The sequence below is a fragment of the Paraburkholderia atlantica genome (assembly GCF_009362785.1).
In the GTDB taxonomy this organism is placed as follows: Bacteria; Pseudomonadota; Gammaproteobacteria; order Burkholderiales; family Burkholderiaceae; genus Paraburkholderia; species Paraburkholderia atlantica.
Genome location: NZ_WHNQ01000019.1, coordinates 115,344 through 160,428, shown reverse-complemented (window position 1 = coordinate 160,428; position 45,085 = coordinate 115,344). Strand labels below are relative to the sequence as shown.

The 45,085-nt window shown below is 62.0% G+C and carries 43 protein-coding genes and 1 pseudogene (1 of these 44 running past the window's edge); 20 read left to right on the top strand and 24 right to left on the bottom strand.

All coding sequences use genetic code 11. The features are described 5' to 3' along the window. From GCT19_RS25085 to GCT19_RS25070, 4 genes are all read left to right on the top strand, one after another. The coding region (locus tag GCT19_RS25085) for a tyrosine-protein kinase family protein (RefSeq protein ID WP_152853410.1) at positions 1 to 546 on the top strand (546 nt) is incomplete at its 5' end. 69 nt (positions 547 to 615) lie between these two features. Continuing rightward, positions 616 to 1,854, top strand: a complete 1,239-nt coding sequence (locus GCT19_RS25080; protein ID WP_321576868.1) for a lipopolysaccharide biosynthesis protein — start codon at positions 616 to 618, stop codon at positions 1,852 to 1,854. A 25-nt stretch (positions 1,855 to 1,879) separates the two neighbouring features. Continuing rightward, positions 1,880 to 3,028, top strand: a complete 1,149-nt coding sequence (locus GCT19_RS25075; RefSeq protein ID WP_018436764.1) for a hypothetical protein — start codon at positions 1,880 to 1,882, stop codon at positions 3,026 to 3,028. Between the two features lie 465 nt (positions 3,029 to 3,493). Continuing rightward, positions 3,494 to 5,647 carry a TonB-dependent siderophore receptor gene (locus tag GCT19_RS25070; RefSeq protein ID WP_152853409.1) on the top strand — a complete coding sequence of 718 codons (2,154 nt, stop codon included), beginning with the start codon at positions 3,494 to 3,496 and terminating at the stop codon, positions 5,645 to 5,647. Between the two features lie 21 nt (positions 5,648 to 5,668). On the opposite strand, the gene GCT19_RS25065 is transcribed toward GCT19_RS25070, so the two are convergent. The 5 genes from GCT19_RS25065 to GCT19_RS25045 form a co-directional block, all read right to left on the bottom strand. Further along, on the bottom strand, positions 5,669 to 6,499 hold the full coding sequence (locus GCT19_RS25065; protein WP_018436762.1) for an ATP-binding cassette domain-containing protein: 831 nt from the start codon (positions 6,497 to 6,499) through the stop codon (positions 5,669 to 5,671). Further along, positions 6,499 to 7,509 carry an ABC transporter permease gene (locus GCT19_RS25060; protein ID WP_018436761.1) on the bottom strand — a complete coding sequence of 337 codons (1,011 nt, stop codon included), beginning with the start codon at positions 7,507 to 7,509 and terminating at the stop codon, positions 6,499 to 6,501. The genes GCT19_RS25065 and GCT19_RS25060 overlap by 1 nt, the downstream gene beginning before the upstream one ends. Further along, on the bottom strand, positions 7,509 to 8,618 hold the full coding sequence (locus GCT19_RS25055; protein ID WP_152853408.1) for a sugar ABC transporter substrate-binding protein: 1,110 nt from the start codon (positions 8,616 to 8,618) through the stop codon (positions 7,509 to 7,511). The genes GCT19_RS25060 and GCT19_RS25055 overlap by 1 nt, the downstream gene beginning before the upstream one ends. Before the next feature lie 380 nt (positions 8,619 to 8,998). Continuing rightward, on the bottom strand, positions 8,999 to 9,625 hold the full coding sequence (locus GCT19_RS25050; protein ID WP_018436759.1) for a uracil-DNA glycosylase family protein: 627 nt from the start codon (positions 9,623 to 9,625) through the stop codon (positions 8,999 to 9,001). Between the two features lie 45 nt (positions 9,626 to 9,670). Next, positions 9,671 to 10,219, bottom strand: a complete 549-nt coding sequence (locus GCT19_RS25045) for a DUF488 domain-containing protein (protein WP_152853407.1) — start codon at positions 10,217 to 10,219, stop codon at positions 9,671 to 9,673. A gap of 290 nt (positions 10,220 to 10,509) precedes the next feature. Between GCT19_RS25045 and GCT19_RS25040 the strand changes: the two genes are divergently transcribed. Beyond that, positions 10,510 to 11,910 (top strand): MFS transporter, encoded by a 1,401-nt coding sequence (locus GCT19_RS25040; RefSeq protein ID WP_152853406.1) that lies wholly within the window; start codon positions 10,510 to 10,512, stop codon positions 11,908 to 11,910. Between the two features lie 33 nt (positions 11,911 to 11,943). Here the strand turns inward: GCT19_RS25040 and GCT19_RS25035 are convergent, their stop codons facing one another. Together GCT19_RS25035 and GCT19_RS25030 are read right to left on the bottom strand one after the other, a co-directional pair. Further along, entirely contained in the window at positions 11,944 to 12,909 is a 966-nt protein-coding gene (locus GCT19_RS25035) for a sulfonate ABC transporter substrate-binding protein (protein WP_152853405.1), read from the bottom strand. Between the two features lie 93 nt (positions 12,910 to 13,002). Beyond that, entirely contained in the window at positions 13,003 to 13,830 is an 828-nt protein-coding gene (locus GCT19_RS25030; protein ID WP_018436755.1) for a MetQ/NlpA family ABC transporter substrate-binding protein, read from the bottom strand. 231 nt (positions 13,831 to 14,061) lie between these two features. Between GCT19_RS25030 and GCT19_RS25025 the strand changes: the two genes are divergently transcribed. The 3 genes from GCT19_RS25025 to GCT19_RS25015 all read left to right on the top strand — a co-directional run bounded on the left by GCT19_RS25025 (position 14,062) and on the right by GCT19_RS25015 (position 16,337). Next, positions 14,062 to 14,262, top strand: a complete 201-nt coding sequence (locus GCT19_RS25025) for a hypothetical protein (protein WP_018436754.1) — start codon at positions 14,062 to 14,064, stop codon at positions 14,260 to 14,262. A 169-nt stretch (positions 14,263 to 14,431) separates the two neighbouring features. Further along, positions 14,432 to 15,721, top strand: a complete 1,290-nt coding sequence (gene soxC / locus GCT19_RS25020; RefSeq protein ID WP_152853404.1) for a sulfite dehydrogenase — start codon at positions 14,432 to 14,434, stop codon at positions 15,719 to 15,721. Continuing rightward, positions 15,714 to 16,337, top strand: coding sequence for a c-type cytochrome (locus tag GCT19_RS25015; RefSeq protein ID WP_152853403.1), 624 nt, complete (start codon positions 15,714 to 15,716; stop codon positions 16,335 to 16,337). Before soxC ends, GCT19_RS25015 begins: the two co-directional genes overlap by 8 nt. Before the next feature lie 40 nt (positions 16,338 to 16,377). On the opposite strand, the gene GCT19_RS25010 is transcribed toward GCT19_RS25015, so the two are convergent. From GCT19_RS25010 to GCT19_RS24985, 7 genes are all read right to left on the bottom strand, one after another. After that, entirely contained in the window at positions 16,378 to 16,818 is a 441-nt protein-coding gene (locus GCT19_RS25010) for a MarR family winged helix-turn-helix transcriptional regulator (RefSeq protein ID WP_152853402.1), read from the bottom strand. 27 nt (positions 16,819 to 16,845) lie between these two features. Beyond that, on the bottom strand, positions 16,846 to 18,741 hold the full coding sequence (locus GCT19_RS25005; protein WP_018436751.1) for an FAD-binding monooxygenase: 1,896 nt from the start codon (positions 18,739 to 18,741) through the stop codon (positions 16,846 to 16,848). A gap of 129 nt (positions 18,742 to 18,870) precedes the next feature. Then, a complete protein-coding gene (locus GCT19_RS25000; protein WP_013094241.1) occupies positions 18,871 to 19,080 on the bottom strand; it encodes a hypothetical protein in 210 nt (69 codons plus the stop codon). 16 nt (positions 19,081 to 19,096) lie between these two features. Next, a complete protein-coding gene (locus tag GCT19_RS24995) occupies positions 19,097 to 20,932 on the bottom strand; it encodes an extracellular solute-binding protein (protein WP_152853424.1) in 1,836 nt (611 codons plus the stop codon). A gap of 100 nt (positions 20,933 to 21,032) precedes the next feature. After that, positions 21,033 to 21,155 carry a hypothetical protein gene (locus tag GCT19_RS44430; protein ID WP_013094243.1) on the bottom strand — a complete coding sequence of 41 codons (123 nt, stop codon included), beginning with the start codon at positions 21,153 to 21,155 and terminating at the stop codon, positions 21,033 to 21,035. A gap of 150 nt (positions 21,156 to 21,305) precedes the next feature. Continuing rightward, complete coding sequence (locus tag GCT19_RS24990) at positions 21,306 to 22,631, bottom strand: MFS transporter (protein ID WP_152853401.1); 1,326 nt, start codon at positions 22,629 to 22,631, stop codon at positions 21,306 to 21,308. Positions 22,632 to 22,756: 125 nt separating this feature from the next. Next, positions 22,757 to 23,716: an MBL fold metallo-hydrolase gene (locus GCT19_RS24985; RefSeq protein WP_152853400.1), complete on the bottom strand. Its 960-nt coding sequence runs from the start codon at positions 23,714 to 23,716 to the stop codon at positions 22,757 to 22,759. Between the two features lie 204 nt (positions 23,717 to 23,920). On the opposite strand from GCT19_RS24985, the gene GCT19_RS24980 reads away from it, so the two are divergent. Further along, positions 23,921 to 24,724, top strand: a complete 804-nt coding sequence (locus tag GCT19_RS24980; protein ID WP_152853399.1) for an IclR family transcriptional regulator — start codon at positions 23,921 to 23,923, stop codon at positions 24,722 to 24,724. Positions 24,725 to 24,729: 5 nt separating this feature from the next. Continuing rightward, positions 24,730 to 25,584 (top strand): IclR family transcriptional regulator, encoded by an 855-nt coding sequence (locus GCT19_RS24975; protein ID WP_152853398.1) that lies wholly within the window; start codon positions 24,730 to 24,732, stop codon positions 25,582 to 25,584. Between the two features lie 7 nt (positions 25,585 to 25,591). On the opposite strand, the gene GCT19_RS24970 is transcribed toward GCT19_RS24975, so the two are convergent. Next, the gene (locus GCT19_RS24970) at positions 25,592 to 25,783 is read right to left on the bottom strand and encodes a DUF2783 domain-containing protein (protein WP_018436745.1); all 192 of its coding nucleotides are present in this window, start codon (positions 25,781 to 25,783) and stop codon (positions 25,592 to 25,594) included. A 5-nt stretch (positions 25,784 to 25,788) separates the two neighbouring features. Continuing rightward, positions 25,789 to 27,474, bottom strand: a complete 1,686-nt coding sequence (locus tag GCT19_RS24965) for an FAD-dependent oxidoreductase (RefSeq protein ID WP_152853397.1) — start codon at positions 27,472 to 27,474, stop codon at positions 25,789 to 25,791. Between the two features lie 163 nt (positions 27,475 to 27,637). On the opposite strand from GCT19_RS24965, the pseudogene GCT19_RS24960 reads away from it, so the two are divergent. Then, positions 27,638 to 27,900: pseudogene (locus tag GCT19_RS24960) on the top strand (methyl-accepting chemotaxis protein); the annotation flags it as partial. A 192-nt stretch (positions 27,901 to 28,092) separates the two neighbouring features. Here GCT19_RS24960 and GCT19_RS24955 read toward each other — a convergent pair. Then, entirely contained in the window at positions 28,093 to 28,452 is a 360-nt protein-coding gene (locus GCT19_RS24955; RefSeq protein ID WP_013094248.1) for a hypothetical protein, read from the bottom strand. 341 nt (positions 28,453 to 28,793) lie between these two features. On the opposite strand from GCT19_RS24955, the gene GCT19_RS24950 reads away from it, so the two are divergent. Both GCT19_RS24950 and GCT19_RS24945 read left to right on the top strand, forming a co-directional pair. After that, positions 28,794 to 29,519, top strand: coding sequence for a zinc-binding dehydrogenase (locus GCT19_RS24950; protein WP_152853396.1), 726 nt, complete (start codon positions 28,794 to 28,796; stop codon positions 29,517 to 29,519). A 69-nt stretch (positions 29,520 to 29,588) separates the two neighbouring features. Beyond that, a complete protein-coding gene (locus GCT19_RS24945) occupies positions 29,589 to 30,710 on the top strand; it encodes a Vgb family protein (protein ID WP_152853395.1) in 1,122 nt (373 codons plus the stop codon). 73 nt (positions 30,711 to 30,783) lie between these two features. On the opposite strand, the gene GCT19_RS24940 is transcribed toward GCT19_RS24945, so the two are convergent. The 3 genes from GCT19_RS24940 to GCT19_RS24925 form a co-directional block, all read right to left on the bottom strand. Then, complete coding sequence (locus GCT19_RS24940) at positions 30,784 to 31,203, bottom strand: DUF1810 domain-containing protein (protein ID WP_013094251.1); 420 nt, start codon at positions 31,201 to 31,203, stop codon at positions 30,784 to 30,786. A gap of 701 nt (positions 31,204 to 31,904) precedes the next feature. Further along, a complete protein-coding gene (phbB, locus tag GCT19_RS24930; RefSeq protein WP_152853394.1) occupies positions 31,905 to 32,648 on the bottom strand; it encodes an acetoacetyl-CoA reductase in 744 nt (247 codons plus the stop codon). Between the two features lie 901 nt (positions 32,649 to 33,549). Beyond that, positions 33,550 to 34,749, bottom strand: a complete 1,200-nt coding sequence (locus tag GCT19_RS24925) for an NnrS family protein (RefSeq protein WP_152853393.1) — start codon at positions 34,747 to 34,749, stop codon at positions 33,550 to 33,552. Between the two features lie 278 nt (positions 34,750 to 35,027). Here GCT19_RS24925 and GCT19_RS24920 point away from each other — a divergent pair, with 278 nt between their 5' ends. The 3 genes from GCT19_RS24920 (at position 35,028) to GCT19_RS24910 (ending at position 38,867) form a co-directional block, all read left to right on the top strand. Further along, positions 35,028 to 35,498: a ribonuclease gene (locus GCT19_RS24920; protein WP_026228946.1), complete on the top strand. Its 471-nt coding sequence runs from the start codon at positions 35,028 to 35,030 to the stop codon at positions 35,496 to 35,498. 379 nt (positions 35,499 to 35,877) lie between these two features. Then, entirely contained in the window at positions 35,878 to 37,227 is a 1,350-nt protein-coding gene (locus GCT19_RS24915) for an NAD(P)/FAD-dependent oxidoreductase (RefSeq protein WP_152853392.1), read from the top strand. 539 nt (positions 37,228 to 37,766) lie between these two features. Continuing rightward, positions 37,767 to 38,867 (top strand): NADH:flavin oxidoreductase/NADH oxidase, encoded by a 1,101-nt coding sequence (locus GCT19_RS24910; protein ID WP_152853391.1) that lies wholly within the window; start codon positions 37,767 to 37,769, stop codon positions 38,865 to 38,867. A gap of 65 nt (positions 38,868 to 38,932) precedes the next feature. Here the strand turns inward: GCT19_RS24910 and GCT19_RS24905 are convergent, their stop codons facing one another. Next, a complete protein-coding gene (locus GCT19_RS24905) occupies positions 38,933 to 39,523 on the bottom strand; it encodes a LysE family translocator (protein ID WP_152853390.1) in 591 nt (196 codons plus the stop codon). A gap of 101 nt (positions 39,524 to 39,624) precedes the next feature. Between GCT19_RS24905 and GCT19_RS24900 the strand changes: the two genes are divergently transcribed. Further along, positions 39,625 to 40,515, top strand: a complete 891-nt coding sequence (locus tag GCT19_RS24900; protein ID WP_152853389.1) for a LysR substrate-binding domain-containing protein — start codon at positions 39,625 to 39,627, stop codon at positions 40,513 to 40,515. A 33-nt stretch (positions 40,516 to 40,548) separates the two neighbouring features. Here GCT19_RS24900 and GCT19_RS24895 read toward each other — a convergent pair whose 3' ends face one another. Beyond that, positions 40,549 to 41,439 (bottom strand): LysR family transcriptional regulator, encoded by an 891-nt coding sequence (locus tag GCT19_RS24895; RefSeq protein ID WP_152853388.1) that lies wholly within the window; start codon positions 41,437 to 41,439, stop codon positions 40,549 to 40,551. Positions 41,440 to 41,560: 121 nt separating this feature from the next. On the opposite strand from GCT19_RS24895, the gene GCT19_RS24890 reads away from it, so the two are divergent. Further along, complete coding sequence (locus tag GCT19_RS24890; RefSeq protein ID WP_152853387.1) at positions 41,561 to 42,301, top strand: SDR family NAD(P)-dependent oxidoreductase; 741 nt, start codon at positions 41,561 to 41,563, stop codon at positions 42,299 to 42,301. A gap of 43 nt (positions 42,302 to 42,344) precedes the next feature. Next, positions 42,345 to 42,671: an NAD(P)-binding domain-containing protein gene (locus GCT19_RS24885; protein WP_152853386.1), complete on the top strand. Its 327-nt coding sequence runs from the start codon at positions 42,345 to 42,347 to the stop codon at positions 42,669 to 42,671. A gap of 27 nt (positions 42,672 to 42,698) precedes the next feature. Here GCT19_RS24885 and GCT19_RS24880 read toward each other — a convergent pair whose 3' ends face one another. Then, positions 42,699 to 43,448 carry an SDR family oxidoreductase gene (locus GCT19_RS24880; protein WP_018436729.1) on the bottom strand — a complete coding sequence of 250 codons (750 nt, stop codon included), beginning with the start codon at positions 43,446 to 43,448 and terminating at the stop codon, positions 42,699 to 42,701. Positions 43,449 to 43,547: 99 nt separating this feature from the next. Here GCT19_RS24880 and GCT19_RS24875 point away from each other — a divergent pair, with 99 nt between their 5' ends. Next, a complete protein-coding gene (locus GCT19_RS24875; RefSeq protein WP_018436728.1) occupies positions 43,548 to 44,465 on the top strand; it encodes an AraC family transcriptional regulator in 918 nt (305 codons plus the stop codon). A 30-nt stretch (positions 44,466 to 44,495) separates the two neighbouring features. On the opposite strand, the gene GCT19_RS24870 is transcribed toward GCT19_RS24875, so the two are convergent. Beyond that, on the bottom strand, positions 44,496 to 45,085 hold the final stretch of the coding sequence (locus GCT19_RS24870; RefSeq protein WP_152853385.1) for a Na/Pi cotransporter family protein. Its footprint extends 1,054 nt past the window's final position; the window shows 590 of its 1,644 coding nt (coding positions 1,055-1,644); the start codon falls outside the window, past its right edge — the gene reads right to left on this strand; the stop codon is at positions 44,496 to 44,498.

The following is a 45,085-nucleotide window of genomic DNA, read 5'->3' as shown; positions in this document are numbered from 1 at the left end:
GTCGCGGCGGCCGGCAAGCGGGTGTTGCTGATCGATGCGGACCTGCGCAAAGGCCATCTGGAGCAGTACTTCGGCCTCGACTCGACACCGGGCCTGGCCGACTATCTGTCGTCGGAGGTGCCGTCCGACTCGGTGATCAAGCGTGACGTGCGCCCGGGCCTGGACTTCGTTGCGCGCGGCGCGATCCCGGAGAACCCGGCCGAGCTGCTGGTGAGCGAGCGCATGCAGCAGTTCCTCGCGAAGACGAGCGACTACGATATCGTGCTGATCGACACGCCGCCCGTGCTCGCGGTCTCCGACGCGACCGCGCTTGCGGATAGCTGCGGCACCGTGTTGCTGGTGACGCGCTTCGAGACGACTTCCATTGCGCAGGTGCAGGAAGCGACCAAGCAACTCAAGCAGGCGAATGCCCGGGTGAAGGGTGTGATCTTCAATGCGATCGACACGGATGTCTATCGCTATAGTCTGGGCGCGCGCGCCGGCCTCTATCGCAATGCTTCCTATCTCGACGCATTGCCCGCCAGCGGGAAGACACAGAAAGACTAGCTTTCGGACGACGGCCATCGTCGTGTGGAGCGAAGAAAAAATTCACCCGGACTTCGACGCAGATAAATTGTGAATATCAAACATTCGATAGTAAGTGTCGCTGGAGTGGTGCTGAGTCAGGCGCTAAATTTCGTTTCAATTCTTTTGATCGGGAAGTTTTGCGGACCGACGGCTCTCGGCTACTTCAGCCAGCTGATGGCTGGTGGTCTCTTTATCGGGTCGGTGATCGGCTTGCGTCTGGAGGTCGCATGCATGGCAGCGGACAAGGCGCAAGCCGTCCGGGCGATGACGAGTTCCAGCGCGGTAGCCATCATGATCGGCGTAGCGCTCGTGGTGGCTACCGCAATAGCCGGGCACACGGAATACATACCTGTTATCGGTTTGGCACTTGGCGTATTCCTGCAACAGGCGTTGTGCGGAGCGCTCACCACCGAAAGAAAGTACACGCAGATCGCGACGATCCGGTTCTTTCCCAATGCCGCGTTCGCCGTCTACTTTCTCTGCATGATGATGTTTTCGAAAGGCGAGGTCAGTGGCACCACCGTATTCAACATCTATAGCTGGATTTTTCTGGCCTCGTCGGTTGTGCCGGCCGCGATCTGTCTTTATTCGGCCCGCCAGATGATCCCGGTGTCCTTCCTTAGGTTCTCTGCGATCCAGATTCAGTATGCAAAATTTGGCATACCGACCACTACGCTGAATTCATTCGTGATCTATGCGTCTGCGATCCTGATGCCGATGATCTTCGATCATCGTGACGCTGGCATCTTTGCGTTGGCGTATCGGGTGGGTTACTTCCCTGCGTCCCTCTTGTCGCAAAGTCTGGGCGCCGTCTTCCGCCGCGATCTGATCGATTATTTCGATGGCCACAGAAAAGGCGGAGTGAATCCTTCGAAGCAGTTTTTTACGATGCTGACGTTGATCAGCATTTCTCTCGTGGCAGCGTGCTATGCAGGCCTTAGCCTCATTATCCACGTGAAGATGGGCGACGAATGGGAACCGTCGATGTCCGTGTACCTGATCTTTATTCCCTATTTCATCACGATGGCGATCTACGGCTCGATGGCGCAGGTATTCATCGTCGCGAACCGACAGAAGATCGACTTGATGATTCAAATGGTCAATGCCGTATCGATTTTTCTGATCTTTGCGACGGCTCATTTCCTGGGCGTCGGTTTCATTCAATCGCTTGTTCTGCTCAGCGTCTGTGGAACGATCGTGGCAAGCGTGGGTACTTACCAGGCGCTCAAGATCGGAAAGGGCCCGGACGCTTATTTGAATCGCCAACCTAGCTTTGAAGCGCCGTGACAGGCGAGTCGATCAGGGAAAGAGAATGCGCATTGTAAAACTCCCCGGCATCATCGGCAGGAATGCGAGTCCAGGCGTGTCGGCCGCGGTCTGGTTCATTCTATTCATCGCGCTGTATGCCATCTCCGCGTTTCATGATAGTACGTTGCCGGCGCGGTTTCTGTTGGATGAACTGGTGATCTTCGACCGGATGAAGACCGTCACGGCTTTCAAGGCGTTTGGCGACTCATTCGACAATCTCGCGTGGTTATTCAACTTTTTTGGCCTCGAGAGTTTCTCCATTTCTTTGGCGGGCTTTCTGGCGTCGACCATCGGCATGTTTGTCGCCATCTGGCGATCTGGTGTTACTTCGCTGAAGCCGACCGAGTTCTTTCTGGTCGCCTTCTGGCTCGTCAATCAGACCGTCTACATCGGCGTTCCGTCAAAAGAAGTTGTTATTTCTATTGCGGTTCTGTTGTTGCTGTTTTACAACTCGTCGCGCGCGATATTGGCTTTGTTTGTAGTTCTGGCGACGCTGGTAGCCGTGTACTTCAGATCGTACTGGGCTATTACGCTTGCCGCGACCGTTTTTCTTTATTTAACACCAAATGGCTTCAGAAAGCCGATTTCATTGATCCTTTTCGCACTGACTCTGTTTGTGATTGTCGCCTTCGTGTTCCAGAAGGCCTATGGCGAGTCACTGGATTTCGCGAGACAGAATGCCAATGAGTGGCGGGACCCAGAGGAAGTGGGGTCGATGATCGTACAGTTCATTCCGGGCAGCAGTATGTTCGTTGGCGTGGCGAACGTCGCCATCACGTTGGCGACCTTCGTTTTGCCGGTGCGGTTGATTACGTCGGGTTCTCCGTTGCAAATGCTGGGCGGCATTGGCGTGTTTTTCACCTTTGCGACTGTGTTCTCGCGTTATCGCTCGGCTGCGACGCTATTTCCGGTGGGCCGATTCGAGACGCTGTGTTTTTGCTTTCTCGTCAGTTTCCTTTCAACGCAAGCTATTTTCGAGCCGGACTACGGATCATTCCTGCGTCATCTTTCGCCGGTGTCGCCGTTGATCATGTTTCTCGTCCTGCGGCTGTCATTGGAAGGACGCGTAACTGTATCGGCTGAGAGTGCGTCGCCGGCGAACGAGGACATCCATCATCGGTCCGCATTGTCGAGACATCGGAGCGCCTCCTGATTCGCTATAACGGCCCTCTGTGTGCCGTTTGGGAAACGATCGGCTCCAGCTTGGCACAGCCGGCGCGCATGGTCCGGTATTCCCGCCGCACGGCGTCCAGCAGCTTCTTCGCCACGGAAGGCAGCGCGCTCGTTGAGTAACCTCAGCGGATTCCAGCGGAACGCCCGCCGGCCTCGCCGACTTCGATAAGTCCTCGGCCAGAAACCCTCCGTCCAGTGGGGCTTCATCGGCCCACACTCGTTTTAGCCGTGCATCCCACGCGGGGCGCGCCCTTGTGTTGCGCCGTCACCACCGCAAGCGATTCGAATCCCACCGTAATGCTTTCAAAAGGCAAAAGCCTTTGCTACCATCGCGCCTCATGAATGCGAATCAATCGCATTTACAACCGACAGAGGCGCTTGCTCGCTGGTAGACATGAAGAATCAAAAAACCAAACGTCCAACAAGGGTCACACTCCATCGTCCCATGCAGATTGCGGTTTGGCTGGCCTTTGCCGGCGCCGCGCAATCCGCTTTTGCGCAGAGCGTTGCGAACGGGGAAACCGCGGCGCCAGCCAGTAGTCCTGGCGCGACGGCGACCGCCGCTAGCGGCGGCGAGCAGGCGCTGCCGGCCGTCAACGTCAACGCGGCCGCCCAGACGGATTCGCCGATGCACTTGCGCACGCCCGTGTCGGTCGGCGCGCTGGGTACGCGTTCGCAGCTCGACACGCCGTTCTCGACCACCGTCGTGACCGGCGAGGAGCTAGCCGACCGTCAGGCGAACAAGCTCGGCGACGTGTTCGCGGTCGACGCATCGGTCACCGACAGCACCAATGCGTATAACGCGTGGGCCACGTACATCTCGATTCGCGGCCTGCCGATCGATTGGCAGAACGGCTTTCGCATCAACGGCAATCCGTTCATCTCGTACGGCATCACGATGCCTTATGAAAACCTCGAACGCGTCGAACTGCTGAAGGGCCTTGGCGGTTTCATGTACGGTTTCGTGCAGCCGGGCGGGGTCGTCAACTACGTGACGAAGACGCCGGCGGATCAGCCGGTGACGAGCGTGTCGGCCGGCTACCGGATGGACAGCGTGTTCAGCCAGCACGTCGACCTGAGCCGGCGCTTCGGTCCGGACGACATGTTCGGCGCGCGCGTCAACTACACGCACGAGGCCGGCAAGACCTACAACGCGGGTGACATCAATCGCAATTCGCTGGCGGTGTCGCTCGACGGCCGCCTGACGCGCGACCTCGACGTCTATTTCGACGCGATCTATCAGCAAAGCCGCTCGAGCGGCCAGACCCCCGCGATCTACACGGGCAGCCTTACGGGCACGAGCCTGCCCGCGCCAATCAGCGGCGGCACCAATCTGCTCGGCGGCACCGATCAGCATCTGAACACGAACCTGCAGTTGTACACGGCGGGCGTCAGGTATCAGATCACGCCGAACTGGTCGTTCAACACGTCGGCGAGCTACAGCAAGTCGTCGCGCGACCGCAATGAAAGCACGCTGACGCTGTTGAACCAGGCCGGCGACTACACCGACAGCCGCTGGAACGGCGACGAAGGTCACCAGGACATCTACTGGCAGGGCGTATTCGAAGGCACGGTGAAGACGGGCATCTTCACGCATCAACTGGCGCTCGGCGCGTCGTGGCAGTACCAGACGAACGACTACAGCGCCGTCTCGTACTACTTCACGCTGGGCAACGGCAACCTGTATCAGCCAAACCCGTGGCGCTACTATTCGGGCGCCGGTCTCGACAAATATCGCGCGAACGAGATCACGCAGAAGGCGCTATTCGCGAGCGACACGATCCAGCTGACGGATCGCTGGTCGCTGCTCGCGGGCCTGCGCTACACGAACTACGATCAGCAGTCGTACAACATCAACGGTTCGCTGTCGTCTTCGTACGGGCAGAACGGTGTGCTGACGCCGACCGTCGCGCTGATGTACAAGCTCGAGCCGCACACCACGCTTTACGCGAGCTACGTGGAGTCGCTCGAGCAGGGCGCGATGGTGGCCGACATCTATGCGAACGCCGGCGCGCTGCTGCGTCCGCTGCGCTCGCGTCAGTACGAGGTCGGCATCAAGAGCGAGCATGAGCGCTGGGCGGCGACGGCTGCGTTGTTCCGCATCGAACGCGGGGCTGCGTACGCGAACAGCCAGAATGTCTACGTGCAGGACGGCAACTCGATTTACCAAGGTCTGGAGGCGGGCAGCAGTGTGCGCCTCGGCCGCAACTGGCAGGTGACCGGCAACCTGATGCTGCTCGACACCTGGTACGCGAAAGGACAGGCCTATAACGGCAACCGGGTGGCCGGAGCGCCGCTATTCGTCGCCGCCGGCCGCGTGACCTACGACGTGCCCGCCGTGCCGGGCCTGCAGCTCGGCGCGGACGCGAAGTTTACGAGCAGTACGAAAGTGCGTCCGGCTGGCGACCTGCAGACGGGCGGCTACATGATCGTCAACGTCGGAGCGAACTATTTGACGCGCATCGGTGGGCACGACGTGACGCTGCGCGCGGCGATCGACAACATCACGAATCGCCGCTACTGGATGTTCCAGTACACGGACTACATCGCGCCGGGCGATCCGCGCATGGTCAGCGTGAACGCGAAGATCGATTTCTGATCCTGGTCAACGGTAGCGGGCTCACTGCGCGCCGCTGGAGCGCATGGCCCGGTATTCCCGCTGCACGATGTCCATCAGTTCCGCGACCGAAGTCAGCGCGCTCTGTTGCTCGTAGGTCACGCGGCCTCGCTGCATCAACATGATGCGATCCGCGATATCGAGCGTCTGCGCATAGTTGTGCATGATCATGATGATCGACAGGCCGCCTTTTTCCTTCAGGCGCATCAGCAGGTCGATGATGAGCCCCGCCTCGCGCGCGCCCATCGCGGCGAGCGGCTCGTCGAGCAACAGGATCTTCGCGTTCGAATGCACGGCGCGCGCCACGGCGATCGCCTGGCGCTGCCCGCCCGAAAGGCGCTCCACGGGCAAATCCACCGAAGGCACGTGCACGCCGATATCGTCGAGGCATTGCGCCGCGCGCTCGCGCATCTGCTTGTGGTCGAGCAGCCTGAACGGCCCGCGCCGCACGATTTCGCGATTCAGGAACATGTTGTGGTAAATGCTCAGCGAATTCGCGAGCGCGAGATCCTGATATACGCATTCGATGCCGAGCGAGCGCGCATGATCGACCGAGCGCAACAGCGTCTCCTCGCCGTCGATGTGGAGTGTGCCGCTCGTTTGCTGATGAAAGCCCGTGAGAATTTTCACGAGCGTAGACTTGCCCGCGCCGTTGTCGCCCAATATGCCGAGGATCTCGCCTTTGCCGAGCGTGAGCGAGACGCCGTCGAGCGCCGTCACCGCGCCGAAGCGCTTGACGAGGTTGTCGCCGCGCAGCGCGAGCGGCGCGTTCGCCGCGCCGAGCGCAGCGGAGGTGGCATTCACGCCCGCGGAGGAGGTTTGCGATTGGTCCATCAGCGTCCACCCTTGCGGCGAATGCGCCCGACGTGGATGTTGAAGATCATCGCCGCCAGAATCGCGGCGCCAAGAATGATGTTGAACGTGAACGCGTTGATGCCGATCAGCGTAAATCCGTCGTTGAGAATACCGAGCACGGCCGCGCCGATGAGCCCGCCCACGATGGTGCCCGAACCGCCCGTCAGCGGCGTGCCGCCGATCACGGCCGCGGCCACGGCAAGGAACATGATCTGATTGCCGCCCGCCTGCGGGTCGATCGAGGTAATGCGAAAGGCTTCGAGCATGCCGGTGAACCCCGCCAGCACCGCGGCAAGGATGAAGTTGCCGAGGCGCAGCCGCTTCACATGAATGCCGGCCTCGCTCGCGCCGAGCGGATTCGCACCTGCGGCCTGCGTATGCAGGCCCCAGCGTGTATGCCGCAACAGCACGTGCATCGCGAAGGCGATCACCAGGGTCCAGATGATCTCGCTGTAGCCCCATGCGCCCATCACCGCGGCGAATGCGGGCGAGCCAGGCGTGGGGGCGGGCGTGCCGCGCGAGATCGTGAGCGTGATGCCGTTGATCAGAAAGAGCGTGCCGAGCGTCGTAACGAACGAGGGCAGCCGCAGCCACACCGTCACCGCCCCGTTCACGAAGCCGACCACTCCCGCCGCCACGAGCCCCGCGATCACGGCGAGCCACATCGGCGCGCCCGCGTCATTCGCGAACACCATCATGAATGGCGCGAACGCGAACACCATGCCCGCCGACAGATCGATGTCGCCGCCGATCATCAACATGATTTCGCCGAACGCAATGATCGCCACCGGCGCGATGAACTGCGACAGGTTGACGAGGCTCGCGTTGGTGAATAGGAAATCGTGGTTCGCGAATTCGAAGTAGGCGGCCAGCAGCACGGCCACGAGCAGGATGCGCAGCTCGGCCGCCCATTGAGACGCGAATGAAACGCCCGCGCGCCGGGGCGCGCGGACTGCTTCGGTGTTGCTGGTTTCGTTCACTGTATTCATCAGGACTTGATTGCGCCGGACCGCGGGACGATTTGCTGCTTATCGGTCTTGCCTTCGAAGCGCGTCGAGGTATTGAGGTAGGGCTCGACGTTCTCCTTGGTCACGAACTTCAGGCCCGTGTTGATTTCGGCCGGCCCGACGAGGCCTCCCGAGCTGAGGAACACGAACGCCTGCATCACCGTATAGAAACCCTGAACGTACGGCTGCTGGTCGATGGTGAAGTCGAGGTAGCCTTCGTGGATCAGTTGGATCGTGGTCGGCAGCAGGTCGAAGCCGCCGCCGTGCACGCCCTTCGCGGGCAGGTTCGATTCCTTCATCACCTGCGCGACGCCCTGGGTGCTGCCCGCATCCACGGCGAACATGCCCTTCAGGTCCTGGTGACCGAGATAGAACGCCTTGATCTTCGACAACTCCTCGTTGACGGTTGCGCCCGTGGCCACGGTCTGAATGTCGATCTTCTTGCCGGACTTCTTGATCGCGTCGCTCGCCCCGTCCATACGCGGCTGGATGTTGAGCTGCCCCGGCGTCGCAATGAACAGCGCGACCATGCCGCTGTCGATCAGGCTCACGATGCGCTCGCCCATCTGGTAGCCCGACAGATACAGGTCCTGGCCGATATAGGCGAGGCGCGGATTCTTTTTGCCACGCGGCGCGTCGGCGTTATAGGCGAACACTGGAATACCGGCGTCGAGCGCGGCCTGAATGGGCTTGTCGAAAGCGCTCGGATCGACGATCGGCACCGCGATGGCGTCGGCCTTCGCGGCGATCGCCGAGTTGACGGCACGGACCATTTCGCCAGCGTCGGAGGTGGCCGAGCCGGTCCACTGATAGTCCATGTTGAGCAGCGAGCAGGCATCCTGAATGCCGTACTGGGTGGGCACGAAGAACGGGTTGGTCGTGACGTGATTGACGAACACGATCTTCCACTTCTTGTGCGACGGAAACGCCGACTCCGCCGCCTGCGCGCTACCGATCAGCCCGCCCGCGCCGCCTAGCGCGCCCATCAGCGAAAGCGCGGCGCCGAGTCCGGCGCCCTGCATCAGCCCGCGCCGCGCCGGATTGAAAGAGTTGTTGCCTTGTTGCTGGTTGTCATCCCGTTGCTGTGCCATCTCATCCTCCGATTCTTGTCTTCGTTGGTCGATGCGGTCGACGTTGCGTCGATCGTGTGCAGATGCTGGAAGGCACCGGGAGTGCGCTGGGCAGCGCGAGACTTTGGCGTGGCGACGTGCAACCCCGATTCGAGGCGCTCGATACGCGCCGTGCGGTACCGCAAAAATGTTAGTGCAGTGCGGTTGCACCGCCTAATCCATGTATACCCGCACCAGTCCGAAGAGTGGGACGGCGGGGTCACGAACGTGTGGTTAGGGCACCCGACGGGGTGAAATGGGTGGTCAGCGCCGCTGTCGGCGGACTGGCGAACGCACGGCGTGGCACCGGGTGGCGCGCTGCAGCAGACAGCACGCAGCCACGGCTTCGCGATGCGCGGCGCTCAAAGCTCCCCGCCTGCCAACACCGTCGCCACGTGCGCGCGCAAAGTCGGCAACACTTCGCCTTCGAACCACGGATTGCGCTTGAACCACGCGACATTGCGCGGTGACGGATGCGGCAGCGGCATCACATGCGGTCCAAACTCGGCCCACCTGACGAGCGTATCGGTCGAGGTCGGGCCGAACGCGTCGCCGAGACCAAAGCGCTGCGCGTATTGTCCGATCAGCAGCGTCAATTTCACCGAACGCATCCGTGCGAGCAATTCGCGATGCCAGCGGCTGGCACACTCGGGACGGGGCGGCAGGTCGCCGCTCGCACCGCGACCGGGAAAACAGAAGCCCATCGGCACGATGGCGAACCTGGACGCGTCGTAGAAGGTCGTGTCGTCGACGCCGAGCCATGTGCGCAGGCGCGCGCCGCTCGCGTCGCTCCACGGCACCCCGGACGCATGCACGCGCGCGCCCGGTGCTTGGCCGATGATCAGAATACGCGAGCGCGTGGACGCCGCAAGCACGGGTCGGGGCGCGTGCGGCAGCATGGGGGCGCACAGCGTGCAGGCGCGGATATCGTGAAGCAGCGTGTCGAGCGACGTGTCGTGTTTCGACGTACGTTTGGTGGTAACAGCCATAAAGCGGTGCGGGGTGACTGGCGTGCAGTCGTGTCGTGAGTCGGCTCAGTTCTGCGCCTCAGCCGGATAGATCAGCGTGCCGTCGGCCTGAGGCTCGGCGCCCGGCGTCATCGTGGCGGCGTTCGTGTGTTGCGCGTCCATGATGTGCAGCACGGTTTCATCGTGCATCAGCAGATAGTCCGTAATGATACGCCGGTGGCAGCGCCACCAGACCGCTTCCGAGCACATGATCGCGCAGCGCTGCCGATGACCGAGCGCCAGTAGTTGCGCCAGTCCTTCGCGGAACGCGTCGCTCATTGCATAGTCGGCATAGTTGCGAAAGGCCGGATGCGTCCAGTACGCATTCGGCGACGGCGTGTCGTCCTTGCGCCTGCTGCGGCGTCCGCCGAGCGCGGCGAGATGCACGTAGTCGATATGTTCGGCTGAGAGCGAGGCGGGCAGCGTGTCGCGATTGAACTGCGGGTTGGTCCGCGAGCGCGGGATGCTGCGCACGTCGACCAGCAAGGCGATCTGTTCGCCTTTCAGTAAGTCGACGAATTCCTGCAACGGACGCGTCGAGTGGCCGATCGTGAAAAAAGGGCGTTTCGTTTTCATGCGTGCCTCGCCGACGCTGATAGCGGCGACGATTTCTACAGGTTTACAACGTGCGGGGCAGTAAGGTCAACCGCGCCCCGGTTCAGATGCTGCACGTGCCATGCCTGACGGGCGCTCGAATGCACGCACGCGCTCGCGAATCGCAAGGCCGCGGAGGAGACGAGCCGGGTAGCCATCCATCCGGTATCGGGTGCAACCTTGCTCCCGCGAGTCAGAGTTGCAACAATGCACCCGCGACGGCAGCCGCGCGGCACGCCGTCGCCCGTATTTTCTTTCGACCCGCTTGCACCATGACCGACGGCCTGCCCAATCCCCAACGTGCGTTTGCGTACCTCGCGATCGCCATCGCGATGACGATGTCGGTGCTCGACACCTCGATCGTCAACGTCGCGCTCCCCACCATCAGCAACGACCTCGCTGTGTCGCCCGCGAATGCGATCTGGGTCGTCAATGCGTATCAGTTGGCGATCACGGTGTCCTTGCTGCCGCTCGCGGTGCTCGGCGACAGCCTCGGCTACAAGCGCGTCTACTGCTGCGGACTCGTGCTCTTCACGCTGGCGTCGTTCGCCTGTGCGAATGCGCACACGCTGCTGGTGCTGGCGGTCGCTCGCGTGTTTCAGGGCTTCGGCGCGGGCGGCATCATGAGCGTGAGTATCGCGCTGGTGCGCTTCGTTTTTCCGAAGGCACGGCTTGGCGTCGGCGTAGGTTTGTCGTCGCTGGTGGTGGCGGTTTCGTCGGCGGCGGGGCCGAGCATCGCGTCGGCGATTCTGTCGGTCGCCCACTGGCAGTGGCTGTTCCTCGTCAACGTGCCGCTCGGCGCGCTGGCGCTGTCGATCGGTGCGCGCACTTTGCCGATGACACCGACTTCGGGCGCTCGCCTGAGCAGCGTGAGCGTCCTGCTCAACGCGCTCACCTTCGGCCTGCTGATCTCGGGTCTCGCGGCTTTCAACCAGCCTGGGGCGACGCAGCGCGGCGCCGTGATGGTCGCGCTCGCACTGGTGGCCGGCGTGCTGTTCGTGCGACGCGAAAGCCGGCTCGCGAAGCCGATGCTGCCGATCGACCTGCTGCGCATGCCGGTGTTTTCATTGTCGATGGCGACGTCGATCTGCTCGTTCGCGGCACAGACGATGGCGTACATCGTGCTGCCGTTCTATTTCGAGCAGACGCTGAGGCTGTCGGAAACACAAACCGGCTTTCTGATGACACCGTGGCCGCTCATGACCGCGTTGATCGCCCCGGTCGCGGGCCGGCTGTCCGATCGTTGGGCGCCTGGCCGCATCAGCAGCGTCGGGCTAGTCGTGTTCGGCTGCGGACTCGCGATGCTCTGCCAGCTCGGGGACACGGCGACGCGTTTCGACATCGTGTGGCGGCTCGCGGTCTGCGGCCTCGGCTTCGGGATCTTTCAGTCGCCGAACAATCGCGTGATCATCGGCAGTGCGCCGCGGCATCGCAGCGGCGGAGCGTCCGGCCTGCAAGCGATGGGTCGTCTGCTTGGTCAGTCGAGCGGCGCGGTGGTGGTATCCATTGTGTTCGGGCTCGTGCATGGCCCGCAACTGACGCTGATTGCCGGCATTGGCGCGGCGCTCGCGTTGGTCGCGGCCTGCGTGAGTTCGGTGCGGCGCATGACGGAGTACAGCGACGCCCCGCAGGAACAACAGGCTACCCCAACGCGGCCGGTCTCCGAGCGTTGACGCGGGTGCGGCGTCGTTGCGCCGCCGGTGCGCCTACGCGAGATTTGAAGGCGCCGCCTTCAGCACGTCGACGTGCTTCGGAATCAGGCCGAGATCGAGGAACGTATCGGCGATCTGTTGCTGCTCGCCGAGAATCGCGCGGGTAATCGGCTGCGTGCCGAACTGCTGACGCTGCACCGCCGCGTCCACGACCTGTTTCGGCAGACCCCATAGCTGCGCGAGTTCGCTCGCCAGCTGATCCTTGTTCTGCTTGCCCCACTGATCGACCTTGTCGAGCTCTTCGATCACGATGCGGATCACGTCGGGATTGTTCGCCGCATAACTCTGCGACGAGAAGTAGAACGCGCGATTGCCGACCACGCCGCTTGCATCCGCAATCACGCGCGCGCCGAGCGCATGCTCTGCCGCGGCGAAGAACGGGTCCCAGATGACCCACGCATCGATCGACGCGCGCTCGAACGCGGCGCGTGCATCGGCCGGCGCGAGGAACACTAGCTTTACGTCGCCGTATTGCAGGCCATGCTGACGCAGCAGCTTGACGAGAAAGTAGTGGACGTTGCTGCCTTTGTTGAGCGCGATCCGTTTGCCCTTCAGGTCCTCGACCGAGCGAATCGTCGATTGCGGCGGCACCAGCACCGCTTCCGACTGCGGCCGCTTGTCGGTCGCCGCTACATAGGCCAACGGTGCGCCAGCGGCCTGCGCGAAGATCGGCGGTGCTTCGCCGACGTCGCCGAAATCGATCGAGCCGACGTTCAGTGCTTCCAGTTGCACGGGGCCCGCCGCGAACTCGGTCCATGTGACGGATACGTTCAGCGGCGCGAGCCGTTTCTCGAGCGTACCCCGGCCCTTCAGCAGATTCAGATAACCCTTCTGGTTGCCGACGCGCAACGTGCGCGCGTTACCTTGCGCGAACGAAAGCGGCGCTGCCGCGGCCGCCGCGGCACCGAGCGAAAGTTTCAGAAAAGTGCGGCGGTCGTGGAACGCTCTGGTAATGGACATGACGGGCGATACGATGAGGAGGGTAATGAAGAAGGCAGCATGCGCGGCGGCCGAAGCGCCGCCGCTCGAGTCGTGCGTGATTCGTGCGTCACGTCAATGCTGCGGCGCGCCATCCCATGCCGGCAGCGTGGCGCCGTGATAGACGGTCAGGATCGCCGACGCGACGTTGGCCTGCTGATAGCTGTCGACGATCGTCTTCACCCACGCAGCGTTCGCGTCTTTCGCGTTGACCGCGATGAAGTTGCGATACGGGTTGCCCGGCACCTTCTCCTGCGCGATGCGTTCCTGCGGAATCTTGATGCCCGCCTTGATCGCCCAGTCGGTATTGACGACCGCAGCGTCGAGGTCGCCGATCGCACGGCCGACGATGCCCGCGTCGAGCTCCTTGATCTGGATGTGTTTCGGATTGTCCGCGATGTCGCGCGCGGTCGGCAGCAGGCCGACGTCGGGGCGCAGCTTGATCAGCCCATTCGCCTGCAGCAGAAGCAGCGCGCGGCCTTCATTGCTCGGATCGTTCGGCACGCCGATCGTCGCGTTCTGCGGCAGCGCCGCGACCGATTTCACCTTGCGCGAGTAGAGACCGATCGGCTGCACGTAGGTATAGCCGACGGGCACGATCTGATAGTGGCGCGCGGAGATCTGCGCATCGAGATAGGGCTTGTGCTGGAACGAGTTCGCATCGAGGTCGTGTTCGGCCAGCGCTTCGTTCGGCTGCGTATAGTCGGAGAAGGTCGTGATCTTGACGGTGATGCCCTTCCTGGCCGCGTTGGCGGCGACCGCGCGCCACACGTCTTCGTCCTCGCCGGACATGATGCCGACTCGCACCGTTTGTCCTGCCGCGAGCGCCGGTTGCGCGCTGACGATGCCGCATGTAACGAGAACCGACAGGAGTGCGGCCCTGAGTGCTTTGGTCGTAGTCATGATTGGAATGCGATCGAAGTGAAGGTCCGGAGATCGTAGAGAGGCGCTCGTTAGTGCACAAATAATATCGAGCACTATCGTTATCGCGGTTGAGCGTAAGCGGACGAGCCGTTTCGTCGGCACCGCCGGACCACCATTGCATCGGCGGCGCAAAGCATTGCACAAATGCATGTTTGCGCAAGCGCGCGCCGCTGACTAGATTCGATGAATGCCATCACCAGGAGGCGCACGATGTCATTGAACCTCGCATCGTTCTATCGGCGGGCTGTGTCCGGCTCCTTCGAAGCCGTGCGGCAGCGGGGCGATCGTGACCAGCCGCGCGACGATCCCGAGCGCCTCGAGCGCATTGCGACTTACGCGCGCGCGGGTTACTTCAATATGGGCTATACGCTCGAATCGTTTAGCGTGATCGCGGAAATCGCACCGGATTGACGGTGTCGTAGGAGGGGTTGTGCTCGCCTGCGGAAGCGCGGCCACGACGCACCGCGCGGCATATCGCCGGCCGTCATAACCTTAGTCGCAATCGGCTTTGATCGGGGCGCGCACACTACCTATACTCGTGCGCTTGTCGATCAACCCAGGCCGCCTCGCCGGCACGAGCATGTCGGGACATCCACGTATCACTAGCGACGCGCACGATGCGTCGAAACCCGCGTCGCCGCGACGCCGCCTGTTGGGCGGTCTTGCGCTGTCCGCGTTGGCCGCGCCGAATCTGAAGGCCGCGACGCTGTTAAAGCCGCTGAGCGTCGATCCGTGGACACAGTCCCCCGGCGCGCCGATTCTCGAGCATCCGTACGGGCTGCCGTCGCCGCGCGAGTCGAACGTGATTCGCCGTGCCGCTCGGGCATGGCCGATGCCGGGCGCCGCATCGTCGTTGACGCCGCTTGCGGATCTGCATGGCTCGATCACGCCGAATGGGCTCGTCTATGAGCGGCATCACGCGGGGGTGCCCGATCTCGACCCCGATGCGCACCGACTCGTGATTCACGGTCTCGTGCGCGAGCCGAAGCTGTTCACGATGGACGATCTGATGCGCCTGCCATCGGAGTCGCGCATTCATTTTCTCGAGTGTTCGGGCAACACGGCGAGCGAGTGGAAAGGACCGAGCGGGCTGCCTGTGCAGATCACGCACGGCCTGCTGTCGTGTTGCGAGTGGACGGGCGTCAGGCTGTCGACGCTGCTCGAAGCCGTCGGCGGACGCACGGTGACCCGCGACGGCGCAACGCCGCAATGGCTGCTTGCCGAAGGTGCGGACGCCGCCGCGATGACGCGCAGTTTGCCGCTCGAGCGGATTCTCGAGCGCGCGCTCGTCGTCTATGCGCAAAACGGCGAACGCCTGCGGCCGGAGAACGGCTATCCACTGCGTCTGTTGGTGCCGGGCTTCGAGGGCAATACCAACGTGAAATGGCTGCGGCGGTTGAAAGTCGTCGATGCGCCGCTGCAGACGCGCGAAGAAACGTCGAAATACACGGGCATCCTGCCCGATGGCCGCGCGCGGCAGTTCGTGTTCGAGATGGACGCGAAGTCGGTGATCACGCGGCCGTCCGCCGGACAGCGGCTGACGGCGCAGGGCTTCTATCCGATCGTCGGGCTCGCGTGGTCGGGGCGCGGAGCGATCCGCAAGGTCGAGGTATCGACCGACAGTGGGGCGACATGGCAGACGGCAGTGCTCGACGAGCCCGCGCGCGATCGCGCGTTGACCCGCTTCCAGGCCGGCTTCGTGTGGAATGGCGCGCCGACCGCCATCCTGTCGCGCGCGACGGATTCGACCGGCTACGTTCAACCGACGCGCGAGGCGCTCGTCGCGGCGCGTGGACTGAACTCGAACTATCACTACAACGGCATCCAGCAGTGGCGCATCGAAGCCGATGGGAGCGTTAAAAATGCGTGAACCTGTGAGGTTCGGTGCTTCGAAATCGAAAACGATGCGCGCTCTGCTGGCATGGGTCACGGCTAGCAGTCTGCTCGCAGGCTGCTCATCTTCATTCGATGCAACGCGCGCCGCGCAGTCTGCCGCTGCTGCGCAGGCGCGCTGGCGCGCTTCCGTCGACGCGATCGGCAAGCCTGTCAGCGAATCCGATCTGAGCGCATGGAATATCGACGTCGCGCCGGACGGCCCCGGCCTGCCCAACGGCAGCGGCGACGTCGCCACGGGTGGCCGCATTTTCGCGGCGAAATGCGCGGCCTGTCATGGCGTGAAAGGCGAGGGGTTGATCGGCGATCAGCTGATCGGCGGTGCGGGCACGCTCGCGACCGCGAATCCGAAGCGCACCGTTGGCAGCTACTGGCCGTATGCGACGACGCTGTTCGACTACATCCGCCGGGCGATGCCGTACAACGCGCCGCAGTCGCTGAGCGCGGACGAGGTGTACGCGCTCAGCGCGTGGATCTTGAACCGCAACGGCATCGTGCCGGACGATACGCGTCTCGACGCGCATTCGCTCGCCGCTATCCGCATGCCGAACCGGGATGGCTTCGTGCCCGACCCTCGACCGGGCAGGCTTTGACAACAGTTCGACCGACGGGCTTATCGAAGCGGTAAGCGCATCAAACCTGCGGCGGCAACAGTGCCGCAAGCAAGCGGCGCAACTGCGCCAATTCGCTTGCCGTCAGCCTTTCAGTGAGAATGCGCTCGACCTGCTCGACGCGCGGACGCAAGGCCGCAAGCTGCTTCTTACCGGCAGCGGTGAGATACAGCACATAACTGCGCTTGTCGACAGGATCGTCGGCGCGCTCGATCTGGCCATTGCGCACCATGCGAGCAACGAGATCGGCGATCGTCGAACGATCCACATCGAGTTTGTCTCCGAGTTGCCGCTGACTGACGCCGGGTGTCTCGTGCAAGACCTCGAGCGCCGCGTACTGCACGCTCGTGATCTCCGCGGACACCTCGCTCAGCCAGACCGCTGCATGGCGCTGTTGGGCACGGCGCACCAGGCTGCCAGTAAATTTGGGGAGCGCGCCGGCGTCTTCAGGTTTGATCGGCAATTTCGGAGTGTCGGATTTAGTTATGGTTTAACGCGCGCGAAAGATGGGCCGGAAGAAGGCGTTCAACTCCGCGTACGCATTCAATGGGAGAACATGGGCCACGTATTGGTCGGGACGTACCACCACGAGTGCACCTTGTTCGCGATCGATGCCGCGCTCGTCGAAGATATCAGTCGTCGCGTCGCTCGTAAATGCCTTTTCGTAGTCGATCAAGCCGTGGCGACCCTTGCGCGGCAGCAGCAGAGCGGGGATGTCCTGGAGACGGACTTCGCGATGCGGCTGTTGCAGCACCGCGCGCAGATCGAGAACGCTGTCCACGTCGGCGTCCTTCGGCGTGAAGAGCCGCAAAACGGATTCCGGCGACTTGTCGAGATGCTCGCACAACGCATTCAGCGCACGACCCGACGCGTCCGCAAAAGCGTACAGACGCCAACGGCCGTCCGCTTGCGCGGCATGCCCGAGATGGAACGGCTTTGCATCAGCGAGGCGAACCACAGGCGACGAGTGAAAGCGCGTGCCGATCGTAAAGCCCTTGGCGAGGGCCTGATGCGTAGCTTCACCAGTCAGGGTGGCGGGCCGGTAGCGCGTTGCGACGCCAGCCGTGTAGCGGCCAGCGCGAACGAAGTACGCCTGCAGCTCCGCGGGATCGACACCGCCTGCCTCGGGCCGGTTGGGGTCCTTCGGCGGAGCGGCCATCATTGCCGACCATTCCTTGTCGAAATCGATCAGCTCCTGCGCAATGGGTTGGCGCTCGTCCGAATACGTGCGCAACAGATCGGCGTCGCTACGGCCTTCCAGCACCGCGCCGAGCTTCCAGCCGAGATTGAAGCCGTCCTGCATCGACACGTTCATGCCCTGGCCCGCTTTGGCGCTATGCGTATGGCAGGCGTCGCCGGCGATGAACACGCGCGGTTCGCGCGAAGTGCCGTCGGCTGCGATGGCGTCGTCGAAGCGGTCGGTGAGACGCTGACCGACTTCGTAGACGGAGAACCACGCCACTTCCTTGACGTCGAGCGTATAGGGATGGAGGATGCTCTGCGCCGTCTCGATGATGCGATCGACCGTGATCTGCTTGAGGTTGTCGCGATTCTCCGGGGTGACGTCGCCGAGATCGACATAGAAGCGAACCAGATATCCGCCTTCACGCGGAATGATCAGCAGGTTGCCCTTGCTCGCGGATTGAATTGCCGCTTTCAGCCGGATGTCCGGAAAGTCGGTGACGGCCAGCGCATCCATCACGCCCCATGCATGGTTGGCCGCGTCGCCGCGTAGCGTCTGTCCGATGGCGGTGCGTACCCGGCTGCGAGCGCCGTCGCAACCGACTACATAGCGCGCGCGCACGGTCACGGTCTCGTCGAGACGCGCGGGATCGGTACGCCGCAGCGTGACCAGCATCGGGTATTCATTCGAATCGTCGCGCTGAACGTCGACCAGTTCGAGTCCGTAGTCCGGTTCGATCCGGCGCGCGGAGCGACGCATCACGTCGAGCAGATACTCCTGGATACGCGCCTGATTGACGATGACGTGCGGAAATTCCGAAAGGCCCGTTTCGGTATCCTGAACCCGGCCGGTACGACTGATTGCGCCGCGGTCATTTGCATCGGGTCGCCAGAATACCGTTTCATTGACCCAATAGGCTTCTTGCAGAAGGCGATCTGCGAGGCCGAACGCATTGAACATCTCGACGGTACGGCACGCTACGCCATCGGCCTGCCCCATCTGCAACGGTCCGTCGCGACGCTCGACGATGCGCGTGTTGATCGACGGGAATTGCGACAGCTGCGCCGCCAGCACGACTCCGGCAGGGCCGCTGCCGACGATCAGCACATCGACCTTCTCGGGCATCTGCGCAGCATGCGCGTTGCTGATGGCTGGCTCGATCGTCGGATCGCCGACCCGGAAACCGTTGAGATGAAATTGCATGACGTCCTCCTCCGTTCAGTAGATATCTGCTGAACGCGAATATACTCCGTACCCCAACCATTTTGAAGTACTTCGTGCGAGGATGGATGTTTACCCTGGTGCTGGAAGAGCCCTCGTGGATCGTCTGATTCAATGACCGTGCCAATGGCCCCCATGGCCACCCCAGTAGCCGCCGATGCCGATGCCGAGGCTCACCGACGGCGGTGCGACGTAGTACCCAGGTGCATAGCCATAAGCGGGCGCTGGCGCATACCCATAGCCATAGCTGGGCGGCGGCGGGGCGACGACGCAGCCCGCGAGCCCGACCGATACGATGATTGCAAAGAGTAGTCTGCTCATGATCGTTGTCCTCCAATCATGGAGGGCGTGCAAGTTTCGGTCCAGCCGCCTTTCGCCACCACGTCGACAGAACCCATTCGTCGGCGGAGAAGTAAAGCGGCAGCTTCGCCGGATAGGCGAGGCTGTTCCGGTATGCGATGCGATGAACCGCGGAATACCAGTGCGGGATCACGTAATAGCCGTTCATCAATACGCGGTCGAGCGCGTGTGTCGCATCGACGAGTTGCTCCTCCGTTTGCGCGCCCAGCACCTTGCGCAGGATCGCGTCGATGGCCGGCGACTTCACACCCGCGAGATTATCGGAGCCAGGTTCGTCCGCGTACTGGCTGCCGAAACGCGATAGCTGCTCGGTGCCCGGCACCTGCACGTCGGGCAGGCGCACGGTCGTCATGTCGAAGTCGAACGCGTCGATGCGCTTTTGAATCAGCGCGAAATCGGCGGTGCGAAAGTTCATCGTGATGCCGAGCTTCTGTAGATTGCGGCCGAAGGCAGCGGCGACCGGCTCCATCGACACGCCGCCGCCCGTGTCGCCGAGCAGTTCGAAGACGAACGGCTGACCCTTCGCGTTGCGCAGCGCGCCGTCGCGATACGTCCAGCCCGCCTGCGCCAGCAGCTCGCGCGCCTTGATCAGGTTGGCGCGCAGCGATCCGGGCGGATCGGTGTCGGGCTGTTGCGGCATCTCGCCGAACACGGCGGGATCGAGTTCATTGCGCAACGGCTCCAGAATCGCAAGTTCGCCTTCACTGGGTTTGCCCTTGGCCTGCAGGTCCGTGTTGACGAAGAAGCTATCCGTGCGCTTGTACTGATCGTAGAAAAGCTGCCGGTTGAGCCACTCGAAGTCGAACGCGAGATCGAGCGCCTCGCGCACGCGCACGTCCTGAAAGAGCGGCCGCCGCAGGTTGATGAAAAAGCCCTGCATGCCCACGCCGTTGTGATGAGGAAACTCGCGTTTGATCAGCTCGCCGCTGTCGAAACGCTTGCCGATATCGCGCCGCACCCAGCTTTGCGCGGTGTGTTCGACGAGCACATCGTACTCGCCCGCCTTGAACGCTTCGAGTTGCGCGACCGCGTCCGCATACAGCTTGTAATCGATGCGCGCGAAGTTGTGCGTGCCCATGCGGACCGGTAGCGACGCGCCCCAGTAGTTCGGGTTGCGCTTGTAGCTGATGGTTCGGCCGCTGTCGTATCGATCGATCAGATAATCCCCGCTTGCAATCGGCTTCTCGAACGCGAGCTGGTCGAAGGGAATCCGCGTGCCGTCCGGCCGCATGCCCCACTTGTGCGAAAAAACCGGAATTCCGCCCGCGAGCAACGGCATTTCGCGTGTCGCGACCTTGAAATCAAAACGGATCGTGAGCCGGTCGATCACCACCGCGCGCGCGATTTGCCCGAAGTACACCGCAAACTGCGGCAGCGCCTGCGGACTTTTTAGCGTGTCGAACGAGAACTTGACGTCGGCTGCGGTGACCGGATCGCCGTTCGAGAAGCGCGCTTTTGGATTGATGTGGAAGGTTGTCGACAGGCCGTCTTTGGCGACATCGATGTCATCGGCGAGCAGGCAATAAGCGCTCGCCACTTCGTCGGCGCTGCCGGTCGTCAGGCTTTCGAACATCAGTCCCAGTCCCGGTGCGGGATTGCCTCGCAGCGTAAATGGGTTGAACTTGTCGAAGCTGGTCAGCCGGTTTGGATTCGCGAGCACGAGCGTGCCGTCACGGGGGGCATCGGGATTGACGTAGTCGAAGTGCTTGAAATCGGCGGGATATTTGGGCTCGCCGTATTGCGCGATCGCGTACACCGCGCAAGCGGGATCGGCACTCCATAGCGCCGATCCGCTCAGCACGAGCGCGACCATCAGTCGCGAGCTGTTGGACGAGCGGTTTGTTGGAAAAGTCAAAACGCGATCCCGGTATCCGACCGGTGCATCCACACGGCAGGCGATCGCGCGGCACACATCAGCCGCCCGCGCCCGTCATGACATCCCAATACGGGAGCGGGTTCAGCACTTCGACGTTCGCGGGTGCGAACTTCGATGGATGTCCGGCTGGATGCCTGATGGCGGACGGCGTGGTGGACATGGCTTTTCCTTTCGATGTTGGGGCCGGTGTCGTCGTCATGTGCATTAGCCGTGCCTGAACGCTTCGCTTGACTGTCGTTCTTCGTGCTCTGCGCGTTTCGCGGCGCGCATGCTGACGCTGCGACGCCAGCGGCAACCGGTCGATCATGCATCACCGTCGCATCACATCGCCTTTGACGCCCGCCATCAACGCGCCCCCGCTAAATACAAGCAGCCCGGCAAGAATATAAACCGCGAGATCCATACTGCCCGTCGCAGTGCGTATCTGCCCGATCACCCACGGGCTGACGATGCCGCTGGTGATGCCAATGCTGCTAATGAAGGCAATGCCCGACGCAGCCGCATTACCAGACAGATAGCTGGTAGGAACTGACCAAAAGATCGGCAGCGCCGCGAAAATCAACACGGCAGCCAGCGACAAGATACCCAGCATTGCAGCAAAGCTGCTCAGATGCAGTGTAAGTGCCGCAAGCGCGAGACCCCCGCCCACCGTGCAGAAAGCAAAATGCTTACGCCGTTCCCCGGTTCGATCCGAGCGGCGCGCAATCAGAATCAGGCCTAGCGCGCCGATCGCATTCGGCACCACCGTATAAAGACTCATCGCAACCACATCCTGAACGCCGAAATCACGGATCATCAACGGCATCCAGAAGTTGAGCGTCAGCGATGCACAGGTCAGCGAAAAATAGATGAACGCGAACAGATAGACGCGCGGATTGAGCAACGCCGCCGCGAAGCTGCGACCGTCATGCCCACTGTGTCTCGCCTGGCCTTGCGCGCACAGCGCGACGAGCCGGTCCTTTTCAGCCGGCGTGAGCCAGCGCGCGTTGTGAGGCTTGTCGACCAGGAAGCGCCACGACAGCAGTCCGAGAATCACAGCTGGTGCGCCTTCGATCGCAAACATCCACTGCCATCCGAACAGGTTCAGCACGCCGCTCATGTCGCGCATGATCCAGCCGGAGAATAGTCCGCCGAGCACGCCCGCGACCGCCACGCCCGCGAAAAACACCGAGATCACGGCGGCGCGCCGTCTGGTCGGAAACCAGTACGTCAGGTACAGAACGATGCCGGGGAAAAAGCCCGCCTCGAACACGCCCAGCATGAAGCGCAGAACGTAAAAGTGCGCGGGCTTCGACACGAACATCATGCACATCGACGCAATGCCCCACAGCAGCATGATCCGCATGAAGGTTTTACGCGCGCCGTATTTGGCCAACAGGATATTGCTCGGCACCTCGCACAGCACGTAGCCGACATAGAACACGGCTGCGCCGAGTCCATACATCGCGTCGCTGAAGCCGAGATCTTGCTTCATCTGCAATTGCGCGAAGCCGATGTTGATCCGGTCCAGAAACGACACGACATAACAAAGAAACAGAAACGGCACGATGCGCCACGCGACCTTCCTGAACATCGAATCGTCGCTCGCGACGGGCGCGGCGTGGCCAATGGCGTTGCCATCGAGGGAATGCTGCATGTCTCGCTCCAGGTGCGGAGCGCGCCTGTGCGAAGACGAGCGCGCCCGAGGCGTCTAGCGCGCCTTCATGGTTTGAACGGGGAAAAGGAAAGACCGGACGGTCTTTCCCGGATTGCGTGGGGCGATCAGCTTTGCAACGCGTCCCACATCTCCTTGTCGCGCTGCGCGGTCCAGATGCGCGGATGACTGATGCCGCTCGCTTCGTCGTAGGCGCGTGACACGTCGAACGGCAGGCAATGCTCATAGATGAAGACATTGCCGAACTTCGGGTCCATCGCCTTGCGCGTGAGCGCCATCGCGCCTTTCAGATCGAGCTTGTCCCTGAATGCATCGCGGCCCGCCTGCAATAGCGTGGTGACGAAGTCTTTGGTGTAGTCGAGGCCCTTGTTCACTTCGGCGGGCGACAGCAGCGCAGGGCCGCGACCCGGCACCAGCTTCTCCGCGTTCAGCGCGCGCAATGCTTCGAGCGTTGCCGGCCATTGTTCGAGTTGCGCGTCGCCGCAGTAGCAGGCCGCGTCGTACTCGACCAGGTCGCCCGAGAACAACACCCTCTGCGACGGCAGCCAGACGATCGTGTCGCCCTTCGTATGGCCTGAGCCGAGATGCGCGATGCGCACTTCGAGTTTGCCGAGAAACAGCGTCATTTCCTTTTCGAACACCAGCGTCGGCCACGTCAGGCCGGGAACCGTTTCGACGCCGGCGAAAAGGCGCGGGAAGCGTTCTATCTCCGACTTCATGTCGGCTTCGCCGCGCTCGACGATCATTTCGTAAGTGCCGCGGCTGGCGATCACCTGCTGCGCGCCTTCCTTGAAGTACGCCGACGCACCCAGCACCCGCACCGCGTGATAGTGCGACAGCACGACGTATTTGATCGGCTTGTCGGTGACGCTGCGGATCTTCGCGATCAGGTCTTGCGCCATGGCAGGCGTGGCGGTGGTGTCGACGATCAGCACGCCGTCGTCGCCGATGATCACGCCCGAGTTAGGGTCGCCCTCGGCCGTGTACGCATACGCGTTTTCCGACAATTGGGTCCACGTGATCTTCTTTTCTTCCAGGTCGGCCTGGGATGCGAAAGCCTTCGCCATGTCTGTCTCCGTCTCACGACTCGTTGGGGGATGACTAATAGTCGTCGTCGCGTCGATATTTGTCAATGACAAAATACCTTGTCATTAACTAAGCTGGGGTAAACTCTGTTGGTTGGTCGGCACGGTCCGATCGGATACCATCTAGGCCTTCCACGGGCGACACCGAACGGGCCGAACCTCCTTCGGACAAGGTCGGACAACACGATGGCTGATACGACAAGCGAAAAGAAACAGCGGGGCATTCAAAGCGTCGAGGTCGGCGGCCGGCTGCTGCAGGCGCTGGCGCGACAGCGCGAACCGCTCGGGCTGACCGAATTGGCCGGCGAGGCGCAACTGTCGTCGGCGCAGGCGCATACCTATCTGGTGAGCCTGACGCGCCTCGGCCTCGTCAAGCGCGACGCGCTAACCGGAAACTACGAGCCGGGGCCGCTATCGCTGCGGCTCGGCCTCATGCATATCGAACAGCAGCCCGTCTATCGCATCGCGGCGCCCCACGCCGCCGCGCTCGCGGAGCGGATCGGTCTTTGCGTGGCGATCTGCGTGGCGGGCGTGCAGGGACCGACCATCGTTCGATACGAGCGCAGCGGTGCGCCACTGCATGTCAATCTGCACATCGGCACGGTGATGTCGCTCGAAGCGACATCGACGGGCCGCGTCTTCTGCGCGTTCTGTGCGCCCGAGCAGGTCGCGGAGATGGCGCGAAGCCAGGCGCAGTCGGCGGAGCCGACGCCAGCGCGCGGCCGCGCTGCCAAAGCGCCGGTCAGCGCCGAGTGGCGCAAACGCTTCGATGAGATCCGCGCGCGCGGCATCGAACGCGGCATCGATGCGCCGAGTCCGGGCATCAGCAGTCTGAGCGTGCCGGTGTTCGATGGCGATCAACGGATGCAACTCGCGTTGACGGCGATCGGCTCGTCAGGCTCGATCGACGTCGAGTGGGATGGCGCGGTCGCACGTCAGCTGCTCGAAACTTCCCGACGCATCACCGAAGCACTGGTCACACCCACCTGAGAATCATGCAGATCGAAACCCCGGACGCGTCCGACGCGAACCCGCCCCAACTCGGCGATACGAAGGCTCAGCGCGGCATCAGCGCGCTCGACAACACCGGCGAACTCCTGCTGGCCCTCGTTGCCGCCGGCCGTCCGCTGTCGCTGCGCGATCTGGCCACCGCCGCCGATATGCCCGCCGCCAAGGCGTTTCCGCATCTGGTGAGTTTGCTCAAGGTAGGTTTGCTGAGCCGCGACGACGCGGGTCTTTTCAGCGCGGGACCGCTCGGCATGGAGCTCGGCCTGATTGCGTTGCAGCGCATGTCGCCGATTCGCGATGCGGAACCGGAGATCGTCACGCTGGCGGCGGAGTCCGGCATGAGCGTAGCGGTGGCGATTCTTGGACCTTTGGGACCTACCGTGATCCGCTTCGAAGAATCGGCGCGACCGCAACACGTGAGCCTGCGCGTGGGCACCGTGATGTCGCTCGTCAACACGGCGATAGGGCGCGTGTTCGCCGCGCATCTCGCCGACGACGTATTGGCCGGGCTGTTGTCGCAGGAATCGATCAGGCTCGCGGGCGCGCCGGCCTCGGAGGTACTGGTGGCGCCGAAAAAAGGCCCGCCTTCGTTGGCCCCGGCGTATCTGGCACGCCGCGCGAAGGTGCGCAACGACGGCATCGATGACGCACTCGATGCGCCGGTGCCGGGCATCGGCGCGTTGGCCGCGCCCGTGTTCGATCACACGGGCAGCGTCAGCCTGGTGGTCGCGGTGATCGGTCCATCCGGGGGCTCTGACTTCAGCCTGGACGGCGCGACCGCGCAAAGGCTGCTCGCCACGACACGACGGCTGTCGTGGCGGTTCGGCTGGATCGGGCGCTGAACTCGGTTCAATCCGCGCGCGCCAGCGCGAGCGCTTCGAGCAGCACGTCGGCATCGCCGATGTGATTCGCGAGCAGCAGCACGAGCTTCGCGTTCATGAAGTGGCTTTGCTCGTCGGTCAGTCCGTTGTGCGCCTCGATGAGTTTTTCATAGAACGCATCGGGATCGGCCATGTTCGTTTCGATGTTCAGCTTGGTCATGATGGTTATCCGTTGCAGGTTGCGCGGTCCACGGCCTTGGTGACCGATGCCGTGTCGAGAGCGCGCCAGCGCGCGCAGACGTGCTGGTCCGGACGCAGCAGATAAAACGTGCCGGGCCGCGCATCGAAGCGATGCGTGACGATGCCTTCGATGTCTTCGATCACCGTGACGTGAGGCATGTCCGGCAGAGCCGTCACGGGCGCGCCGCGCGGCACGACGATCAATGAGTGGACCGGCACCGCGAGGTTTGCGAGCGCGCGAAGCTCATCGGCACATTTCGTCAGGTCGTCCCCCTGGCCGCAGAAGTGCACACCCGTGAAGCCGCCATGTCCGGTCTGATTCAGGAACCAGGCGTCTTCGCCAGCGAGCTTGACGGGCGCGTCGGTGCTGGCCGCGCCGGGCACCATCGCACCGTTGAACGCGTCGGCGTCGGGCGTGTTCAGCGGGGAGTCGCGCAGCACCGCCGGCACCGACAGGCGGCCGCTGTTGACGATGCGCCGCGCGAACGGACACTCTTTCGCGAGCTTCAGCGTGGCGTCGCGGAACATCCGCGAAACCGCGCTTTTCGGCGTAATGAAGTCGGTGGCGCGCGATGAGTTCAGGATGTTTTCGTCCGCCGCATATTCGCGCTCCGATGCATAGGTATCGAGCAGCGCTGGCGGCGCGTCGCCGTTGACGACGAGCCGCAGCTTCCAGGCCAGATTGTCGGCATCCTGCACGCCGCTATTCGCTCCGCGCGCGCCGAACGGCGATACGCCATGCGCCGAATCGCCCGCGAACAGCACGCGGCCATGCCGGAAACTGTCCATTCGCAAACACGAAAACGTGTAGACGCTGACCCATTCGAGCTCGAACTCGGCATCGTCTCCGAGCAGCGCTTTCACGCGCGGAATCACTTTTTCAGGCTGTTTTTCCGCGACCGGATCGGCGTCCCAGCCGAGCTGGAAATCGATGCGCCAGACGTTGTCGGGTTGCCGATGCAGCAGTACCGATTGATTGCGATGGAACGGCGGGTCGAACCAGAACCAGCGTTCGGTCGGAAACGGCGCCTTCATTTTCACATCGGCGATCAGGAATCGGTCCTTGAAGGTGCGGCCGTGGCTGTCGAGACCGAGCGCCTTGCGCACCGCGCTGCGCGCGCCGTCGGCGGCGACCACGTATTGCGCGCGCATCGAATAGATGCCATCGGGCGTTTCAACCTGCAACTCGACATGGTCGTCTTGCTGGGTCACACCGATCACATTGCTTTTCCAGCGCATCTGCAGATTCGCGGTTCGCTTCGCCTGGTCTGCCAGATAGCCTTCGACGTAGTACTGCTGCAGGTTGATGAACGCAGGTCGCGCGTGGCCTGTTTCGGGCAGTAGGTTGAACGTAAAGATCAGCTCGTCCTGCAGGAACACCTTGCCGACATTCCAGCTCACGCCTTTGTCGACCATCTGTTTGCCGCAGCCTAGCCGGTCGAAAATTTCCAGCGTCCGCTTCGCGAAACAGATCGCGCGCGAACCGCTCGACAGCGTGTCGTCGTTGTCGAGCAGCACGGTGCGAACGCCCTGCTGGGCCAGATCGATGGCCGCGGACAACCCGACCGGGCCGGCGCCGATCACGACGACCGGATAGGTGAGCGGGGCACCGGCATCGTGGTCGGCGGCTCGCTCGTAGTCGAACCGCATCGTTTGGTAGTCGATCTGCATGGCGTCTCCGGGGTTCCGCGGGATATCTTCGATTAATCTATAGCAAGCATTATTGCTCCTTGCTAATGTTGCCCATTCTATAAAGCTTTTGGGGCGATCGAATCTGTATTTACCCTGGTGCGTTTGCTCCCGCATGTGCTGATCTGGCAACGAAATCGACCAGGGAAGTGCGCTCGTCGACAAAGCGGCGCAACGATGTCGCAGGTGATGGATGCGATTCAGCGCGTCAGTATTCTCGCGGCGGAAATCAGTAACGCTGGTGCGCGGCAGGGCGTCGGCGTCGGGCAAGTCGGTGCAGCGGTCAATCAGATGGACGAAACAACGCAGCGAAACGCAGCGCTCGTCGAGGAAAGCGCCGCGGCGGCGGAGAGCTTGAGGCAACAGGCTGCAAACCTCGTCGACCGCGTCGCACCGTTCAGGTTTTGAGTGAGGTGGCCGGCCGGCTACCTACGGTGAAGTTGCTAAAAACAGGCATATAAAAAAATGCGGAGCCACTCGCACATGCGAGGGCTCCGCTGGTAGGAAGGGCCGGGTACCGACTGACCATCGACGATTGGTTTCTTCTCAACTGAGGACCGGCACCAGCTCTTCCTGAACAAACCCCGTAGCGCTTATAACTCATTGGGTGGTATGCGCCGCGCCGGCCTGAGTCGTGCCTGGTTGTGCCGATTCGGCCAAGGCGGCGCGTGCGCGGTCGCGGGACTCGCTTGCCGCCTGGTTGCGTTCTTGCCGGGCATCGCGAGCTTCGGCCCTGAACGCCTTTCTGGCTTCCGCGGTCCGGGCACGTTGTTCGCGATTGGCCTCGCGAATCTCGTTTCGCTTCTGAACGATAGGGTCATTGTGGGTAGTCGTCGGTACAGTAGCAACCTCTGCGACCGGGGGCGCCGTCGTGGTGGGCTGCTGGGCGATAGCTGCGCCCGAAGTCATCAAGCCGAGCACGACGAGCGTTGTGGCGATTCGGTTGGTAAGGCGGCTCATGATTTACTCTCCGTTCGATTAAGGTCTACTGAATAACGACGACTGCCTTCTGAAGTGATGTGAGGTTGTCAGCCGACTGCGGTTGCCTCCGGTACAGCGAGGCGCTGATGGATTCTTTCGGATTCGTCTCAGCACAGGACTCATTCTAACGAACGCCCCATTCATTTCAAATAGCTTTCAGTGAGATTTGCCAGGGTAAACCCTCTATATGGCAGCTGTATTTAGTGCCTGACCTGGCGGGCCACCGCTGATCGTTCAGCCGGCGGGTCTTCTCGTGTTGATTGAACACGGTTGTTCCGACGATCATTCGACGACTGATTGAAACCAGTGGAGACAGGTTTATGCGAGCGATCCAGATCCATGAATACGGCGGTCCCGAGGTGCTGCGCCGTGTCGAACTCGGCATACCGAAGCCGGGTTTCGGCGAGGTACTGATACGGGTTGCCGCGATCTTTCAGGGTTCGACGGCGCACTATCTGATCGAAGATGTGGCGAAGCTCGAAGCGGGTATGACCTGTCTCGTGCATGCGGCGTCGGGTGGCATCGGACAGTTGCTCGTGCAGCTTGCGAAGCGTCGCGGCGTGGAAGTGTTCGCGACGACGAGTACACCGCAGAAGGCTGCTATCGCGCGGGCACGCGGCGCGGATCATGTGATGCTCTATGAACACGGCGCCTTCGCTGATCGGATTCGCGAGTTGACGCGTGGGAGGGGCGTCGATGTGGTGTTCGATGCGGTCGGCAAGACCACCTTGCGCGATAGCTTTCGCGCCGCACGGGTGCGCGGCCTGATCATCAACTATGGTTCGGTCACGGGGCCGATGCGCGACCTCGACCCCTACGAACTCGGCGAAGCGGGCTCGCTGTTTCTCACGCGTCCGCGGCTGGCCGATCATCTCGCCGATGCCGCCACGGTGCAGCGTCGCGCGGACGATGTGTTCGCCGCCATCCGGCAAGGCGCGCTCAATGTCGAGATCAATGGCCGCTATACGCTCGACAACGTCGAGGAAGCGCACGCGGCGCTGGAGGAGCGTCGGCAGGCGGGGAAGGCGGTGATCGAGATCGGCTGAAGGCAGACGCGTCCCGGCCAGTGGCATTCGTGATACGTTAGCTGACACAGACCGCGACGGAGACCGCCGATGCTGATTCCTCTGCTGTTGCTTGCGGTGCTTCTTTGGTGGACGTTCGCGATCCGTCCGTGGCATGCGTCGTCCGAGCGACTTCGTGCAACGAAGTTGGCCCCGCGTTCGACCGCCCGGTTTGTGATTGCCTTGACGATCTGCACCATCGCTGACGCGATGAGCACGGACAAGCTTGGTCTCGCGTACGCTCAAGCACAGCAGCCGTCGTCGTTCGAGAGCTTCGCCGTGCCGGCCGGCAGCGCACCGCATGACGTCGCACCGGCGCATGACGGCACCGTGTGGTACACCGCTCAGGCGCGGGGAGCGGTCGGGCGGCTGGACCCGCGCAGCGGCAAGATCGACACGATCGCGCTCGGCGCCGGATCGGCGCCACATGGCGTGATCGTCGGCCCCGACGGTGCGGCGTGGGTCACTGACGGCGGCCAGAACGCAATCGTGCGCATCGATCCGAAGACGCTCGCCATCACGCGTTTTCCGCTGCCCAAGGACCGGTCAGACGCCAATCTGAATACCGCAGTGTTCGACAAACAGGGGCATCTGTGGTTTACCGGGCAAAGTGGTATCTACGGCGAGCTCGATCCGCAGCGCGCGCGCATGCGCGTCTTCGATGCTCCGCGCGGGGCCGGGCCCTACGGTATCTGCGTGACCCGCGCTGGGGATCTGTATTTCGCTTCGCTGGCGGGAAATTACCTCGGTCGCATCGACCGGACGAAGGGTGCGGCCCAGGTCATCGAGCCACCAACGGCGAATCAGGGCGCGCGCCGCGTCTGGGCCGATTCCATTGGGCGCGTCTGGGTCAGCGAGTGGAACGCCGGAAAGGTCGGCGTATTCGATCCCGCGATGCATCAATGGCGCGAATGGCGACTGCCCGGCAACGGTCCGCATGCGTACGCAATATTCGTCGACGACCAGGACATCGTCTGGCTCAGTGAATGGAGCGCTAATGCGCTAGTGCGCTTCGATCCGCGTACCGAGCGCTTTGACGTATTGCCGCTGCCGCGTGACCACGCGAACGTTCGTCAGATGATGGGCCGTCCAGGCGAGGTCTGGCTGTCGGAATCGGCCACCGATCATCTGCTGCTCTACCGGTCTCATGCTGCCGATGTGGGCCGGCAGTGACGTCCCACTGAACCGGGACCGGAATTGCGCAGTCCGCCGCGCCCCACGGGCGCGGGCCAGTTATAAAAAATGGCTAGAGCAGTTGGAGGGTTCGCGGATCGGCTTCTCCGCCGAAATATTTGCGCAATGCTTCGACAAATACATCGTTGTCGTTCGTGGCGCGCGCGAACAGGGTGACCGACGAGCGAAACTTGAGGTGATCCGGATACCCGAAAATTTCCTCGATGGAGCGGTCGCTGACGAGGTTGACCAGTTGCGTGGTTTCGCGTAGCCGTGGACCGAGTGTCGGGTGGCGCAGGTACGCTTGCGCTTCGGCCAGCGACGAAAGCGCGAATCGCTGGGCCATTGCGCTGGTACCGAGCCCCTCGATTTGAGGAAACACGAACCACATCCAGTGGCTTCGCTTACGTCCATGCTTCAGTTCATCGCATACCTGGGCGTAGACCGGGTCCTGTGCATCGAGGAAGCGTTGAAGGTCGTAGGGATCGTCCATTTCGTACTCCGCTGCAGACGCGAAAACCTATCGTTGAACCACGATTCTCGCGCGCATGAAGGTAGAGGTCTACGATCGATCTTCGCCCGGGGCCGGCAATGGAAGAGACTTGAGTAGTCTCACAAGCCTTGCTCGCTGCAACGGAGTCAATCCTCGTGTAGCGCTCAGTTGCTGAACCCGTGCGCGCCAATAGACGCCGGTGAACAGAGATTCCGCGGCACCCGCCGACAGGACCCGTTCGAGATGGGAAATCGCATCCTCGGCAGTCTGTGGCGAATAGGGGCTCTCGTTGTCTCCAGACTGTTTTCTGCTTGTAGTTTTCATCCACTTCTCTCAATGTGGTGACCGCTTGAATCCGGTCTGTACGTCAGGCGTCAGTTGAGCCTGCTTGTTTCAGCAATGCATTTGCGCTTGTGGATATCCGTGTACGGCGATGCGAATCACTTTCGCGCGCGCGTTTGATGCCACGGGCCGTGCCGATTCAGTTCCCGCAGCATTCGTGCCCGCATTCGCTCGCGGCGATAGTGGCTAATGACCAAGAACATTGCGATACCAAGCGCCGCGCCTCCGATGACCAGACCTATCCAGGTTTCACTCATGACAGTCCTCTCAAGGGAGCATAGGGATGTTGCGTAAAGCGGTTCAGGCCGGTTTGTGCGGTGTCGCTGCACGAACCGGCGAGCACGGTCGTCGCGCACCTGCTATTGCATGTGTTGGCCGCCGTTGATTGCAACATTGGCGCCGGTCACGAAACCGGCGTCGTCCGAGCAGAGGTAAAGCACGAGCGCCGCCACTTCCTCGGGCTTGCCCAGACGCCCCACAGGAACGTGCGGCAGGATCTTCGTATCGAGGATCTCCTGAGGAATCGCCGTGACCATCTTCGTGGCCAGGTATCCCGGCGAAACCGTGTTGACGGTAACGCCTTTGCGCGCTACTTCCAACGCCAGCGATTTCGTGAAGCCGTGCATGCCGGCCTTGGCTGCCGCGTAGTTGGTCTGGCCGATCGAGCCTTTCGAGCCGTTGACGGACGAAACGTTGACGATGCGTCCCCAACCCCGCGCGACCATCTCCTCGCAAAGCGGCTTCGTCATGTTGAACACCGAATCCAGATTAGTGCGGATGACCGCGTCCCAGTTGACCTTGTTCATCTTCCGGAGCGTCATGTCGTCGGTGATTCCGGCGTTGTTCACCAGAATGTCGACCGGGCCGACTTCGAACTGAATTTTGGCTGCGCAGTGTTGGCACGAATCGTAGTCGGCCACATCGACCGGATACGCGAGAAAGCTTCTGCCCTGAGCTTCCATGTTCGCGAGCCATGCGGCTGCGCCGGTGTTGCTCGGCGAGTACGTGACTACCACCGCATAACCCGCATCGTGCAGTTTGATACTGATCGCTTCTCCCAGACCGCCCATACCGCCAGTTACTACAGCAATTCGTTTCGTCATTCTTTCCATCCGTGATCGTCATATCTGCGAGGAACGTGAATAACCCAATGGCCGTCTCGCACCACCCGCCATTGCTTTGGCACACAACGTATTGCCGAGACCTGAAATGCGTCAGGTAGTCCGGCGAAAATGAGTCGGTTCTCTATCTCTGCCGCGGAGAAATCGTACGGCCGCACCGCGCGGGTTTCGCGCACATGTGTCTGCCGACCCGATGGGACGAGAACTTCGCTTCTACTGCTGTCATTTGTACGACTAATTAATCACGTGACACTGCGAACCGGATCTGGACGTAGACCTCATTCCGCATGAAGGCGAGTCACGCGTGGGGCACTTGCCTGCTATGTGAAATCGGAATAGATTCGGCTCGCGATTGGCCCCAGCCACCCGATAGATTTCTGTTACCGGTAACACCGAGGGATACAGAGAAGCCATCTCCAATCCTTCGATCGCGATAGACGCACCGCGTCGGGTAGGAATCGGACCAGACGTAAATCCGACCGACGAGGCGATAGTAGTAGAAAAACTACATGTTTGCAATGAAAGAAATGTAGTTTTTGTACATTGTTGGCCTACTGACTATTGCCGCTGCATTCTTTAAGCGAGTGTGAACGATCGTTCGGGCGACCGCGCGTTCGAGCATAAAAGCGGATGGGTCATATCGACGGGTGGGCGCCTGGGAAGGAGACTCTGTTTCGACGGATTCAATGGCAACGATGGAACCGGGTCGTCAGCCTGGCGCATCCGTCGCCACGTTACGCCGCGAGCGTGTGACGGATAAACATCAACGCCAGACGCACTCGTCTATGCTGGATGCATCGCGGCCTGCCGTATGTGCATGCCGCGTATCACGAATGTCGGCCTTGGGGAAGTGGAGGCGTGCGAAGCGGCTAACACGGATGATTCAACCGGGTTTGCCATCGGCACGAGCGAGCACAAGCCACGCGGCGTATCGGACGCAATAGAGAACCAGTGCGGCCGCCCAGCAGAGACCGGACGCGTATATCCACGTCATCGTGAACTGCGGCGCGAGCCAGGGGCCGAGCACTCGAATCAGAGTCGCCAGAATGAACAGACCGTAGCAGGCGATCTCGACCTTACCCGCCACGAGTTCGCGTCCGGTATGTCCGCGCGCGGTGCGCGTGATCATCGCGATGATCGCGGATCCAATGACTCCCACCGTGAAGGTATGAATCGCGAGCGAATGGGGGACGACGCCGAGCGCGGCGAGTGCCAGCATCACGAAGCCCAATGGAATTCCCGCATAGGCGATATGGAGGATCAGGAGGATCGGGCGATAGCCGACGCGCCACGAACGCCATCCGGCGAGCCGGAGCCCATGAAGGGCCGCCGCTGCGGCAGACGCAGCAACGATTGCCGCCCACGGCGCACCAAGCGAGTCCAGCAGAAACGCGAGCAGCGTCGCCGGAATAACGGTTGCTTCGACGAATCGCCAGCGTTTCGCGCTAAAGCCCGGAACGGCATTGGCAGTAAACGACGGAATGATGCGCCCGCCGATGACCGTCACGAACAAAACGAGCATGCCGACCGCGAGCCACGCACTGCGCAGCGCCCAGTCGCCGTGACCGTGGGTTGCCCACACATGGAAGAGGACGTTGAGAAGCGCGAGCATTCCGAGCGCGACGGGCAAAAAGACGTTGTGGCGATTCTTCGCCTTCAACAGCACTCGCAACAGAACGAGCGCAACTACGGGCAGAAACGCCACGTCCACGACGACGCCGAGCGGACCCGAACCGCCCCACATCATGATCCGGCCAGCAAGCCAAAGAAACAGCAGTGCCGCGAGCCCTGTGCCATATGCGGGATTCGTGCTCGTCCACGCGCGAACCGCGGTCAGCAGAAAACCAGTGACGATCGCGGCGCCAAATCCGAAGATCATTTCGTGAACGTGCCACAGCGTTCCCGACATGTAGGACGTGGAGTCCAGCAACGGCCAACCTGCCAGCGCGCCGAGCCAGAGCAGCATGGCAACACCGCCGAACACAGCGCCGGCCAGATAGAACGGCCTGAATCCAAGCGCCCACAGAGCGATGCGGGGCGGTGTGTCGACTTGACCTGATTCGATCCTGATGGTCCGCTTCATGACGGCTCCAAACGGCAACTAGGTGGTGATTCATCTTATACACGCACGACCTTTTAGCCGCATGCGACGAATGTTCGCGCCAGGGAAACCGTCTGGCCACCCCATGTCATCCGGACAAGGCCTCACGAACGGCGCGGTTAGGTGCGATGGAACACATCGGCCTGGTTGTCATGGAAAAGTGCCAATTTCCGATCGAACGTTGATTCGCCCCGTCATTAGCGATACCTTTACATCTATCCTGGTCGTCGGGCGCTGGTCAACGAAGGGAGAACCGTTTCGTGAACAGAGCGTCAGCTTTTTCCTGCATCGTCGCATTGAGCGTGATCTTCGGCGGATGCGGCAAGCAGGGACCGCAAAACGCCACTGAGGCATCGGGCGCATCCGCGAGCTCGGCGCCGGTTCAACCTGCACAAAGCGCGAGCGAATCGGCCGCCGCCTCAGGCGCGCAAGGCACGGTCGCGCTGGTCACCGTCACCAAGGCGCAGTTGCCGGCGGAGGCTGCCGAAACGCTGCGCCTGATCAAAGCGGGCGGCCCCTTCCCGTTTAGCGATGACGGCGTCCTGTTTCGTAACACCGCGGGTTTGCTGCCGAAACATCCGCGCGGTTATTACCACACCTATACGGTTCGCACGCCCGGTGCGACGGACCGCGGCCAGCGCCGAATCGTATGTGGCGGGCCGCGCAAGCAGATCGGCGAGTGCTATTACACCGACGATTACTACGCCAGCTTTAAGCGCATTGCAGAATAAAGACGGAACCAACTGCACGAGCGCCGCACGCCTGACGACAGTATCAATCCCGCGCTCCTGACTGTGCGCTAGCGATCAATGCTGATCGCGCCGGCGATGATGCCGGCGTCGCATTTGAGCAATGGATAACTCGATGGCCGCCGCGACCGCCTCCCATTGGCGCTGACCGAAGTTGTCCGACGGTTCTGCGTTGACAACGATCCTTATCTCCCAGCAGACGATCCAAAGCGGTTTTCAGACGGTGCGATCTGTCGATCAGAAAACCTGAAGGCAGCCATCAGAACTATGAGATTTTCCTGCCATCGGGCATCTGCGATAGTGGTTCTCAACCGTTGTGTTGGATTTCCGTACCGCGCGTCGTCGACCAGGGAGAATCTGCATGCATCGTTTTGTGATCGTGGGAGGAGGGGCGGGGGGCATCGAACTCGCAACGCGGCTAGGCGATCGTTATGGCGGTCGACGAAGAGGCGGGGCGCAACGTGCGTCCGTTACGTTGATCGACCGCAACCCGACGCATATCTGGAAGCCCCTGTTGCACGAGGTCGCAGCGGGAAGTCTCGATCCATTCGCACAGGAACTGGCGTATGCCGCGCAAGCACAGTGGCACGGCTTCCAGTTCATTCAGGGCGAACTTGTCGGACTGGATCGTGGCTCGAGACACGTCCTGCTTTCGCCACTGCTCGACGACGACGGAACCGAACTGATACCGCCGCGCCGGATCGAGTACGACTCGTTGATTCTGGCCATCGGTAGCACAACCCACTACTTCGGCGTGCCGGGCGCGGCGGAGAACTCGCTCGCGCTTGACAACGTCGCTCAAGCGGAACGCTTCAGAAAGCGCCTGATTGCAGCTTGCATTCGCGCCGAACAAACACAAGACGCAGGTGAGCGGGATGCAGGTGGAGCGCCTGGCGAACGCGCGCCTCGTGTTCAGGTCGCGATCGTTGGTGGTGGCGCTACGGGCGTGGAATTGTCCGCCGAATTGCGCAATACCGCGAAGGTACTGTCATCGTACGGCTTGCATCGGCTCGACCCCACACACGACGTCGGGATCGTGCTGATCGAAGCAGGGCCGCGAATTCTGCCAGCGTTGAAAGAACGCGTGTCCACCGCGGCTGCAAAATTGCTGGGCAAACTCAATGTCAAGTTGATGGTCGACGAGCGGGTCGCGGAGGTTACGCCCGGACTTATCCGCACGAAAAACGGCAAGACGATACGGGCGGATCTCACTGTGTGGGCCGCGGGCATCAAGGCACCCGCGGTGCTTTCAACGCTCGATGGTCTGTCAGTCAATCATCTTGGACAACTCAGTGTGCGTCGCACGCTTCAGACGGATCTCGACGACCATATCTTTGCATTCGGCGATTGCGCGGCCTGTCCGTGGTTGGGTTTCGAGCGCAACGTTCCACCGCGCGCTCAGGCGGCTCATCAGCAGGCATCGTTTTTAGTCAAGGCACTCAGGCGACGCATCGAGAGACAAAAGCTTCCGGAGTTTGCCTATCGCGATCTCGGCTCGCTAGTGTCGCTCGGGCACGCGAATGCGGTGGGGAGTCTGATGGGAGGTCTTATCGGCGGCAGCATGCTCGTGGACGGACTGCTTGCTCGCTTCATGTACGTGTCGCTGTATCGGATGCACGTTGCCGCGCTGCATGGCTATGCACGCATGATCGTCAATACCCTCGCGCATCGGCTGCGTCGAAGCACGGCGCCGCACGTCAAACTGCACTGAGCAATAGTTCGTTGTAAATGGCCAGAAGGGTCTGGCCGTCACAAATAAATCAACCGATTCCAAACACCAGCAAGACGGAGAGAACACCATGAACAGCTTAGACCTATCGCCTTTCAGCGTCGACTCGAGCAGTGGTGCCACGCGCGCTCGAAACGGCAAGGACGGTTCCGAAAATCGATCTAGCTCCGTGTACCGAACGTTTCTTGCATCGACGGTATCGACGATCGCCTCGAATGTGCCTGAGAGGCCCGACGTGTCGTCTGCCGCTGTTCTTGGCTACAACTGACACGCTTCGGTTCATAGAACGGCCAATTCACCGATCGTCCCGGGGCTCCCATCTATTCTCGTCAGGAATTGGCCTTATGAAGAATCTGCGAATTATCACTCCCCTATCTTGCAACTACGATCTAGCTGTCATCCATCACCAGACAGAAGATCTTCATGTCCACTCTCGCAGGGAAAATCGCCGTCATTAGTCGAGGTCATCGAGATTCGCGGAGTCAGCCTGGTTTGTGGTGGCGTTGAGTCAAGGAGTCGATATGAGTCAGCCAACGCTATTCATGCCGATCCGAGTCGGCAACCTGAAATTAGCCAACCGGATCGTGATCGCCCCGATGGCCCAGTACTCCGCCGAAGACGGCCGGATGAACGATTGGCACCTGATTCACCTCGGCCAACTGGCGCTTTCAGGTGCGGCGGCACTCACGATCGAGGGGACGGCGGTCACCCCCGACGGACGCACCAGCTATGGCGACGTCGGGCTCTATTCTGACGACTGCGAAGCCTCTATGGCACGAGTGCTTCAAGGCGTTCGGCGGTGGTCTGACACGCCGATTGGAATTCAGCTCAACCATGCTGGCCGAAAAGGGTCTCGGCAGAAACTGTGGGACGGCGGCGCACAGATTCCCTATGATCACGCGAATGGTTGGCACACCTACGGCCCATCCTCCGTCGCTTTTGCCGCCGGTGAGACACCACCCGCCGCCTTGGACCGCGATGGCCTGGCCGCCATTCGCGACGCGTTCTCGGCCGCAGCGCAGCGCGCCTCCCGGTTGGGGTTGAATTTCATTCAGGTCCTTGGTGGACACGGCTATCTGCTCCATCAATTCCTCTCGCCTCTGTCAAATCACAGGGACGACGAATACGGCGGTTCATTGGAAAACCGGATGCGTTTTCCACTTGAAGTTTTCGAAGCCGTGCGAGAAGCGTTTTCGCATGATCGCCCCGTGACGATGCGGGTATCCGCTACCGACTGGGTGGACGGCGGGTGGTCCGTGCAGGACGCGATTGCTTTTGTCCACGCGTTGGAGGAGAGAGGCTGTGCCGCAATCAATGTCTCAAGTGGCGGTTCGAACCCAGCCGCGCACATTCCGATCGGGCCTGGCTACCAGGTTCCCTTCGCGCGGGCAGTGAAGCAGGCGACGACGCTCCCTGTCGTCGCCGTCGGCCTGATCACAGACTTCGAACAAGCCGAATCCATTCTCAGCACCGGAGACGCCGATCTGATCGCGCTTGCTCGGGCCGTGCTCTTTAACCCTCGCTGGCCCTGGCACGCTGCCGCTCACTTTGGGACTCAAGTCAGGGCGCCGAACCAGTACCTTCGCTCTCAGCCGAGTCGGCTGCGAAAGGTGTTCGTTTGAATCGGTCTCGTCGGCAAGGGGGCAGTGACCAGTGATTCGACACATCGACGAACGCGGCTTCGAGCTTATCTCCAGGTCGGAATGACGGATGCGGCGAGCAGCACGCCCATCGCGAGATTGAGAACGCGCCAGTGGCTCGGGGTCCGAAAGAGCCGCCCGAGTAGCACGCCGAGCGCGCACCACAACGCGAGCGAAGCGCACGCTGCCACCCCGAACGCTGCACCGAGCAGCATCGCGAGGCGGTTCGGGTTGTTTGCGAGCAGCGCGAACGACGCCGCCGCGCCAACCGTCATCGCCCAGCCTTTCGGATTGAGCCAGAGCAGCAGGAAACCGTTGACGAGCGTAACCGGATGCGCGGGGCTGTTGCCCGCGTTTGGCGGCCCGCTGCGCGCAATGCGCCACGCGAGCCATAGCAGATACGCGGAGCCGAGCGCTTTCACTGCCGTTTGCAGCGACGGCAGCGCGAGAAGCAGACCGCCCAGGCCGAGCGCGGCGAGCGCAGCGAGCAACGCGAGGCCCAGAGCGATGCCGAGCATCAGCGGTATCGAGCGTACGAAGCCGAAGCGTGCGCCCGAGGCGGTGGCGAGCGTGGTCGCGCCACCGGGCGTCGCGGTTGCGACGGCGACGAAGAGCAGAAGCGGCAGTATCGAGGTCATCGGTGCAGATTCGAAGTGAAAGAATTTGCACTGTACGGATCGTCAAAGCATCGTAAAAGCTAATAATATTGATGCGGCACATTACGAGACATAATGCATAGATGAGCCGAAACCTCGACCTCGATCTGATCCGCACCTTCGTTGCCGTCGCCGATAGCGGCAGCATGACGGTCGCTGCGAATCTGCTGCACATGACGCAAGGCGCGGTGAGCCAGCAGGTGAAGCGCCTCGAAGAAGTGCTGGATTGCCTGCTGTTCGTTCGCAAGACGCGCCGGCTGGAACTGTCGCGCCAGGGCGAGCAGTTTCTCGTGAAGGCGCGCAAGCTGCTTCGGTTGAACGATGAAATCTGGGCCGACATGACCGCCCAGCCGTTGCGCGGCGCCTTGCGGGTGGGCGTGCCTTACGATCTCGTGACGCGGCTTGCGCCCGCGATGAAGGCATTCGCCGACGCGCATCCGCACGTCGAAATTACGTTGACGTGCGCGGCGTCGTCGGAACTGAGCGAAGCGGTGAAGAGTGGTCGCTTGGACGTTTCTTTGGTCGAATATGTCGCCAGTGAAGCCGAAGGCGAAGTGGTCTGCATCGAGCCTTTGGTGTGGGTCAAGGGGCGCGGCAGTGAGGCGTGGCAGAAGCGGCCGTTGCCGCTGTCGATGGTAGACGAGCGTTGCGCTTTCCGTCCGGTGGTGCTCGGCGCGCTCGCGGACGAGGGCATTGCGTGGCGCACGGTGTTCGAGAGCGGAAACATCGAGGCGACCGCCGCCACGGTGCGCGCGGGCCTCGCGGTCACGAGCTGGCTCGCCTCCACGGTGCCGGCCGATCTTGAGACGCTCGCACCTCGCGTAAGCGGCTTGCCAGCACTGCCTCCGTTCGCGATTTGTCTGCGCTTGCCCGCGACGGTTCAGCCAGCGGCACGGGAATTCGCGCGGCACGTGCGCGAGTCGATGTCGAGCGACGCAGGCACGCGCCGCGCGCCGCTAGCGAACATTGCGTGACGTATAGCGTTTGAAGTGCGCTCCGGAGCGTTCCTACAAGCGCTGCGGCAGCGCGGCCGCAAAAAAGTCAGTGACCCGGCGCACGCGCGCAGGCACGAAACGCCGCCGCGGCCAGATGACGCTCACATCACGGGCGTCCCGAATGAAATCGTCCAGCACGGTCACGATGTCCGGATGCTTGAGTTCGTCGGCAAGCGAGAGCTTCGCGAAGAGGCCGATTCCCACGCCCGCGAGCACGGCCGAGCGGATCGTCTCGACGCTATTCGACGACAGGTTGCCTCGCACCGGTACGCTGAACCGGCCACTTGGCCCATGAAACGGCCAGTTCGCCGACTCCAGCAGACCACCGTAGAGCAGGCAATTGTGATTGGCGAGTTCCGCAGGTTCCTTCGGTACACCGTATTGCTCGAAATAGCGACGCGATCCGACGCAGACCAGCGGAGTGCTGGCAATTCGCTTCACGACCGAATCCGGATCGTTGATGGAGCCCACTCGAATCGCGAGATCGATTCGATCCTCCACCATATCGCGCACGAAATCCGACAACACAAGATCGACCCGAAGACCGGGATGGCGCGACAGCAGTTCGGGAATCAGCGGAAGAACGTGCAGGCGGCCGAACGTAGAAGCGGAGGCGATCCGCACGAGGCCCGAGACATCCAGCGTACTGCTGGTCAGTTCGCTGTCGGCCACCTCGATCTCGTCCAGCAACGGCTTGGTCCGCTCGTAGTATCTCTGCCCCTGATCCGTCAAAGTCACGCGGCGTGTGCTTCGGTTGAACAGCAGTACGCCGAGGCGCTTTTCCAGCGCGCCGATCGACTTGCTGATGGCGGACTGTGACTCGCCGGTTCTGCGCGCCGCGGCGGAAAAGCCGCCCGCTTCGACAACCGCGAAGAAGGCATTCAATTCGTGAAACCGATCCATTGCATTTCTCTCGTGGGACCTATTCTCTCGGTGAATGGATCTTATGATAAATCCGCCGATTATCATTCGTGGGGGCCGCAATTACGATGTGACTTCCATTCAACAACCGACGGAAGTTTCAATGAATGCTCTCGCAGGCAAGACCGCTGTCATTAGCGGCGGAACGACGGGTATCGGCTTGGCGATCGCCCAGCGATTCGTCGCTGAAGGCGCCCACGTCTTTATCTTCGGCCGTCGCCAAGGCTCGCTCGACGAGGCCGTCAAACTGATCGGACGCAACGTTACCGCTATTAAGGCGGACGCCGCGAATCTCGATGACCTCGATCATGTCGCTGCCGCAGTCAGGGACGAAAAAGGTGTCGTCGACATCATCGTGTCGAACGCGGGCTTTACCGAGCAGGCTTCGATCGACACCATCACGCCCGAGCATTTCGACAAGGCATTCAACCTGATGGCGCGCGGCCCGGTATTTCTGGTCCAGAAGCTGCTGCCGATGATGACGGGTGGCGGGTCGATCATCCTGGTGTCTTCGGCGATGCACGTGATGGGCATCCCAGGGCACACCGCCTACGCGGCGACCAAGGCCGCGTTGCGTTCCTATGCCCGCACCTGGGCCGCCGAATTCAAGGATCGCGGCATTCGCGTCAACATGCTTAGCCCCGGTGTCACCGACACCCCAATACTCGACTCCCAGTCGGCGACACGCGAGGATCTGGTGAGCATGTACAAGAGCATGGTCCCGATCGGCCGACTCGCCCGGGCCGACGAGATGGCCAACGCGGCGCTCTTTCTCGCCTCCGAACAGAGTTCCTATATGACGGGGGCGGATTTGATGAACGACGGTGGCATAGGCCAGGTTTGAGGGTCACGCGCGGATTTGAGTCCGGCATCGGAAGGAATGCACCATGACGTATTCAACTATCGACCCCGGAAAACTCGCAGCGGCGCTTGGCCGCGAGCTCGCCGGCAGTGGCATGGTTATTGGTGTTGTCAACGCGCATAGCCCTGAGTCGATCGAGTCAATGGCAAAGCAACTCGGTGCGCAGGTTACGGCCATGAGTTTGCAAGCTGCGCCCAGCACGGAGGTCATGATCCTCGCCGTGCCGTTTCGCATCCACGCCGTCACTGGCGATCAGCAGTCCAATCCGGACCAGAAGGTCGTTGTCGATGCGATCGACAACGACAGCATCTCGCCGGATGAACTGATGGGTCTGCTAAATGCCGCGAGGTGAAGACCGCGACGATGTTTGCCCGGCGGGCTATCTGGCGCGCGCGTGGTACCACTCGACAGCGTCCTCGCCGGCGGGGATGTTGAACGGGCTCGATGAATCGGTCGCAGCGAGCCAAACCGCTTCGGCGACATCCGATGCATGCGTGACGGCCGTTTCTTTTTCCCACTTCGCGAAAATCTGCTGCGCGAGCGGGTCGTACGGCTCGGGAAATCCGTCTTTCATGCGAGCCCGCGCGTTTTCGCCGAAGCGGGTGGAAGGCGCGCGCCCCGGCAGCACGACACGCACGCGCACATTGAACTGCTCCAGTTCGAGCGCGAGCGATTCGCTGAACGCGTTGACCGCGGACTTGCTCGCGGTGTAGACCGACAGCAGATGCAGCGGTCTGCACGTGACGGTCGACGTCACATTGATGATCACGCCTTCGCGGCGCTCGCGGAACTGCGGCAACACGGCCTGCGCCATCGCGATGGTGCCGAGCGTATTGGTCTCGAAGATATCTCGCACGGTGTCCATCGGCGTTCCTTCGAGCGCGTTCAGAAAGCCGATACCCGCATTGTTGACGAGCACGTCGATCCGGCCTGCTGCATCGATGACCGCGCGAATGCTTTGCGGGTCCTTCACATCGAGGGCGAGAATCGAAAGACGATCGGAGCGCGGCAACACGTCTTCGCGTGGCGTGCGCATCGTCGCGATCACGCGCCAGTCGCGATCCAGAAAATAACGCGCGATTTCGAGGCCAAAGCCGGACGAGCAACCGGTAATCAAGACGGTCTTCATGTCGAATCCTGTGGTTGATGACAGTCCCGACACAATAAGTCCTGACCGCCAGGACTCGCTACAATCGAGCGTCCAGGTTTCATTCGAAATCGTCCGATCATGATCGACCCGCTCGCCGAAATCGTCACACTGCTCAAGCCGACTCCCACGTTTTCGAAAGTGCTCAGCGGCGCCGGGCGCTGGCGCGCGAGCCGCACGGAAGTGGGCCAGCCGTTCTATTGCGTGGTGCTCGAAGGATCGCTGCGACTATCCGTCAATGGTTGCGAGCCGCTGATTCTTCAGGCCGATGATTTCGTGCTCGTGCCCGAAGTTTTCAGTTTCACGATGACGAGCATCGATCCGCCCGACGATGACGACGTCTCCAATAACGCGCCCACGGCGCTGCCCGACGGCAGTTTTCGTTTCGGCGATGCAGCGCTCGCGCCACAAGCGCAATGGCTTGCTGGCCTGTGCGCGTTCGGGTCGCCGGATGCGGCCTTGCTTGTGTCGCTGTTGCCCAAGCTCGTGCACGTGCGCGGTGAACGCAGGCTTGCGACACTCGTCAAGCTCGTGAGGGAAGAGTCGCGCGCGCAGCGGCCGGCGCGCGAGGTCGTGCTGGCGCGACTGCTCGAGGTGCTCTTCATCGAAGCGTTGCGAGCCACGGGAACCGGGGCATCGCCCGGACTGGTCCGTGGCCTTGCCGATCCCCGTCTCGCGCTCGCCATCCGTCATATGCACGAAAGCCCGCACCAGCCCTGGACGATCGCACAACTCGCAAAAGCCGCCGCGCTTTCACGGTCCTCATTCTTCGATCGATTCAGCCGCGCGGTTGGCGTCGCACCGATGGAGTATTTGTTGTCGTGGCGCATGGCTATCGCCAAGAACCTGCTGCGCCAGAACGAAGTCAGCATCGCGGCGGTCGCGGAACGTGTCGGCTACAGCTCGGCGAGCGCATTCAGCGTCGCGTTCACGCGTCATGTCGGACTCCCGCCGACGCAGTATGCTCGCGACGCGGCGAATGTCGTCGTCGCTCAATGAAGTTTGGTAGCGCAAACGCCGTGCTTCGCCTCACGCGACCTGCGCATCGCCATCGTTAGCTGCCTCGCGCTCGAGCAGCGGATAAGCGAGCGCGCAAATGTGCGACTGAATCCGCACCAGATCGCGCAGCACGTCGAGATGCAATGAGCTCGACGCGATGCTGTCGGGCTTGCCCTCGCGCAGGCGGTCGAGATGAGCGTCCCGCGCGGCGCGTTCAAGGCGCCGCAGCGCCTGTTTGTCCTCGAGCAGTTGCTCGGCGGTCTGCGTTCTTCCCGACACGAGCAGCGCCTGAGCCCGGTGAAAACTGTCGATCACCAACTGGTGCAGCGCGCGCAAGTCCTCGGCGCCTTCAGCCGAAAAGCTCACCTGTGCCTTGATCTTTTTCTGCGCGAGCTCCATCAGATTCTTGTCGACGATATCGCCGATATGTTCGAGGTTGATCACGGAGGTCATGATCGCATTGGCCCAGCGCCGGTCTTCGTCGTCGAGCGACTCGCGCGTGACCTCGGTCACGTAGCTTTTGATCGCATCGTGCAGCATATCCACCGCATCGTCGCGGGCCGCGATCTCGTGCACCGCGCGCCGGTCATTCGCGATCAGCACCGGCACGCTCGCACACA

Coding starts and splice junctions, on each gene's coding strand:
- GCT19_RS24990 (WP_152853401.1), bottom strand. CDS start 22,631: ATGCAGCATTCCCTCGATGGCAACGCCATTGGCCACGCCGCGCCCGTC.
- GCT19_RS24975 (WP_152853398.1), top strand. CDS start 24,730: ATGCAGATCGAAACCCCGGACGCGTCCGACGCGAACCCGCCCCAACTC.
- GCT19_RS24950 (WP_152853396.1), top strand. CDS start 28,794: ATGCGAGCGATCCAGATCCATGAATACGGCGGTCCCGAGGTGCTGCGC.
- GCT19_RS24915 (WP_152853392.1), top strand. CDS start 35,878: ATGCATCGTTTTGTGATCGTGGGAGGAGGGGCGGGGGGCATCGAACTC.
- GCT19_RS24995 (WP_152853424.1), bottom strand. CDS start 20,932: ATGGTCGCGCTCGTGCTGAGCGGATCGGCGCTATGGAGTGCCGATCCC.
- GCT19_RS25025 (WP_018436754.1), top strand. CDS start 14,062: ATGTCATTGAACCTCGCATCGTTCTATCGGCGGGCTGTGTCCGGCTCC.
- GCT19_RS24890 (WP_152853387.1), top strand. CDS start 41,561: ATGAATGCTCTCGCAGGCAAGACCGCTGTCATTAGCGGCGGAACGACG.
- GCT19_RS24900 (WP_152853389.1), top strand. CDS start 39,625: ATGAGCCGAAACCTCGACCTCGATCTGATCCGCACCTTCGTTGCCGTC.
- GCT19_RS25050 (WP_018436759.1), bottom strand. CDS start 9,625: ATGGCTGTTACCACCAAACGTACGTCGAAACACGACACGTCGCTCGAC.
- GCT19_RS25040 (WP_152853406.1), top strand. CDS start 10,510: ATGACCGACGGCCTGCCCAATCCCCAACGTGCGTTTGCGTACCTCGCG.
- GCT19_RS24875 (WP_018436728.1), top strand. CDS start 43,548: ATGATCGACCCGCTCGCCGAAATCGTCACACTGCTCAAGCCGACTCCC.
- GCT19_RS24970 (WP_018436745.1), bottom strand. CDS start 25,783: ATGACCAAGCTGAACATCGAAACGAACATGGCCGATCCCGATGCGTTC.
- GCT19_RS25065 (WP_018436762.1), bottom strand. CDS start 6,499: ATGGACCAATCGCAAACCTCCTCCGCGGGCGTGAATGCCACCTCCGCT.
- GCT19_RS24955 (WP_013094248.1), bottom strand. CDS start 28,452: ATGAGCCGCCTTACCAACCGAATCGCCACAACGCTCGTCGTGCTCGGC.
- GCT19_RS24940 (WP_013094251.1), bottom strand. CDS start 31,203: ATGGACGATCCCTACGACCTTCAACGCTTCCTCGATGCACAGGACCCG.
- GCT19_RS25060 (WP_018436761.1), bottom strand. CDS start 7,509: ATGAATACAGTGAACGAAACCAGCAACACCGAAGCAGTCCGCGCGCCC.
- GCT19_RS25030 (WP_018436755.1), bottom strand. CDS start 13,830: ATGACTACGACCAAAGCACTCAGGGCCGCACTCCTGTCGGTTCTCGTT.
- GCT19_RS44430 (WP_013094243.1), bottom strand. CDS start 21,155: ATGTCCACCACGCCGTCCGCCATCAGGCATCCAGCCGGACATCCATCG.
- GCT19_RS25070 (WP_152853409.1), top strand. CDS start 3,494: ATGCAGATTGCGGTTTGGCTGGCCTTTGCCGGCGCCGCGCAATCCGCT.
- GCT19_RS24985 (WP_152853400.1), bottom strand. CDS start 23,716: ATGGCGAAGGCTTTCGCATCCCAGGCCGACCTGGAAGAAAAGAAGATC.
- GCT19_RS25005 (WP_018436751.1), bottom strand. CDS start 18,741: ATGCAATTTCATCTCAACGGTTTCCGGGTCGGCGATCCGACGATCGAG.
- GCT19_RS25075 (WP_018436764.1), top strand. CDS start 1,880: ATGCGCATTGTAAAACTCCCCGGCATCATCGGCAGGAATGCGAGTCCA.
- GCT19_RS24925 (WP_152853393.1), bottom strand. CDS start 34,749: ATGAAGCGGACCATCAGGATCGAATCAGGTCAAGTCGACACACCGCCC.
- phbB (WP_152853394.1), bottom strand. CDS start 32,648: ATGACGAAACGAATTGCTGTAGTAACTGGCGGTATGGGCGGTCTGGGA.
- GCT19_RS24910 (WP_152853391.1), top strand. CDS start 37,767: ATGAGTCAGCCAACGCTATTCATGCCGATCCGAGTCGGCAACCTGAAA.
- GCT19_RS24905 (WP_152853390.1), bottom strand. CDS start 39,523: ATGACCTCGATACTGCCGCTTCTGCTCTTCGTCGCCGTCGCAACCGCG.
- GCT19_RS25045 (WP_152853407.1), bottom strand. CDS start 10,219: ATGAAAACGAAACGCCCTTTTTTCACGATCGGCCACTCGACGCGTCCG.
- GCT19_RS24885 (WP_152853386.1), top strand. CDS start 42,345: ATGACGTATTCAACTATCGACCCCGGAAAACTCGCAGCGGCGCTTGGC.
- soxC (WP_152853404.1), top strand. CDS start 14,432: ATGTCGGGACATCCACGTATCACTAGCGACGCGCACGATGCGTCGAAA.
- GCT19_RS24980 (WP_152853399.1), top strand. CDS start 23,921: ATGGCTGATACGACAAGCGAAAAGAAACAGCGGGGCATTCAAAGCGTC.
- GCT19_RS24880 (WP_018436729.1), bottom strand. CDS start 43,448: ATGAAGACCGTCTTGATTACCGGTTGCTCGTCCGGCTTTGGCCTCGAA.
- GCT19_RS25015 (WP_152853403.1), top strand. CDS start 15,714: ATGCGTGAACCTGTGAGGTTCGGTGCTTCGAAATCGAAAACGATGCGC.
- GCT19_RS24945 (WP_152853395.1), top strand. CDS start 29,589: ATGCTGATTCCTCTGCTGTTGCTTGCGGTGCTTCTTTGGTGGACGTTC.
- GCT19_RS25035 (WP_152853405.1), bottom strand. CDS start 12,909: ATGTCCATTACCAGAGCGTTCCACGACCGCCGCACTTTTCTGAAACTT.
- GCT19_RS24965 (WP_152853397.1), bottom strand. CDS start 27,474: ATGCAGATCGACTACCAAACGATGCGGTTCGACTACGAGCGAGCCGCC.
- GCT19_RS25055 (WP_152853408.1), bottom strand. CDS start 8,618: ATGGCACAGCAACGGGATGACAACCAGCAACAAGGCAACAACTCTTTC.
- GCT19_RS24895 (WP_152853388.1), bottom strand. CDS start 41,439: ATGGATCGGTTTCACGAATTGAATGCCTTCTTCGCGGTTGTCGAAGCG.
- GCT19_RS25000 (WP_013094241.1), bottom strand. CDS start 19,080: ATGAGCAGACTACTCTTTGCAATCATCGTATCGGTCGGGCTCGCGGGC.